The following is a 48,360-nucleotide window of genomic DNA, read 5'->3' as shown; positions in this document are numbered from 1 at the left end:
AAAATTCGGACATTTTCAAAAATGATTGACATCTTTTTTTAATCTTTATTATCATTTTTTCATTTTTTTATTTAATCAATTTAAATATCTTTTAGGTACTGGGTATCACAAGCCAAATGTTCATCCCCAGTTAACGGATGGTCTAATTTTGTAAATCCTGCATGTTGATAGAGAATATTGGCAACCTCTAATTTTGTATCAGTAACCACATACATCTTTTGATAATACACTTGCGCAAACTCAAGTGCTTTTTTTAGCAAAACTTTTGACAAGCCATGTCCACGAGCTTCTGGTTTCAAATATAATTTTTGCAACTCACAGATATTTGGGTGACCCGGAACCGGCCCGACTCCACAACCGCCAACCACTTCTTTTTTCAAATCGTCAAATACCACCCAATAAATACTTTTTGGTAAATCGTTATAGTACTCGGCTAGTGAATCTAATTGAGGATCAAAATACGCAGTTCCGGGAATATTCAAATGTGCATCTCGTAAACAATCTTGAATAATTTTTTTCACTGCTTGATCATCAGTTGGTTCGATTTTACGAATTTTCAACATATATTTCACTTCAATCTAAACAGAATTTAAAAACAAGCATAACTCAATAATTCTGCTTGTCAATGGGTGCCTTGTTTTCACTTACACTCACCTATTCTTAAATTTAAATCATTTGTTTAAAAACTTTGACCTAACTGTTTTAGTTTAGTTTCAGTAGTTTGATCAGCTGCACTCTGAATAATTAGAAAATGAGTTTTTGAAGACGAAATCAACGTTGTTTCTGTCAAATATAACTCCCCTACTTGCGGATGGTTAAGCAGTAAACGCAACGTTTGCATATTTAACACATCCAATTGTTCCCATGGTTGAGAAAAATCTGGCTCGTCTTTAATTATTTCATAGATTTTATACAAATAAGATGAAGTGGGATTTTCACTATACAGTTGTCGAAATTGTGCCACCCTTTCAGCTGCATATTCGTTCCAATCACTAAATAAGGCTTTTAACACTGGATTTTTAAATGTTTGCCAGAGCAAGTTTTGCTGAATCTTCGACTTGTTTGCAATTTTTCCATACAGTTTAACAAACGCTCGATTAGTCTCTTGAATAATAAAATTTCGATCCATTATAAATGCCGGATACGGATTTTGAAAATTTAATAGTCTGATAAAGTCCTCACTAATATCCGCAACATGATTTAATTCAGGTGGTAGTTTTTTCTCAACTAGATTAAAGACATAGTTAATTTCAGATTCATTTAATTTCAAAACTTCGCATAAGGCCTTCAGAATTTCGACTGATGGATTTACCCCTGATCTGCCTTGTTCAATTCTTACATACCAATCCGTACTTAAATGTGCTCTTTCGGCTACTTCTTCCCGAGTAAGCCCTCTTGCTCGACGATGTGTATCTTGAACAATACCATAATCTTTTAAATTGGCTGTACTTCGTTTATATCGGAAAAAGTGTCCTAAAGGTTTTTCATTCATTTGTATCTTTTCCTTTCAATCAATCACCATTATTCACATTTTTTAAGAGGTTTATCAAGCTAGGACTAACAATCCTAGGATGATTGCGCTCTTCTTCTATTTTAAAAACCTCGCTATGATGAAGTTGTTCAAAATATTATAACATTCTTAGGAGGTCATTTTATGACAGTTAAAATTGGTATTAATGGATTTGGCAGAATCGGACGATTAGCATTTAGAAGAATTCTAGAACTCAACGACGATCGTCACATAGAAGTGGTTGCAATCAATGACTTGACGAGTCCACAAATGTTAGCCCATTTGCTTAAATACGACTCTACACATGGCACTTTACAAGCAAAAGTTAGTGCAACCCAGAACACCTTGATTGTGGATGGTAAAACCTATCATGTCTATTCACAGACAGATGCGGCTAAAATTCCCTGGGTAAAAAATGATGCTGTTGATTTTGTTTTGGAATGCACAGGTTTTTATACCAGTTCCAAAAAGGCCCAGGCTCACTTACAAGCCGGTGTTAAACGCGTTTTAATTTCTGCGCCTGCTGGTAGTGATGTCAAAACAATTGTTTATCATACAAACGACGCCATTCTAGATTCAAATGATCGAATCATTTCGGCGGGTTCTTGTACAACCAATTGTTTAGCACCCATGGCCGATGCCTTAGATAAAGAATTCGGTGTGGTCGCTGGCACTATGACCACCGTACACGCTTATACTTCAACCCAAATGTTGCTAGATGGTCCAGTTCGTGGTGGTAACCTGCGTGCAGCAAGAGCGGCAGCCAAAAACACAATTCCGCATTCTTCAGGTGGCGCTAAAGCTATTGGACTAGTTTTACCTAATCTAAACGGCCGCCTCCAAGGGCACGCCCAAAGAGTTCCTGTGGCAGATGGTTCATTAACTGAACTTGTGACCTTACTTAAAACGCCCCATTTAACGGTTGACGAAATTAACAAAAAAATTAAGCCTTATACAAAAAATAACGAAAGTTTTGGTTGGAATGAAGATCAAATTGTCTCTAGTGATGTGATTAATACCACCTATGGCTCAATCTTCGACCCCACTCAAACCGAGGTTGTTTCTGCAGGTGAAAATCAGCTGATTAAAACTGTTGCTTGGTACGACAACGAATATGGATTTACCTGCCAAATGGTTCGAACTTTAGTAAAACTTGCACAGTTTAACGATTAATTTTCAAAATAGTTATTACAAAAATAGACTAATTAAATGTACATACGTGCACTCAATTAGCCTATTTTATTACCCTAAAAGATCAAAATCCAAAAATTATTTTTTGGTTGTTTCTCGACTGTCTAATCCATATGGTAACGTAATGGTTGGTTCATCAATCTCTTCTTTATTCATTAATTTAGTAAGTAACCGCATGGAAACCGCACCAATATCATAAAGAGGTTGTGTAATTGAAGTCAGTTGTGGACGAACAAGTTGTGCCACCTGGGTGTCATTGCTAGTAATTAGTGCAAATTGATCTGGTACCTTAACGCCCTGATCAGTTAAGCCATTCAATACACCAGCCGCTAAGCGATCATCGCCAGCAAAGGCAGCAGTAATATCTGTATCCTTAAGTTGGCTGGCCAACTTAATTCCAGACTCATAGCTATAATCTGTTTCAAATATTAGCTTTTCATCGAACTTGATGCCAGCCTCTTTTAAAGCTTGTTTGTATCCTGCTAACCGATACTTTCCATTAATTGGTTCACTCAACGAACCACTAATGAAGGCAATCTTTTTATTTCCCTCTTTAATCAACTTTGAAACGGCTTCTGCAGTTGATTCAACATAGTCAATGCTGACAGATGGCACGCTTTCTTGGTCGTCAACCGAACCAGCAAAAACAATCGGTGTTCTTGAATGTGAGAATTCATCCCGTAGTTTGTCCGTAACACGATTTCCCATGAAAATAATGCCATCTACTTGTTTTGCAAGCAAAGTATTTAAGACTAACATTTCTTTTTGATCATTTTCATCAGAGTTTTCCATGATAATGTTATATTTATACATCGAAGCCACATCATCAATTCCACGTGCTAAAGAAGCAAAATAACCATTTGTTACATCTGGAATAATGACACCGATCGTAGTCGACTTCTTGCTAGCAAGACCACGTGCAACAGCATTAGGTCGGTAATCCAGCTTATCAATAACATCGTTTACACGCTGTCTCGTTGCTGGTTTAACATTTTGATTGCCATTTACTACTCGCGATACAGTCGCCATTGAAACGCCTGCCTCACGCGCAACATCATAAATTGTTACAGTTTGTTTTTCCATTTTAAAATCAGGTCTCCTTTTATGCGTTACTATACGTTTTCATAAATTTTCACTGCATTGTTAACGTTATCAAAAAATATTTAACTGTGCAAGTGTAGAAAACGCTTTCATGAAAAATATACCTCTTTTTTAGTTATATTTCAAGACTAAAACGATATGATATAATATTCACAACTAAATTAGAAAGAAGACGATGACATGACACAGTTAGATAAAGTTCGTAAATGGGTCAATGATAATGAGACTGATGTAGCTTATATTAGTAATCCCAAATCAATTGAATACCTCACTGGTTTTGCAAGTGATCCGGTTGAACGCATCCTTGGCCTATTTGTTTTCGCAGATGAGGACCCATTTTTATTTGCCCCCGCATTGGAAGTTGAAGCTATTCATGATACTGGGTGGAAGTATCCCGTTTATGGGTATCTTGATCACGAACATCCTTTTGCATTAATTGCTGAACAAATTAAAAAACGTGTTAACAATCCAGTTCAATGGGCAATTGAAAAAACTAATTTAACTATTGACCACTTTAATTCTATTAAAAAACAATTTCCATCAGCTGCTTTTGAAAAAAATTTGACCCCCTTCATTCAAAAATTACGTTTGATTAAAACTTCCGACGAAATTGAAAAACTTGATGCTGCTGGAAGAGAAGCTGATCTTGCATTCAAAATTGGTTTTGAAGCCGTTCAGGCAGGTCGAACTGAAGCTGAAATTGCTGCAGAATTAGAATATGTCCTTAAGAAAAAAGGTGTCATGCAAATGAGTTTTGATACCTTAATTCAAGCAGGCGCTCATGCTGCAGAACCACATGGTGCAACCGGTATGAACAAGATTAAAAATAACGAACTTGTTTTATTTGATTTGGGTACAATTCACCAAGGCTATATCAGTGATGCCTCACGAACCGTTGCTGTTGGTCAACCAAATGATAAAGCTCTAGATATTTACAAAGTTTGTTTAGATGCCCAGTTGACTGCTCAAGCAAAAGCAAGACCTGGAATGATTGCAGAAGACCTCGATAAAATTGCTCGTGACATCATCACAAAAGCAGGTTATGGTGAATATTTCATTCATCGTCTTGGGCACGGAATGGGCATGGGTGAACATGAATTTCCATCAATCATGGAAGGTAACAAAATGATTTTAGAAGAAGGCATGTGTTTTTCAATTGAACCCGGCATTTATATTCCTGGTGTCGCTGGTGTTCGGATTGAAGATTGCGTTCACATTACTAAAAATGGCTGCGAACCATTTACGCATACTTCTAAAGAACTTACTTATGTTGGTTAATGAACTATAATTAAAAAAAGAGTTCCCGATTTTTTTAATCGGAAACTCTCTTTTTATTTGTCCTTAGGTTTTTCATCATGCGTATGGGGCATGAACACTTCAGTTGGTGCATCATAACTATCTGATCCATTAACAAAAACATCGTTTTCATCATCTAGTTCGTCTTTTAATTCATCCGTTGATGCTTGGAAACTATCCGAAGCTGCACCTAAAAACTCATCTTTACTTTCAAGAACATGATTTTTCAATTCAACTGCTGAATCAAAAACTCGATCTTTGAGTTCCTCTTCCCAGTTGGCACCCTCTAAATCATTCTGTTCTCTAAAACGATTTACTTTATTTTGTGCTGCTTGGACTAATTCTTCCTTAGTTGTACCAGTTAATTTTAAGGTACCATAAATCGCAGCTGCGCCACCAATTAACGCACCTAATAAAAATTTACCTTTTGCCATTATCAAAAACCTCCTAGTCTTTCGTTTGTTTATTTTTATGTTCACGATACATGTGGATAGCACCTTTACCAGCTTTAAATGCTGCCGAAACAGTTCCAGTCTTTTTTCCAGGATTAGTCAGCTTAGTGGTTAAATTACGTGTTGCTTCGTTTAAATCTGAAGTACTCTGTCCTAAGTCAGCCATTGCCTGAAATACTGGATCAATCGTCGCTACCTTGCCGTTAACGTCAGCCAATAAGTCATTTGCATTTGCCATAATATCTTCAGCTTCTTTAGAAATTAAATCCACATCTTTAGTTACAACTGCAAGACTTCGATTAATTTCCACCAAAGTTTTTGAGGCTCGCACTAACACAAGACCGATAAATAATACCAAAATCAGTAAAGCTACTGCTGCAATTATTGCTGCGATTCCGCCACCTGTCATAATTTATCCTCCTGTTAACTTGATTGTCTTAAGCATATCATTTGAGTTTACGCACTGCAATTAAAAAAGAGGGAAAAATATTTTTTATGAAACTGATTACAAAGAAAACTGAGTCTGTTAAAATCAGTATACAAGGAGATGAGTATTATTCACTTTCTAATTGGTGTTACAAATTCGCCCAGTTCTTTAATCAAGGCCTTTCAAACTTATTTTTCAGCTTTTAACTGGCAAAAACTGGCAGAATCTTTATTTAACCATTTACTTGAAATTATCTTGATTTCTATTTTCTTTTGGATAATCAATTTTGTTGGTAAACGTTTATTAACAAACGGGTTACACAAATATCACCATTTAAACGATGCAATTCCTAACAGGGCCGTCACTTTGCTTGCGTTAGTCATCAACATATTTCACTATGTTGTTTTATTCTTTTATCTTTATGCGCTTCTCTCAATTATTGGCGTTCCAGTGGGTACTCTAGTCGCCGGTGCAGGAATTATTAGTATTGCCGTAGGTTTAGGTGCACAAGGCTTAGTTAGCGATATTGTCAACGGCCTTTTTATCCTTCTCGATGGTCAGTTAGACGTTGGTGATCAAGTAACTATTCAAAGTATTAATGGTAAAGTTACTGAAATTGGTCTGCGTTCCACACAAGTTCTTTCTGATGATGGTACAACCAATTTTATTCCCAATCGATCAATTACAGCAATTGCCAATCACTCACGAAATGATCAGGTTGTTTCTATTTTTTTGGCTTTTGAAAATTTATCTGATTTAAAAAGTGCTGAGCAATTAATTACTAAAGCTACAGTTGAATTAGCTACTAAATCAACTGAAATAACTACCGACCCCACAGTAAATAGTCCCGTTCAAGATCAAAATGGAAACATTGGCCTTCGAGTTAAAATGTATGTAACAAATGGCACCGTCGATCAGATTCAAAAAATGTTGCTTCAAAATTATTTGAATCTATTAACTACCCATGATTTGCGGATTATTAATAATCAACTATTACAACAAAATAAATAGGATTTGAAATCATTAATTAGTAGATTTCAAATCCTATTTATTTTAAATTTTTCGTTTAAACTACCACCAGTCATCAAACACTTTCAGTAATTTTTGGCTAGCTCTACCACGATGACTAATTGTATTCTTTTCTTCGGCAGTCATTTCAGCCAAAGATTGGTTCTTTTCTGGAACCCAAAATAAAGGATCATAGCCAAAACCGTTATCGCCCCTTGGAACGGCTAATATTCTGCCTCGAAGTTCGCCATCTACTACCAGCTTGCTGTCATCAGGCTTCATTAGAACTAATGTTGTATGAAACGTAGCTGTTCTCTTTTCTACCGGTACTCCTGCAAGTTCACTCAATAGTTTAGCATTATTCGCCGCATCATCGTGATCACCGGCATAACGCGCCGAAAAGATTCCTGGTCGCCCATTTAAAGCATCAACTTCCAAACCTGAATCATCTGCCAAAACTGGCAACTTAGTTTTCTTAGCCACAGCAGAAGCCTTGATTGTAGCATTCTCCTCAAAAGTCATTCCGGTTTCCGCAATTTTTCCAATTTCTGGATAATTTTTTAAGGATGTCACCTCAATGTTTTTGGCAGCAAATAATTTCTGAAATTCACGAAGCTTTCCATCATTATTAGTTGCAATAATAATTTGTTCTTTTTGTGCCATCATTTTACCTCTAATTTTAATTGATCAATTTTAGTTTTATCGGCCGTCACATTAATCTCTAACCATTGACTTGCAATTTGATTAAAACTCTTTGGTGATGCGGTTGTAAAGTAATGGTTTTTAGTACGATCTCCAGACGCATCTTTAGCAATATCAAAATAATCCAGTAAGGCCGATACCGTTCCAATTGTTTCCGCGCCGGAATCAATCAAGGTAACCTGCCCTCCCATTACATCCTGAATAATAGGTCTCAACAGTGGATAATGTGTACATCCTAATACCAATGTATCAACATGCTTATTTTCAAAATATTGAAGCGTTTCGGCCACAACTTTTTTAGCAATTGGTGAATCATATTCATTGCTTTCAACTAATGGTACAAATTTCGGGCATGCCAAACTAAAAACTTCAACCGAACTATCTTTGGACAGTATTGCGCGTTCGTATGCACCACTTTTAATGGTTCCCTCCGTACCAATAACACCAATTCGTCGGTTACGAGATACTTTCAAGGCGGCACGACTACCAGGCGAAATGACGCCAACCACAGGAATAGGTAACTTTTCTTTCAAATCTTCTAAAGCTGCAGAAGTTGCCGTATTACAAGCAATGACTAACATTTTAATGTTTTTTTTCAATAAAAATGCGGCCATTTGTTCAGAAAATCGACGAACTTCCTCACTTGAGCGGGGACCGTACGGTAATCTAGCTTGATCCCCAATAAAACATACAGATTCCAATGGTAACTGGCGAAGTGCTTCCCGCACAACCGTCAAGCCACCCACACCAGAATCCATAAATCCAATTGCACGATTATCCATTTTTTTCATCCTCTTCACGTAATCTGAAACTACATTATCTCTTTTTAAAAACCGAAAAGCAAGTACTGACTGCTTCAAAAAAACAAAACAACCATTATAATGTTGTTTTGCTTTTGGTATTCTCTAGAATTACTAGTTGTTAACTTTAAGTTGATTTTGCCATTCTTTTGAATAAAACTTGTTGTTCATATGATAAGTTGGTGTTGTCTGTTTTTGTGTTAAAAATGGATCAATTGCTTGATCTGCAGCTAACCAACCACGCCAACCTAAGTGAATGGTATCTTGCATGAAATATGGCACATCGCCTTTGTCACTGAGATCACAAATATTAGTAAATCCTTGCGAAGTAAGTTGATAACGAATTTTCTGATCAAATTGTTTTAACATCTTAGTAGACAAGCCCGTGTATTTACTCCACTTTTCATTAACTGGCGGAATAATGAACTCGACATTGGTATCGGATGCCGCAAATTGATCCAAAACTAATTCAAAATCGCTAAACTCTGGTGATTGTGTATATGTCCAATTTTGTTCAAAATTTTTAAACTTTTTTTCTTTTGAACGGAGTCGACGAGCATAAAAACGATTATCAATGCCAAAACGATTGTTAGTAGTGTGCTTTTCACCTTGTTTAACTGCCAATTGATTAAGCTCATGCAACTGATAATGCTCTGGTAACTGCTTAGTTAAGCGGTCTATTTTACGCTGATTATTTTTTATCTTTAATGCTGAAAACAGTTGATCCTCATGTTGCAATAAACGTTGCTCATAGATCAGATAAGTTCGCTGCTGGTGCGTAATCTTTTGTCCTTTAGCCACACGCCTTAAGGCCATCATAATGGTATGATTGGCATTTCCAGAAGGCATGTCAAGAAGGCGTTGAGCCGCATAACGATCTGTTGCATTGTTTTGTTTGCGGTCCAAAAGCCAAGTTGTTGACTGTAAAGGTGAATAGTAAAATCCAAATGCATCTTTACGAGCACCTTTTTTGACAAACCATTGCGGTGAGATTACAAAAACAGCTTTACGGTTCTTCATCTGTGAGGTAATTAACTGCATCTGAAAATAATGCGTCAGTGATTGTGTCCCAGGTGCCCCCATTAAAAATGGGGTATAACTACGATTGTATTTAGTTGCCAGAACGGATGGATGAGAAAAATCAAATCTAGAAAATTCTGAAGAACCAAAAAATGGCACAAATTTTTCGTGTGATAAAGCAGATTCTTTGATTACCTGTCCCTTAAGTACATTTGGTGATAGCGCAAGTGCTGCCTTGTTTTCAGTTTTAGCCGTGATATGGTTTAATTTGAATGGGGAAAACAAGAGTGCAAACAACAAAAGCGCCGCAAAAACTACCGGTCCAAATATCAGAAAAAGTTTTTTTGCCACTATTTCAACATTTCCTCGGTATTTGCAATAATCTTATTGGGCGTGTCCCATTCGCTACGCTCAAATTCAGAAACAGGTACTTCTATCCCTAGTTCACTTTGCAATTGTAAAAGTAGTTGAACAGTTCCCATCGAATCTAGTAAGCCATTTTCAAAAAGATTATCGTCTAAATCATCACTTAAATCACTACCTGTTAAATCTTGTAAAACATTTAAAACTGTTTCTTTTGTATCCATTTTATTGTACTCCCCTTCAAAAATTAATTTACTTCATCATTATCATTTTATTCAGAAAACCTGAAAAAAGTAGAAATGTAAAACATACAAAATTAAAAGTTATGAAAGTTGCAAAAACTTCCGTAAATTTATTATGTGGTATTTGACCACGATGGCTCTTTTTATACCTGAGCCACCAGTCATTTACAACGAGCGCGGCCCCGTGCAAAATACCGTAAGTAACATAGTACCATGTCACACCGTGCCAGAATCCCATAATTGTCATATTCAGAATATAGGTCACATTAGCGGTTGTTTTCGGGCTTTTAAAAACTTTATGTTTCATAAAAAAGAAAACTAATCGCATATAAATGTAATCTCGGAACCAAAAGGATAAAGTCATATGCCAACGATTCCAGAAATCTTTAATATTACGAGATTTAAATGGCGAATTAAAGTTCATTGGCGTTTCGATACCCATAAAGTAACTGGTTCCAACCGCAAATAAACTGTAACCGGCAAAATCAAAAAACAAATACATACTATAAACATACATAACGCCAACTAATGACCATGATAGTCCGTGAGCCATTAAGGCCTGATGTTCTAATTTTGGTAATAACATTGTGCCAAAAACATATGCCAACATATATTTATATATGAAACCTTTAAAAATATTGTGTAGCCCTTTTTGTAACAACTGCAGATATTTCCCCTGTTTTGGAACACGATCATAATCACGTTTGAAACGTCGATAACGATCAATTGGTCCTGATGAAATTGTAGGGAAAAACACCAAGAATTGTAAGAAAAACCAAGGATTAAAAGCCTTCAACACACCATCACGAGATTCCATAATAGTTTGCACAGCCTTAAAGGTTAAATAACTGATCCCCAAAAATCCAATAATCGATTGTTTACCGTTTTGAATGGCTGGCGTTAGCTTCACAATAACAAGTGGTATGATTGCCAAAATGACCGCACTTACAAAAACACCCGTGTTATTATTTTTTTTACGGTACTTTGTATAGCACCAGACCAGCAGAACCTCATAAATTAAATACGCAATTAAAGCAAATCCTTGTGTGAGTTTTGGGCCTCCAAATGTAAGAATTAAAAAGAAGACCGAAATAAGTGTTTCATACCAATGAAACCTCTTACCACACAGAATTCCAATCACAATTGGTAATAAACCAAGGCCTAAAATACCAAAGTACATGGGGTTTTCATATGGTGTAAAAGATAACATTAAGAATTAACCTCACTCATAATAAATTTGATGTCAATTTTGCCATTGGCAGTCAGTGGTAATTTGTTTTTAAAAACAAATCGATTTGGTACCATGTATGGCATCATTGTTTTTTGTAAATCCGTTTTAATTGCTCTGGTCAACGCTATGCTTGTTTCAGCAGCATCTGTTTCTTGTGCAATTACATAAGCTACTAACTGGGAAACTTTATGGTTTACATCATATTTAGGAACCGCCACCCCCTGTTTGATTAGCTTTTGTGCATTCAAGAAATGATTAACTTCTTCAAGTTCAATTCGATAACCATGCAATTTAATTTGAAAATCTAAACGACCGAGATAACGTAACATACCATTTCTATCTTTTTTTCCTAAATCTCCAGAATGATAAATATGGTGATTTCCCACACTTTGAAAAGCATGAGCCGTTTTGAGTGGATTATTTAAATATCCCTTAGATACACCAGGTCCCGAAATAACAATTTCGCCCTCTTCGCCATCAGGCAAAACAGCACCTTTATCGTTCACAATCTCAATTATGGTATCTGATTTTGCTTTTCCAATTGGTAATCGCTCATAATCGTTTAAAACTTTTTGCGTAATTTCGACAGCCGTCACTGCAACTGTTGTTTCGGTCGGACCGTACGTATTAAATATTTTTGCAGTCGGAAACCGCTGCTTTAATAATTCAGCCGTTTGATGTGTCAATTCTTCACCACAGAATAAAAAGTGACTTAAATCAGGTAAATGTTCTGCATCAAAGGTTGGTTCCAACAAACAAATATCAACAAAAGAAGGTGTTGATACCCAAACGTTCAATTTCATCTCAGGTAAATATTCAAAAAGTTGTTTAAAATTGTCCGTTACGTTTTTTGGTAATACCTTTAAAGTTCCACCACTCACAAGTGTTGGATACAAGCTCATCACGGATAAATCAAAAGAATAAGGTGCTTGTGCCAAACTAGTCGGGTGGCTTGGTAACTCAAAGTCTGCCAGCATCCAATTTACAAAACTGGTTAAATTTTGATGACTAATTTGAACTCCTTTTGGTTTGCCAGTTGTTCCTGACGTAAAGATAATATAAAAATTTTGATTTCCATGAACCGCATTTTTAACAATTTTATTCGCATTTTGTTGAAAAATCTGATGCAATTCACTTGGAGTAATTACTGAAACACCGGTAAGCTGAATTGGTAAACTCTCAACGGCAATGCAAGCTGCTGGGTTTGCAATCTCTTGAATCATAGTCAAGCGATCATTTGAGGAATGCTTGTCAATTGGAATATAAGCATGTCCACTTTTGACACATCCTAAAAATGTGGCAATCATTTCAAACGTTTGTTCACCATAAACCATAATAGGCGTTTGTGGTGCCAGATTCATTTGCGTTATTTTCTCTGCTAAAGCATCAGAATAATGCTTTAATTCTTGATAAGTATGTGTCTTGCCTAAATAATCATATGCAATTCGTTCAGGCGTTTTTTCGGCAATTTGATCAATCGCCTGAATCACATTTGTAATTTTCATTAAAAATCCCCCCGGTAAATCAAAAAATTAGCCTAATTTAAAATTCATTATAAATAAATGTTCCGCCTTCAATACCGCTATATCCGTATAGATAAACCAGAACCAAAAAAACTGCAAAATAAAAAAACATTCGTCCAAGAAATTTTACCCATTCTCGCTGCCAAAATGTTTTTAAAAAGTCTTTCATGTTATCCCCCCTTGAATACACGCTTTTCACTTTCACAGTATCTCATGAATTAATCGACCTGTAAATATCTTTCAGTATAATCAATTAATCTTTCTGTAACAATCCATTAACGCAACTGTTAACTAATTCTTTACTTCGTTCAAAAAAAACGGCCATAAATGAAACAAAAAAAGCAGCATAACACGAATTGAAATCCGTGTCACACTGCGTTTAATTTATTATAAAGCTTTTAAGCGTATTGGGCTAAAACTTTTTGAATTTGTTCTTTAGAGTGGTAACCAACTAGTGTATCAACAACGGCACCATCTTTTTTAACCATCAAAGTTGGAATACTCATAATGCCAAAGTTTTGAGCGGTCTTCGGATTAGCATCAACATCCATCTTAGTGAACTTAACCTGATCGTTCATTTCACCCTCCAATTGTTCAACAACTGGAGACTGCATACGACAAGGACCACACCAAGTTGCCCAAAAATCCGTTAAAGTGACACCTTTACTAGTTTTGTCATTAAAATTATCATCAGTAATTGCTTCTACCATTTTAATTGCCTTCTTTCTCATTTACTAATAACAGTTTATCAAAGTTTGTTTTAAACACCAATAATATTGCTTACAAAAAATTAGTTACTTAAAATGTACCACGGTTGCGCCATTACCACCTACATTTGGTGCTGCATACTCAAAATGTTTCACTTGGCGATTGCCTTGTAGGTACTGTGTGATCCCTTTACGTAACGCACCAGTTCCCTTACCATGGACAATTGTAACCATTGGGTACCCTGCTAATAACGCAGAATCAATATAACGATCCACCTCAGTCATTGCCTCTTCATACCGTTTGCCACGTAAATCCAAAGTTGTTTTAACAGCTGAACTTGTTCGTCGAATTGTCGTTCGATTACCAGCGGATTCATTTTTATCAGGTGCAATTTTTTCAAGCTCATCAGTTGGCACTTTCATTTTCAAAATACCCATTTGAACTTCCCAATGCTTTTTATCCATTTGTCGCAGCAATGATCCACGCTGACCATAACTGGTTACCATTACATCATCATTAACCTTAAGCTCTTGTTTTGCTTTTACACGTCGCAGAACTCGATTTTTCTTCAGACTAGGGGCCTGATGCAAGGCATTTAAACCACTTTTAGAATTAATTAATTGATTTTCCTTAATTCCAGCTCCGCCCTGCATTTCCATTTTTCGAAGTTTTTTAATTATTTTATCGGCCTTTTCTTCAGCATTATCTACCAAATCATTAGCTTGTTGCTTTGCCTTTTCCAAGTACTGATCTTTCGAATTAAGTAATTTCTGATATTCATTAGTTAAATCCTTATGCAAAGTTTCCGATTCAGCTACTTCAATCTTTAATTTATCAGCACGATCGGCAGCCTCTTTTTGACGAGTTGATAGATCTTTGATCATTGCACTCAAATCTTGACTATCCTGATCCATTAACGAACGAGCTTGCATAATAACGCCAGATTCAAGTCCTAATCGTTTGGCAATATCAAACGCATTACTACTTCCAGGAATACCCACCAGCAACTTATACGTAGGTTTTAATGATTCTGTATCAAACTCCATACTGGCATTCATTGTTTCCGGACGATTATAGCCATAGGCCTTCAATTCCGGATAATGTGTCGTGGCTAAGACATAACTTCCCGCACTACCCACACGATCTAAAATTGCAATGGCCAAGGCAGCTCCTTCTTTGGGGTCTGTTCCCCCTCCTAGTTCATCAAACAAAACTAAACTATGTTCGTCAATTTGTGCTAAAATCTGCACAATATTGTCCATATGTGAAGAAAAAGTACTTAAATTTTGCTCAATCGATTGTTCATCACCAATATCAGCAAAAATTTCTGTAAAAATACCCATTTGACTATGTTCAGCAACCGGAATAAATAACCCTGATTGAGCCATTAGTTGCAATAAACCAAACGTTTTTAATGTAATGGTTTTACCACCAGTATTAGGCCCAGTAATAATAAGCGCTTTATAATCGGTTCCTAAATCAATATCATTTGGAACAATTTTCTTAGGATCAATCAATGGATGACGTGCATTTCTAAAATGAACATGATTTTCTGCTGATATTGTTGGTTCTGTACCTTTAATTTCTGCAGCATAACGTGCTTTAGCATTGATAAAATCCAAATGTCCCAATACTGCCGCATTATTCAACAAATCTTCTCGATAGGGAGCAAGAAGTTCAGAAAGTTCTGCTAGAATTCTTTCTTCTTCATTTTTTTCTTCAACTTGATTTTGTCGCAACTGATTGTTCAAATCCATTACTGCGGCCGGTTCTATATACATTGTTTGACCAGATGCACTTTGATCATGGACCACTCCACCGAAGTGACTGCGATATTGTGCCATAACCGGAATAACGTAGCGTCCATCGCGCATTGTAATAATTGATTCACTAAGATATTTTGCGTCTTTTCCTCGTGTATAACTGTCCATCTTCGCTCGAATTGAAGTTTCCGTAGTTGTAATTCTACTCCGGATACCAAACAATTTATCCGACGCCTCACTAGTTATATGGCCATCTCCTTCAATCGATTTAATTAATCGTTTTGAAATTTCTGGCAAAGCCTGTAACTTTTTGACCGTATCGTACAACGTATGGAATTCAATTTTTTCTTCTTGTAATTTTTGAAAGAAATTGATAACATCTTGCGTTGAACGCAGCATTTTAGTAACTTGAGATAATTCAAGTCCACTTAACGTTGCACCAATTTCAAGACGTTTCATTTGAGGGCCGATATTGTCTAGCTTAGCAATTGGAATACCTCCCTTTAAACGATATGCATCTGCACCATCCAAAGTTTCAGTTAAAGCAAACTGAATTTGTTCATGCGCTACCATAGGAGTTAAGTTTGTTAACTCTTGACGACCACTTTGAGACGCCAAATAGGGTTTTAATTTATCTTTTACTTTTTGATACTCTAAAGTTTCAAAAATCTTTTTATTCATTTTGTTAGTCCTTTTAGTTTGTTAGTCCTTTTAGTTATTTATTCGTATTTTAGCGCAATTCAATAGGCTTGAACACAAAACTGTTTTGCGCTCAAATAATCAAATAAAAACGATCAGATCTGAATAATGCTCAACTCAGATTTGATCGTTTTTACGAGGCTAAAATGGAAATCTATTCTTCGTCGTTATCGCCTAAGAAAGTATTCAAGACTTCCTCAACCATTTTCCATTCATCGTCTGATTCTATTTCGTTTAGCTGTCCTGCATCTGCATTACCATCAGCATCTGGAATGTATGAATAAGCCTGAATATCAACCTGTTCATCATTTTCTGCATCTGACGGATATAAAAACATGTAAGACTTTCCATAGTCTTCAGAATCAAATGTGAATAAAACATTGTAAAGCTCTTCATTTCCGTGTTCGTCAACGAGTGTAATTTGTTGTTCCTCTTCGCTCATTAGGAAACCTCACTTTAAGTTATTTAATAATTTACCGTGTCGATCTAAATAATTCTCTAAAATCAAACTAGCTGCTAGTTTATCAATGACTTTTTTTCGTTTTTTTCGTGACGTGTCTGCCTGTTCGATTAACATTCGTTGAGCTTCCACTGTTGTTAGGCGTTCATCTTGATAATCTACTGGTAAATCAAAGGTATCAATCATTAGTTGTCCATACGCCTTAGCAGCATCTACCCTTGGACCAGAAGTATTATTCATGTTTTTTGGCAACCCAACTACAAAACCACCAACGTCATATTGTTTAACTAGTTCACTAACTCGGTCCAAACCAAACTCTTTTTGATCTTCGTTAATTTTAACAATTTCCACGCCCTGAGCAGTCCAGCCTAACTCATCACTAACGGCCACTCCTACAGTTCTCGAGCCAACATCCAAACCCATCAATCTCATTTAATATGACCTGCCGATTGGCCAGATTTATCCAAATCATTGTGATCTTTCGAAAGATAATTGCGAACTAATTCTTCGATTATTTCATCACGTTCATGCTTGCGAATTAAATTACGAGCATCGTTTAATCTGGGAATATACGCAGGGTCTCCCGAGAGTAAGTACCCAACAATTTGGTCAATCGGATTATATCCCTTCTCCTCCAAAGCATCATAAACCGTTTTCAAGGTCTCATGTAAATCCTTAGGAGCATCATTGCTGAAATCAAAAAACATTGTTTTATCCAGTTTACTCATCGAAAGCACCTCCTATACTGTCATCAAGGTAATTCTACCCGATCACCAAAAAAAGTACAAACAATGAAGGCTAATGTAATCAATTCGTAACACCGTTTTAGTCAACTAGCAACAAAAAATCACTTTTCTGTTAACCAATCAATTCCATCGGCTAAAGCTTGTTTGAGTCCAGCTGGATTACTTCCACCAGCCTGTGCTAAATTAGGACGGCCACCACCGCCACCATTTATCTCCTTAGCAATGGCTTTAATCAAGTCTCCAGCCTTTAATCCCGTTTTAACTTTTTCATCGGAAACGGCAACTAATAAGTTTGCTTTTTCGCCAACCGTTGTTCCAAGAATTAACACATCAGAAATTGCGCGTTGTTTCCAATCATCAGCCAAATCACGAAGTTGTGCCATTCCAGAAACTTTGATGATATCTGCAACTACAGAATATTGACCAGCCTGTTTAACATTATCGAAAACTCCAGCAGCTTCTTGTTTAGCCATCTTTGTTTCAAGATTAGCTACTTTTTGGGTTAAACTCTTTAAATTTTCTTGTAACTGAGCTACTTTAGTTGGCGTATCTTTAATCTGAATGGCCTTAACTTGCTGCGCAGTTTCTCTAAGTAGTTTTTCGTGGCTAACCAAATACTCATAAGCTTCTGCAGATGTAACAGCCTCAATTCGACGAACACCAGCACCTACACCGGACTCAGAAACAATTTTAAACAGGCCTAATTCATTGGTGTTTTTAACATGATCTCCACCGCAAAATTCAACTGAATAATCACCAACACTCACAACGCGAACTTTTTTACCATATTTTTCACTAAATAAAGCAATTGCTCCGAGTTTTTTGGCAGATTCAATATCAGTTTCTACAGTAGTCACTGGAATTTCCGCAAAAATCTTTTGGTTAACAATTCCTTCAACTTTTTGAAGATCTTCTGAGGTAACCTGACCAAAATGAGTAAAGTCAAAACGTAAATAGTCTGGCTCAACTAATGAGCCTGCCTGTTTGGTATGTGAACCAAAAACATCTCGTAAAGCCTGATCTAACAAATGCGTAGCAGTATGGTTTTTTTCAACCTTACTATGAAAATGAGGATCTACTTTTAGCGAATAAGCTTGTTCCGTTTCTAGTGGCTGCAGTACCTTAACCGTATGCAGGTTTTGTCCATTAGGTGCATGCTGCACGTCTTTTACTTCAGCTACAACATTACCATGTTCATCCGTAATTGTTCCCTTATCAGCAACCTGACCACCCATTTCAGCATAAAACGGTGTGACATCAAAAATGAGCTGTGCTTCACCTTTTTGTGCGGAACTCACAATCTTTTCGTTCTGAATAATGTCCTTTAAGACACTATGTTCAACCTCTAAATCAGAATAACCAACATAACGACTTGGCGTTTTAATGTCTGTTAGAAGATCAGATTGAACACCCATGGACACCTGATTACCTCGAGCTGCACGAGCACGTTGTTTTTGTTGTTGCATTTCTGCTTTAAAACCATCTTGATCAACTTCTAAGCCTTCATCATGAGCATACTCCATCGTTAGATCCAGTGGAAAACCATAAGTATCAAAAAGCTTAAATGCATTACTACCAGAAATTTTAGTCTCATTAGCTGCTTTTGTTTTCGCAATGATTTGATCGAGTAAATGAACACCATCATTTAAGGTTTCATTAAAACGACTTTCTTCAGATTCAACAACCTTAGCAATATAATCCTTTTGCTCTAAAACTTCTGGATAATAGGATTTCATGATTTCGCCAACAACAGGAACCAACTTGTATAGAAAACTTTTTTCAATTCCTAATTTTTGACCATACATTACGGCTCTCCGGATTAAACGTCGAATAACATAGCCACGTCCTTCATTTGAAGGTAACGCACCATCGCCAATAGCAAATGTGATTGCGCGCGCATGATCGGCAATAACCTTGAATGCCACATCTTGTTCCTTATCGTCATTGTAAGTTTTTCCGCTGAAAGTTTCTGTTTTATGGATTAAAGGTAAGAACAAGTCAGTTTCAAAATTAGTTGGTGCATTTTGAAAAATGGAAACAACTCGTTCAAGTCCCATCCCCGTATCAATGTTTTTATGGGGCAACGGTTCATAGGAACCATCTGGTTTATGGTTAAACTGGGAAAAGACAATGTTCCAGATCTCCAGGTAACGTTCATTTTCACCACCAGGGTAATTTTCTGGATCGTCAGCAGCCAAATTATTGAAAGATTCACCACGATCATAGAAGATTTCAGAATCAGGACCACTAGGACCCTCACCAATATCCCAAAAGTTATCTTCCACCGCAATAATATGATCCGCGGGAACTCCTACAGCCTCCCAGTATTTCTTAGCATCCGTATCCTTAGGATAAACTGTAATAAACAACTTATTTGCGTCCATTGCGAACCATTTAGGACTCGTTAAAAGTTCCCAAGCCCAGGTAATGGCTTCTTCTTTAAAATAATCACCAACGGAGAAATTGCCTAACATTTCAAATAAGGTATGATGACGCGCTGTATGCCCCACATTTTCAATATCGTTTGTACGAATACTTTTTTGAGAACTGGTCAAACGTGGCACTTCTGGAACTACACTACCATCAAAATATTTTTTCATTGTAGCTACTCCAGAATTAATCCATAACAGCGTTGGATCGTCATGAGGAACTAATGAAGCACTAGGTTCAATAATATGACCTTTAGATTGAAAAAAATCTAAAAACATTTGTCTGATTTCACTACTTGATTTCTTTTCCATATCTTTTCCCTTTCTAATCACATAAAAAGACCGTTGCTAGTAAAGACGCTTTAGCGCGGTACCACTTTACTTGCAACGATCTTGATCGTTTACCTCTTAAGCTCTTTAACGCAGAGTCGCGAATCCTCTTATAAGGTAGCCTTAAAACCATAAAATCGTTTTTCACATTAGCCAAAACGTTTCTGAAATTTTATTAATTTTAATATGTCCTTAACCAAAAACTATTATATTGCAGAAAATAACTGCTTGTCAATGCTCCCCTGAATTTCGTTTAGCACGATTCTGTTTAATTTTCTGTCGTTTTGTTTTAAGAAATTCTTGATGTTTAGCAACTCGTCGATCTCTTTGATCTTGAATTTCAATTGCTTTTTTAATACGACGTTTATATCCAGGTTTAACCTTGCGTTTCTTCTTTTTAACCATTCCAACCATTGTAGGATCCAACTTATGATGATCTTTAACACGTGTTGTTCGGCGATTACGGTCGTAGGAATCAACTACTTCACCATTTTTAATTGCCTTAGGTTGAAACTTGACACCTAATTTTTCAATTTCCGAAACCTTAGCCTCTTCGCCGGGTTCATACAAAGTAATTGCTATCCCTGACATACCATTTCGCCCAGTTCGACCAACACGATGGATAAAGAAGTCCAAATCATCAGGAATACCATCATTGATTACCATTGAAACGCCCTCGATATCAATTCCTCGGGCAGCCAAATCAGTTGCAACAACAAATTGGAAATCAAGATTATGAATCTCTTTCATGACACGTTTTCGTTCGCGAGGTGGGACGCCACCATGGACTTTGGCAACTTTTAGACCTTTATTTTTTAAATAATAAGTTAATTCATCAACACGCTCTTTGGTATTACAAAAGATAAGTACAAGGTAAGGTTCTCCAATAGTTAAAAGTTGATGAATCACGTTATTTTTACCCTTACTCTTGGTAGAAATCAACCAATTCTCAATTGTTGGACTAATTATACTTTGTACAGGGATTTCCTCAATGACTGGATTAACCATATATTTCTTTAAAAAGATATTTAATGAATGCGGAATGGTTGCCGAGAAAACCATCATCTGTAGTTTTTTAGGCAAACTTGCGGCAATCTTATCCACTTCATTTAAGAAGCCCATATCAAGTGTCATATCAGCTTCGTCCACCACAAACTGGGCAGCCAAATGAACGTCCAGTGCTTGACTACTAATCAAGTCCCAAACTCTTCCAGGTGTCCCAATAACCACTTGTGGTTGACGGTGCTTTAACTTTTCAATTTGTCGTTTTTTATCTGTTCCACCAACATAGTTTCCAATTTCAATCTCGCTATCAGAAAATTTCACCAGTTGCCGTGCAGCAGTATGAATTTGATAAGCAAGTTCACGACTTGGTGTCGTAATAACAACCTGCACCTGTTGTTTTTGAGGATCAATATGATTCAAAATAGGCAATAAAAAGGTATGTGTTTTGCCACTACCCGTTTGAGATTGCCCAATCACACTTTTTCCTGCTTCAATCACTGGAATCAACTTTTCTTGAACCGGTGTTGGTTGATTAAAATTAATTTCTTTTAATGCGGTGAGCAGAAATGGTTGCAAATTAAACTCTGTAAAACCGTTTTTCATTAATTACTCCTTCTTGTTCTTCTTCTGATAAGCAGTGGCAATTTCGGCCAATTCATTTTTGATGGCCTTTATTTCATCTAAGTCTTTTGCTTTTGCCCCACTTGCTAAAGCATGACCGCCTCCATCATGTTTTTTAGCAAGTTCATTAATTGTTGGACCTTTTGAACGTAAACGTACACGATAAGTTCCATCTCGTTGAATAACAAAAATTGCCCAACAAACGACAGAATCAATTTTTCCGGGGAGCGGTACGACTCCCGCGGTGCCCGCATCCTTTAAATCAAATTTATCCAATACTTCTGCGGTCAGACAAACTGTAGCCGCCCCTGCATCCGTAATTTCCAAATTTTCGTAAACATAAGCAGAAAGACGTGCCACTGGTAATGCAATACTATCTAACTTCTGATTAACCGCCGTTACATCAAAACCTGTTGCCATTAATGAAGCTGCTACACGTAATGTATGTGGCGTCGTCGCTGGATACAAGAAACGACCAGTATCGCCAAGAATACCCGCATATAAAGCTTCAGCAGCTTTCGGCGTTAACTTAAGTTCTTTTTTAAATTGATGATAAAAATCAAAAACCATTTCGGAACTACTGGAAGCATTCGGCAGCACCCAGATTAAATCACCATAGGGATCATCATTTGGATGATGATCGATCTTAATTAATTCTTGGCCATTAGTATAGCGATTATCATCCACCCGGGGCGGATTCGCCGTGTCGGTTACAATAACCAGCGCATCATCGTAGTCATCATCATCGGCAACATCCATATTACCAATCCAAGATAAACCACTGATTTGTTTTCCCACTGCTAACACCGTCTTCATTGGGAATGATGCATGAATAATTTCAGCTAAACCAATTTGAGATCCAATTGCATCCGGATCTGGTCGCTGATGTCGGTGAATAATAATTCGTTGATGTTTTTTGATTTGTTCAAAAATTTCTTGCTGCAGTGTCATAATTTCTTCTTTCTGTTTCAAACTAAATTAAAAGGAATGCGTGTTTTCACTTCATCCCAGTATACTAGCTTTTAAGGTTAAATACAAAACAAGAAATCAGTCTTGATTAAATAAAGGCAATGTCATGTTTTCAAAATTCATACCCGCTAAATTTGTTAGTGTAATTCCTAATAATCGAATACCTCGCTGGCTATTTCCAAATTCATCAAATAATTGCCGCGCATAAAAAAGATAGGTTTCTTCGCTATTATCTAAGAATTCTGTGAAGGTTTGCCGTTTAGTAATTGTTTCAAAATCTGAATATCTCACCTTTAAGACTAACGTTTTCCCGTGTTTTTGTTTTTGTTTCATCGTTTCGGCCACTTTTTGGGCCAATAATTTTAGTTCATCTTCAATTTCTAATTCAGACGTCAAATTAGGATTGTACGTTCTTTCCTTACCAATTGATTTTCGTTCTCTTTGGTATGCCACAGGGCGATCATCAGAACCACGTACATGGTGGTATAAAACGTCCCCAAAACGACCAAAATGATGAATCAACTCCAATTCACTTCTTTTATAAAGATCCTGGCCATTGAAAATTTTTAAATCATGCATTTTGGGAACCGTTTTTTTACCAACGCCGCGAAACTTTTCGATTGGCAGCTTATCTAGAAATTCACGAACATCTTCTGGTAAGACTACTGCCACGCCAACTGGTTTTTGATATTCTGAAGTCAATTTTGCTAAAAATTTATTGTACGAAATACCCGTTGAACAAGTCAACTGTGTCTTAGCATAAATTTCACTTTGGATTTGGTGTGCAACTTCCACTGAACTCTCAATCTGTTTTTTATTATGTGTGACGTCCAAATAGGCTTCATCAAAAGCAACCGGTTCAATCATTTCCGTATATTCAGCAAAAATTTCATGAATTTGATCCGAAACTTTTCGATATAACGTGAAGTCTGGTGTTTTAAAAGTTGCCTCTGGACACAGCTCCAACGCTTTTTGTGCACTCATCGCAGAATGAACACCCTTTTTTCGCGCAAGATAGTTTGCAGTTGCCACAACCCCTTTACCACCAGTTTGGCGTGGATCTCTTGCCACTACTAATGGGTTCAGACGTAATTTTGGATTTTCTCGTTCTTCAATTGAAGCGTAGAATGCATCCATATCCACATGGATTATTTTTCTAGAAGTATTCACATGTATGGGAAGAATCTCAATACTTGCATCCATTTTATCACCCAAATCCAGTTTATCCGAACATACGTTTGAAAGCAAGCAAATTAAAACGGATCTTAGAAAATTTTTATTCCAAAATCCGTTTTAATTTTATTTAGTTGGTAGCATCAAATATCCATTTTCTATGATCGCGTTTTAATAGATCTTGAGATGCTTGTGGCCCCATTGAACCACTAACATAATTTGGAAAATCTGCTTTTTCGCCATCCCAAGCATCGCGGATAACATCAACAATTCGCCATGCTTGTGCAACTTCATGCCAATGCGCAAAGTTGGTCCGATTGCCATCAAGAGCGTCATGAATTAACTTTTCATAAGCTTCTGGAATTTTTGCTTTTTCCGCAGAAGTTTTATGATAATCCAAATGAATTGGCATAATACCATAACTCTGATTACCACTCTTAACATTTAAGTCAAAGCGATAACCCTGATCAGGCTCAATGAACAAGGTCAAGACATTTTGATTCAGATTACTATCATCTGCTCCGGTAGCCTTAAAAATATTTGTCTGAACATTTTTAAACACCACATTAATTTGAGTTGACTTTCTTGCTAATCGTTTACCCGTTCGTACATAGATAGGAACACCCGCTAAAGTCTTATTTTTGGTTTCTAATTTTCCGGAAACAAAAGTTTCAATTTGTGATTGCTCATCTGTTCCTTCTTCGTGTCGATAATCAGATTGAGTACGATCCGCATCTTCGCCATATTGACCACGCACAAAATTATTCAAAGCCTCTTCTTTTGAATAGACTTTAATATTTTGAAGAGCTTCAACTTTGCGATCACGCAATTCTGAAGCTGTATACTCACTTGGTTTTTCCATCGTTAACAGAGAAACAATTTGTAAAATATGATTTTGCACCATATCTCGCAAAGCACCTGCTGTTTCATAATATCCGGCACGTTCCTCAACACCCAGTGATTCTGCCAAGGTGATCTGAATATTATCAATATGTTCTTTATTCCAAAGCGATGAAATCACTTGATTGCCAAACCGTAATGCAGCAATACTTTGAATAGCCTCTTTACCCAAATAATGATCAATTCGATAAATCTGATCTTCAGAAAAAGAAGCAGAAATATCATCATTAAGTTCCTTAGCTGTTTTAAGGTCTCTTCCAAATGGTTTTTCAATAATCAAGCGATTATATCCGTGGTCTGTAATTAACTTTTCAGATTTGAGATGAGCCGCAATAGTTCCGAAAAATCGTGGTGCCATAGCTAAATAATAAATTCGATTTCCCTGTAAATTATATTTTTCATCTAGTTTATCGGCCAAATTTCTCAAAGCTACATAATGTTCGGTATCATTCACATTATGTGATTGATAATAAAAATGGCTGGCAAATTTGCGAGCCAACTCGCTATTAGTACGATCTGACTCATGACCATCATCAGCAACTGCGTTCATAACAACTTCATGATAGTGATCATCTGTCCAAGGACGGCGTGCCGTTCCAATAACGGCAAAGTTGTCCTTCAAATATCCTTTTTCATACAAACGAAATAATGAGGGATACAATTTGCGATACGCTAAATCACCTGTTCCTCCAAAAATAATAAATAACGCTTGCTGTGTCATCACATTTGCCCCGCTTTCACAATATCTGTTCGTTTCAATTATGAAACTTTCGTACAAAATACACAACTTATAAAACTCAAAAAAAATTTGAAACTAAAAAAGTTTCAAATTTTTTAAACTATCTATTTATTATTTGCATCATCATCAGTTGAATCGTCAGCTGGTGCATCTGGTGCCTTTGTTGCTTCATCATCGGCAGTCTTATCGTCTGTTGATTCTGCTTCATCAGTTGCTTTGGGTGCTGGTTGAACAGCTTCTACGTGATCTACACGCATAATTGCCGTCCGATCAAATACCAAGTAAATTCCGTCACAATCTAATGTCACGGTTTTTGCGTCATTATCGACTTTGTCAACAACTCCGTGTAAACGGCCAATTGTCACAACCTTATCACCGACTTGAAGCTTGCTCATCATTTCTTGATGTTTTTGTTGTTGTTTTTTTTGTGGACGAATCATCATAAAATACATTAATCCAAAAATTAAAACAATAAAAATAATACTTCCGGTACCACCGAAACTTGCATTTGCTCCTAATACCAATATAAACACCTCATTTTCTTTATCTTAACTGTATCAAATATTACTGTTAACTTCCAGTGAATTTAAAAATTCTTTGGATGCGCTTGATTATACCCGTATTCTTCAAAGAAAGCTTCTCTAAATTCCAATAAATTATCATCTTTAATGGCCTGACGCACCTGTTTCATTAAATGAACTAAGAAATAAGTATTATGAATACTAGTTAAACGCAACCCAAACGTTTCGTCGGTTTTCATCAAGTGACGGACATACGCTCTCGTAAAGTTTCGACAAGTATAACAGTGGCAATTATCATCAATTGGTGTAAAGTCACGCGCATATTTGGCATTCTTTACCACTAAGCGCCCATGAGACGTCATACAAGTACCATTACGGGCAATTCGGGTTGGCAAAACACAATCAAACATATCCACACCTCGAATTACACCATCAATTAACGAATCAGGCGATCCAACGCCCATTAAGTAACGTGGCTTGTTTTCAGGCAACAACGGGGTTGTAAACTCCAAAACGCGATTCATTTCATCCTTTGATTCGCCTACGGATAAACCACCAATGGAATAACCCGGAAAATCTAAACTTACCAAGTCCTTTGCGCTTTGCTCTCTTAAGGCCTTAAACCCTGCTCCCTGTACAATACCAAACAAAGCTTGCCAATCGGGATTTTGATGGGCCTTTAATCCACGTTCTGCCCACCGGCTTGTTCTTTCTACTGAATTTTTAACGTACTCGTAGCTTTCAAAGAAGGGCGGACATTCATCAAAACTCATCATAATATCAGGGCCCAAATCATTTTCAATTTGAATTGCCTTTTCAGGGCTGAGAAACATCTTTGCACCACTGATTTCATTACGAAAATGAACTCCCTCTTCGGAGATATCACGTAATTTTGCTAATGAAAAAACTTGGAAGCCACCAGAATCAGTTAAAATTCCTCTCTTCCAATTCATAAACTTGTGAAGACCACCAGCTTCTTTCACAATGTCTTCACCAGGTCGTACCCATAAATGATACGTATTTGAAAGAATAATATCAGCACCAATATCTTCGAGTTCTTCTGGTGACATTGCTTTCACCGTTGCCTGGGTTCCTACAGGCATAAAAATTGGGGTAGGAAACGTGCCATGTGGTGTTTCAATTTCTCCCAATCGTGCTCCAGTATGCTTTTCTGTTTTAATTAAATGGTACTTAATTGCAGGTTCCAAACAAATTCTCCATTCTAATCATTTATTTACAGTTCTATTTAATGAACATTGCATCCCCAAAACTAAAGAAACGATACTTCTCCTTGATTGCATGTTGATAGGCATTTAAAATCATATCTCGACCTGTAAAGGCCGCCACTAACATAACTAACGTTGATTTTGGTAAATGAAAGTTCGTAATAAAGGCATCAACCACCTGCCATTGATACCCAGGCTTGATAAAGATATCGGTCCAGCCACTATCTGCCTTGATTTCACCATTAAACTTCGTACCAATCGTTTCGAGCGTGCGAATTGAAGTAGTTCCTGTAGCTATAATACGACCACCATTCTTGCGCACTTCATTTAAAGTTGCAGCTGATTCTTCGCTTAATCGATAAAATTCACTATGCATCTTGTGGTCTTCAATATTAGCTTCATCAACTGGCCGAAAAGTTCCTAAACCAACATGAAGGGTCAAATAAACTAATTTGACACCCTTATCTTCGACCTTTTTCAGCAACTCTTTTGTCCAGTGTAAACCTGCCGTCGGAGCCGCAGCGCTACCACTTTCACGGGCATAAACTGTTTGATAACGTTCTGGATCATCTAGCTTCTCTTTGATGTATGGTGGTAATGGCGTTTCACCAAGCTTTTCCAAAATTTCCATAAAGATACCATCATAATGAAATTCAATTTCACGGCCACCATGTTCTAATTCTTTTATAACAGTAGCTTTTAGTAACCCATCGCCAAATTCAATAACTGTCCCAACCTTGGCCCGTTTAGCTGGTTTGACTAATGTTTCCCATTGATCACCAGTGTCATTATGAAGCAATAGAACTTCCATATGCGCACCGGTTTCGGGTTTCACGCCATAAATTCTGGCAGGCATAACCCGTGAATCATTCATAACCACTGCATCTCCAGCGTGTAACTGATCTAAAATATCATAAAAGTGTTTATCTTCAAGAGTACCGGTTTTGTGATTCAAAACTAGTAAACGTGACTCATCACGTTCTTTAATTGGTGTTTGAGCAATTAACTCATGTGGTAAATCGTAATCAAAATCATCAACTGTTAATGTCATGGTGATTCGCTCCTTTTAGTAATTATGGTATATTTTGCATTCGCAAAATCTTTTTTTAAGGATGTCCAGCCGAGCTACACCGAAAACCGGCTAGTCGGAATGGCTCCTTTTAGTAATTAAGATATATTTGCATTCGCAAAATTTTTTTCAAAAAGGATGTCCAGTCGAACTACGCCGAAACCGGCTAGTCGGAATGGCTCCTTTTAGTAAGGAAAAGTAAACCTTACATTTGCTTTCTTAGTTTGTTCGTTCTTGTGATAGTCCCAGATGTGCATATCCCTTTTCTGTCACTACTCTGCCTCGTGGTGTCCGGTTCAAATAGCCAATTTGCATAAGATACGGTTCATACATTTCTGCAATTGTATCGGCTTCTTCTCCAATATTTGCAGCAATTGTTCCCAAGCCAACTGGTCCACCATGATAATAATTGATCATTGTTTTTAAAATCTTATTATCAATTTCATCGAGCCCTTCTTCATCAACCCGTAGAAACTGCAACGATTTTGTGACAATCTGTTCATCAATCGCTGTTTTATCCGAAACCTCCATAAAGTCACGAACACGTTTTAAAAGACGGTTTGCAATTCGTGGCGTTCCCCGTGATCGACTTGCAATTTCGTGTGATCCTTGTTCCGTAATCTGTGTATTAAAAATATCAGCAGACCGCTTTACAATCTCAGTTAAATCATCAACCGTGTAATAATTCATATGCGCAACAATTCCAAAACGATCTCGTAGTGGCGCCGATAGCAATCCCGCCCGGGTAGTTGCACCAATTAGTGTGAACGGCGGTAACGGAAAATGGATAGGATGAGCTGTTGGACCTTGCCCAACCACAATGTCAACAAAGAAATCTTCCATTGCTGAATACAGCATTTCTTCAACAATTTTGGGTAAGCGATGAATTTCATCAATAAACAAAATATCACCCGGTTGTAATTCGTTCAATAACGCAACCAAATCACCAGGTTTTTCGATTGCCGGACCACTTGTTGTACGAATATGAACGGCCATTTCATTAGCAATAACCATTGCTAAAGTTGTTTTACCCAAACCAGGCGGACCATAAAGTAATACATGATCTAATGATTCTTCTCGTTGCTTGGTTGCCTGAATGTACACTGACAGCTCGTGTTTTACTCGATCTTGACCAATATACTGTGCCAAGGTTGCTGGACGTAGGGATTTTTCAATGGATGCTTCTTCTGAATTTTCATTTTCCCCAGAGACAAGTCGATCATCATCTACATCACTCACTTAACTCACCCCTCCTTCTTTATTTTTTCATTAACAATTTAAGCCCCGCACTCAAATACTGATCGGTGCTCAGTGTCGCGTCTTCTTCCAAATCAGGTTTAATTTTAGCAATATCGCGTGCCGAATACCCTAACGCTGTTAATGCATCTAGTGCATCTGCTAATTGACGGTTGCCAACAGGCTTTTTTACAGTCTGAATTGGATTCTCTGAACTTAAGGTAACTTTACCTTTTAGATCCAGAATAATTTGTTGGGCAGCCTTCGGTCCTATTTTTGGAAATTTCTTAAGATACGCGACATCATCATGATTAATTGCAGAAACTAAACCAGAATGGTCTTCATTTGCAAGGATCGCTAAAGCACTTTTTGGACCAATTCCTTTTACCAATAATAATTTTTCAAAAAGTTCTTTATCTTCTGCATCAAATAATCCATACAAACTAATTTCAGTATCCGAAACTGCCTCGTGAACGTAAATTTTCACTTGTTTTTCTTGACTAATTTCGTATCGATAGGGATTACCAACAAAAAGTTTATAGCCCACACCTTGAACTTCTAAAACGACAAATTCCGGTGTGATTTGAGTTACATAACCAATCAAATATTCATACATTCAAATTTTCTCCATCATCTAAACTAAACATACGTTTGCCTATTAAACATTGTACCATAACTCAACTTTATTCTTGTTCTTCCAATGGTTGATGCGGATCTTGAATACGTTTAAACATTTTTTTCATATCTTCATTTGAAAAATGAACCAATACCGGTCGGCCATGCGGACAATTAAATGGATTTTCTGTTTTTGCTAAATCCTTCAATAACTGTCTTGCCTGTTGATCATCTAAATAATGGTTAGCCTTAATTGCTCGTTTACAACTCATCATAATTGCCGTTTTTTCACGAAACTTAGCTACCGTCATCCGACTATCATTAAGGACATAATCAATCATTTCACGAATTGTGTCTTCTTCTTGACCTTCTTTAAACCAAGTCGGATGCTGATGAATCACAAAACTGTTAGGGCCAAACGCTTCTAGTTTGAGGCCACAACTTGCTAAGACTTCTTCTTTTTCTTGAATTCTTAACATATCACTGGTGGAATAATCTAAGACGATCGGAACCAAGAGATTCTGTGCATCATCAGATACTTCACCAATTTTTTCGCGATAATATTCATAGTTAATTCGTTCTTGTGCTGCATGTTGATCCAAAATATACAAACCATCTTCCGATTCTGCAAATAAAAATGTCCCATGCATTTGACCAACATACTGTAAAGTAGGAAAACGTTTAGTTTTTTCAGTTTTTTGAGTATTTTCCTCTACTTGCTCAGTTGATTCATCTTGGGCTTTACCAAAAGGCAACGGCTGAGGTTCTTTTTCATACTTTTTTTGAAATTGATGAAGAGAATGTGTCTGTAGTTCTGTTTCATGTTTAATAACAATTGGTTCTTTTCCATTCTCGGGTAGCGCACTAAACAATTTATCCGTTACTGATTCTTTCGGCTTAGTTAAATCATTGGTCGGTAAATTTGGTTTTGAATTATCCGAATATTTAACCGAAGCTTCATTCAAATTAAACTGAAGTTGATCCGTATTAAGTTTTTGCTTAGTTTTTAAATTTTCAACAGCAGACGGAATCAAATTTTCTTTTGCCAACACAGCATAGATGGTCTTGGATATCAAGGTTTGTAATTGTTTCTCTTGACTAATACGGACTTCTTGCTTTGCTGGATGAACATTAACGTCCACCAAAAGTGGATCCATTTTGATATTTAATACAGCCACAGGATATCGACCGACCATTAATTTAGAACCATAACCCTCAATAATTGCCTTATTCACTTGAAAGTTTTTTACATAACGGCCATTGATAAGAACAGAAATATATTGACGTGATGCACGTGTGAATTCAGGTAGACTGGTATATCCAGAAATGTTAAAGTCCACATCCTGAGCACTAAACTTTACCATTTTCCGTGCATTCTGGACCCCATAAATTCCGGCAATTACTTGTTGGAGATTTCCTCGACCAGATGTGCGTAATAATTCACGACCATCATGACTTAAGGTAAACGCAATTTGTGGGTAACTCAAAGCCAATCGATTCACGATGTCTGTGATATTTGCTAATTCTGTTTGTGGTGATTTCATATACTTTAATCTTGCGGGTGTATTAAAAAACAAGTCCTCGACACTAATATCCGTCCCTTTTCTAAGTGCGGATAAAGTTTTGTCAACGAGCTTTCCACCTTTAATATGGATTTGAGTTCCTGTATCGTTTCCAGTTGACGTTTGTAAAATAACATCCGCAACTGAAGCAATACTGGGTAAAGCTTCACCACGAAAACCTAACGAACGTACTTTAAAAAGATCTTCACGTGTCGTGATCTTACTTGTTGCATGGCGTTCAAACGCCATGGAAACATCCTCAGCGGCAATACCATCACCATTATCCACAATTTCAATTGATTTTAATCCTGACTGTTCAACCAGAATATCAATCTGCGTACTATTAGCATCAATTGCATTCTCCACTAACTCTTTAACAACTGAAGCAGGGCGTTCAACCACTTCTCCAGCAGCAATTTGGTCCGCAAGTACATCAGAAAGTTCATGAATCTTTGCCATTTTATCTCAGCTTTCTATTTGTTTCCCAATTTTTTCTGCCATTTGTATAATTGATTCATAACATCCATTGGTGTCATTGACATCAGATTAGAATTTCGAATTTGGGCAAGCACCTCTTCACCCTGAGTATCGCTCGGAGCTGTCTGGAACAGTGCTAACTGTTCATCAACTTCACTTGATTTATGACTTTGTGTACTGTGCTTCTTTGATACTTTTTGGGGTTGTTTTTCAGATTTTATTTCTTGTTCAACAAGTGCTTGGTCTGTATCCTTATTTTGAATTTCTAATCGTTTCAAAATCTTATCTGCTCTACCTAATAATTCTTCTGGCATTCCTGCAAGTTTGGCCACATGAATTCCGTATGATTTATCAGCGGGACCATCCTCCATTTTATGCAAGAACACTAAATCACCATCTTTTTCAACCGCGCCAACATGAACATTTTTTAATTTAGTTAACGTTTGATCTAATACGGTCAATTCATGATAATGAGTCGAGAAAAGTGTTTTAGCATGAACATGATTATGCACAAATTCAATGATTGCCTGTGCCAATGCCATGCCATCATAAGTTGCCGTCCCACGACCAATTTCATCAAACAAAATCAAACTCTGCGGGGTTGCGTTTTGAATAGCGCGATTAGCCTCTTGCATTTCCACCATAAACGTACTTTGACCCGCAATTAAATCATCCGCTGCACCAATCCTAGTAAAAATTTGATCAAAAATTGGCAGAGTAGCTGACTCTGCTGGCACAAAACATCCCATCTGAGCCAAAACAACTGTTAATGCTAATTGACGCATATACGTACTTTTACCTGACATATTTGGTCCGGTAATTAGTAATATATCAATATCATTCGACATTTTAACATCATTTGGTACATAGCTTTGTCGACCCATTACTTTTTCCACAACTGGATGTCTGCCGCCAACAATGTCAATACTATGTTTTTTAGTCAAAGTTGGTTTAATAAAGTGATAATTTTCACTCACCACCGCAAAACTTTGTAAAACATCTAGTGTTGCTACTTGTTTAGCCAATTTTTGTAACCGATCAATTTCCAATTTGATTTGTTCACGAATTTTGCTAAATAATTCATATTCAAGGGTTGTTGACTTTTCTTCAGCTTCTAGAATCAAACTTTCCTTTTCTTTTAAAGCTGGGGTAATAAAACGTTCGGCATTAGTTAACGTTTGCTTGCGCTCATAACGGCCTTCTGGTACAGAACTTAAATTTGATTTCGTAATTTCAATATAATAGCCAAAGACTTTATTATACCCAACTTTTAAGTTTCTGATTCCCGTAGCTTTTCTTTCGGACGCTTCCAATTCTGCCATCCACTTTTTTCCATTGGTCATGGCATCACGATATTGATCTAGTTGAGCATCGTAACCATCTTTAATCACATTACCCTCGGTAACCGAAATTGGTGGTTCATCCACAATGGCACGGTCAATTAAATCCGCAATATCATCAACTGGATCTAATTTTGCTAACATGGCTCCAAAAACCTTATCATCCAAATCCGCAAGAACATGCTGAATTTTAGGAATTTGGCGTAATGACGTTTTCAGTTGTATAAGGTCACGTCCATTTACGTTACCAAATGCGACCCGGCCAGCCAAACGTTCTAAATCGTAAACTTTAACCAGCTCTTCTTGCAGATTACTTCGTTCAAAATAGTGATCTAAAAGTTCTCCTACTTTAATTTGGCGATCTTCAATTTCTTTTTTATGAATCAATGGACGGTCAAGCCACTGCTTCAAAAGTCTGCCACCCATGGCCGTTCGTGTTTCATCCAACAACCACAAAAGGGTTCCTTGTTTCTTACCAGAGCGAATAGAACGTGTAAGTTCCAAATTATATTTCGAATAATGATCCATTCTCAAAAAATATGATGGTTCATAAGCAACTGCCTTTTGTAAATGAGCCAAACTGCGTTTTTGTGTGACTGTGATATAGGTAAGTAAAGTTTCAACTGTATTTTTTTCAAGAGCTTCATCAAGTCCCTGGGTTAAATAACTTAGTTCCGACTTAACTTCAATCTTGTTTTGATGAGAAACCATAATGTTTAATTTCTTAAATTGTTCTTGCAAACTATCATCAATAGATTGATCAACCACGATTTCTTTGGACTGCAAATTCACAACTTCATTAATAACTGCCTCAATAGAATTCAACTGGCTGGTTTTTAACTCACCAGTTGATAAATCAGCATACGCAAATCCAAACTGATTTGTCTCATCAGCTGTCAAGGCCGTCAGGTAATTATTAGATTTAGCTTCATTAACATTTGAATCCGTGACGGTTCCTGGCGTAATTAATTGAATGACTTCACGTTTAACCATTCCCTTTGCCAAACGGGGATCTTCCATTTGCTCACAAATTGCAACTTTATAACCCTTTTCAATCAAAATATCGACATAATTTTGAACCGCATGATGCGGCATCCCACACATTGGAATGGGATCTACCGCATTATGGCTTCGTGAAGTTAATGTCAGTTCTAAGATCTGTGCGCCCTTAATAGCATCATCATAGAAGAGTTCATAAAAATCACCAATTCTATAAAACAAAAAGGCATCTGGATAATCTTTCTTAATCGCCATATATTGTTGCATCATTGGCGTATCGCTTGTTTTTTGTGGCACACTCTCTCCTACTTTCTAATTCTTTTATCAATTCATTCAAATTAAAACTTTCTGTCCTATTTTAACATTTTAATTTTAGAGTTCCTACTCTTCCAAACGGACTTTTATGACGTTCCTAATTCAAAATTACCATTTATAATCTTGTAAACAAAAAAGTCTGGAATTTTTCATTCCAAACTTTCTTAAAATTAAATTTACTTTGCATAATTTACCGCTCGAACTTCTCGAATGACGGTAACTTTTACTTTGCCTGAATATTCTAATTGCTTTTCAATTGCACTTCGAATATCGTGCGTTAAAGTTGTCGCCTGTAAGTCTGAAACCTTGGTTGGTTTTACGATAACACGGATTTCTCGACCCGCCTGAATGGCGTAACTCTTCTTGACACCCTTAAAACCATTAGCCAAGTTTTCTAACTTTTCAAGTCTGTGAATATAATTCTCAAGTGAATCACTTCGTGCACCTGGTCTAGCAGCTGAAATTGAATCAGCAGCCGCAACCAACACTGAAGTAACGTACTCAGCGCCCACGTCACCATGATGAGACGCAATCGCATTAATAACTACTGGGCTCTCTTTGTATTTCTTTGCAAATTCAACACCGATCGCCACATGAGAACCTTCGACCTCATGATCAACCGCTTTACCAATATCGTGTAATAATCCTGCGCGTTTAGCTAACGTAACATCCTCACCTAATTCGGCTGCTAAAATACCAGTTAATTTGGCAACCTCAACGGAATGATCCAATACATTTTGTCCATAACTTGTGCGGAACTTCAATCTACCAACTAACTTAATTAATTCAGGATTCATAGAATGAATACCCAGATCAAAAATAGTTTGCTCTCCAACTTCACGGATTTTATCATCCATGTCTTTGCGAGCTTTTTCAACCATTTCTTCAATTCGTGCTGGGTGAATTCGACCATCCTGGATCAAACGTTCCAAAGCCATTTTGGCAATTTCGCGCCGAATGGGATCAAAACCACTTAAAACAACTGCTTCTGGTGTATCATCAATGATTAAATCAATACCAGTCAGTGTCTCTAAGGTTCGAATATTTCGACCTTCACGACCGATAATTCGGCCTTTCATGTCATCACTCGGTAAGTTCACAACAGTGACCGTTGACTCCGTAGCAACATCTGCAGCACTTCGTTCAATGGCCTGTGCGATTAAGTCTTTAGCAACTTTATTAGCATCAGTTTGTGCCTTTTCTTCGCTTTCACGAATCATTTTTGCACGTTCATCTGCTAATCCGTCCCGTACTTCGTTTAAGATCAAAGTTTGTGCATCTTCTTGTGACATGGCTGCCACACGTTCTAATTCTTCCGTTCGTTTTGAAACTAATGAGGATGCTTCTTGTTGTTGTTCGTCAATTCGCTTTTGTTCAGAACTTAATTTTTCTTCTTTACGTTCTAAACTATCTTCGCGCTTTTCGAAAGCATTATCTTTGTGATCCAAAGCCTCTTCTCTTTGTAGCAAACGTTCTTCTTGCTTTTGGGCTTCAGCTCTTCTTTGCTTCAGCTCGTTTTCTACTTGAGTTCGGTAACGGTGACTTTCGTCTTTAGCTTCCAAAAGAGCTTCTCTTTTTTCGGTTTCCGCTTGCTTCTTAGCATTTTCTAAAATACCACTAGCTGTATCTTTAGCATCACGCACATTCTTCTCTTGGATAAGTTTATGCGCATAATAGCCAACGACATAGCCAACAACAATAGCGATGATTGCGAGGATTATATTGAAAACAGGCATGTTTCCACCTCCGAATCATCAATAGTTGGTTAATTCCTAACCGATTTTTATGATGTTATTTTGATTATTCACACAATACTTAGTTTAGCATTCTCAATACTGTTTAATCAAGCTATCTCAAAATTTATATTTATTTGTGCAAGTCAATTTGATTTAATTTAACTAATTTTTAATTAAAAAAACAACCTCACACAAAGTTAGGTTGTTTTCATCGTTATTTTTTATCGGAAACTTTTAAATCTAATTCAGAAGGATCTTTTTCTTCCTTAGGCGCATCTGCTTCGGCGTCCATATTGTAGGCAGAACGAACCTTATCGTAAATTTCTTTACGTTTTTCAGGATTATCCTCCAAATACTGTTTAGCATTTTCACGGCCTTGTCCAATTCGTTCATCACCATAAGAATACCAAGAACCGCTCTTGTTCACAATATCCTTTTCAACAGCCATATCAATAATTTCACCAGTCTGTGAAATACCATGACCATACATGATATCAACTTCAGCACGCTTGAATGGCGGTGCAACCTTGTTCTTGACAACTTTAATTCGAACGCGGTTACCAATAATATCAGTGCCATCTTTAATTTGTTCAGCACGACGAACTTCTAGTCGAATGGTTGCATAGAACTTTAATGCACGCCCACCTGGAGTTGTTTCAGGATTACCAAACATAACACCAACTTTTTCACGAATCTGATTAATAAAAATTGCGATCGTCTTAGTTTTGTTAATTGATCCAGAAAGCTTACGTAGTGCTTGCGACATCAAACGAGCTTGTAAACCAACGTGAGCATCACCCATTTCACCTTCAATTTCAGCTCGAGGAACTAAAGCGGCAACGGAATCAACGACCACTAAATCAACGGCACCGCTAGAAACCAAAGCATCGGTGATTTCAAGGCCTTCTTCACCAGTATCTGGTTGTGAAAGTAACAAATCATCAATATTAACACCCAAATGCTCCGCGTAAACAGGATCCAGGGCATTTTCTGCATCAATATAAGCTGCAGTTCCGCCTTCCTTTTGAACTTGTGCAACAGCGTGCAAGGCAACGGTCGTTTTACCAGAACTTTCAGGACCATAAACTTCAACAATTCGTCCACGAGGATAACCCCCAACACCCAAAGCATCATCTAGTGCTAGTGATCCAGTCGAGATTGTTGAAATTTGAGTTTGGGCAGCATCACCCATCCGCATAATTGAGCCTTTTCCAAAGTTTTTTTCAATCTTTTTAAGCGCAGCATTTAAAGCTGCTTTTCGTTGTTCATCAGCCAAATTGTTTCCTCCTTAACGGGAATATCTAACAGTCATAATGATACTGATTATTTTCTTAAAAAGCAAGTAAAAACGAACAAAAGTTCGCTTTATTTTAAAATGTCGTTTAGTTGTTGTAAGGCATTCAAAACAATTCGTTGTTTGGTGGCTGGTCTAATGGTTGAAAAATTATATTTTTTCGCCGAAATATTCTCATTTTTATCACTAATGGCAATCCAGACGCTGCCAACTTGTTCACCACTTGAAACTTTTTCGGTACTTGCATGTGAAATGACAATACTAAGATCACTTTTAGTTTTCTTTTTTAAACAATTTGCCATTTTTTCAACTGAACTCTTTGAAGCACTAACGTTGAATTCACCAATAAGAGACTGTTTTTTTTCTGTATTGGTTGCCAAAATGAAGCCACCATCAAAGACATTTTTTTCATCACTAAACTCATCCAATGCGGTTGAAAAGCGACCAGCAGTATATCCCTCAACAACTGCAATCGTTAGCTGCTGTTTAATTAGATGTGTAGCTACTACTTGTGCTAAAGAATTATGTTCGCCGTAACCATAGAAAAACTTACCAACTAATGCCTGAATACGATTTTCACAGTCATTAAGTTTTTTTTGAGCATCGGTATCCGTTTGTGCCCATGCAGTTAAACGCAAGGTAACTTCGTTTTGTTTCGCATAAGGTGCAATTGTGGGATTGCTTTGCGTTGCAATTAAATCTGCAAGTTCTGTTGTCAACTGTGATTCACCAATTCCAAAGAAGCGTAACACACGCGAACGTAAGACATGGTCACCTAGATAAGTTTTCTTAAGCAATGGCAGTACTTGCTCCATCATCATTGGCTCCAGTTCACTTGGTGGACCAGGTAGCAATAAGAAATCAGGTCCCTGTATTTCTTGATCAAAGATACCCACGGCAAAACCGGTTCGATTACTAAGCGGTTTTGCACCTTTTAAATACATAGCTTGCAAGCGATTATTTTCAGTCATCGTACGCTGCGTTTCTGAAAAATATCGTTCAATTTTTGCCATGGCAGTACGGTCAGTCACTAATTCTCGATGTAAAAAGCTTGCCACCGTTTGCTTGGTAAGATCATCTTCTGTTGGTCCTAGACCACCTGATAAAATAACTAAATCACTTCGTTTGGCAGCCAGTTTAATTGTGTCTTCTAACCGTTCAGGATTATCGCCGACTGTTGATTGAAAATAAACATCAATACCAAGATTTGCTAATTCTCGCGCAATAAACGGTGTATTAGTATCTGTAATTTCACCAAGTAAGATTTCTGTACCTACTGCAATTAATTCTGCTTTCAAAATTTACCTCCTGTTTTTAAATACGCCCTTTTAATAACAACTTTTTAAAAAATTAAAAAAGAGCCTGGTTTTTTAAACCAAACCCACTTCATTTTACTTAAAACCATCTGCAAAAACATTGCGGTTCTGCACAAAATAATCAATGCCTGAATAAATTGTGAAGAACAAACAGATATATAACATAATGGTTGCCATTGGAATATGAATTGCGGCGAATAACACATTATTCAATATCAACAAAATAATGGCCACCATTTGCGATGTCGTTTTAATCTTACCAGGCATCGCTGCTGCCATAACTTGACCATTATTTTCCACAATTAGTAAACGTAAACCCGTAATTGCAAGTTCACGACAAACAATAATTGCAATGACCCAAGCTGGTGCTTTTCCCAGTGAAACTAAAATAATAAATGCCGACATAACTAACATTTTATCCGCAAGCGGATCAGCAAATTTACCAAAATTAGTAACTAAATGATTATGGCGCGCAATCTTTCCATCTGCCAAGTCAGTAAGTGAAGCCACCGCAAAAATAATTGCTGCTAAAACTCTGGTTACCGCAATCGAGGTACCAAACCAAGTCACAGTTCCCCAGGTATAAGGGATAACCATAATAATAATAAAAATGGGAATTAAAATAATGCGAAACACCGTTAGTTTATTAGGTAAATTCAAGGATTTTCCTCCTAATTAGTTCTCAATAGTTAAAGTGATTGTTTTCGTCTGTGTGGTATCATTTTGGGGATTAAAATCAAATTTTTTGCCATTGACAGTAATCGTTGTTTGTGGCGCATTTCCCATTGTAATGGTGACCTTTGATACTGTTTTAGCAATCTTTTCAGTATGTGAGGTTCCCGTCTGCAATGTAGAAGACCAACTCTGTGTGCCATCACTTGAAACAGCAATCCATGCATTGCTTGTTCCCGCCTTAAATGTCAATGTAGATCCACTAGTCGGCGCATTTTTTAACGTATACGCTGTTGTTGAGCTGCCTACTTGACTAATTTTTTGTGTCTTACTTTTTGACGAAGAACTAGAAGCTTTTTCTGAACTAGATTGTTTTTTCTTAGAGCTGCTGGCATTATTAGTTACGCTTACCCGACTACTACTTAAGTGCGGTTGATTTGCATTATTTGCATGGCTCATTCCCCAAATGGTTCCCAATACAGCAACCACAATCACAACCACAATAATTGTGGGAACATACGTCATATATTTCCCATATCGTCTAGAAAATTCGCTATCTTTTCTTACCTGAGTATGTTGTGTGGTTCTGGAAGGCAATGGACCAGTTGCAAAGTTTTCAGTGCGCGTCTCTGCTTCCTTTGAAGCCTGCAGTCCACCCGCTAATAACTTATGCGAGTCGAGACCCACAACAGCGGCATACTGACTGACAAAAGACTTAACGTAGTAATCTCCTGGCAAGTCGTTCATCTGACCAGCTTCAATGGCCATCAAATATCTTTTTTGAATTTTTGTTTTTTCTTGAATATAATCGATCGTTAATCCTTGATCTAATCGTGCCTCTTGGAGTCGTTTCCCAATCTCCTTGTTTTGTCTTTCACTCATCGCTTCTCACCCACTATTAAATTAGTCCGCTACTAGTATAGCATATTCAACACTGTTTTCCGGCACGTAATTATTTTAGCCAACCACCATCAACATAAATAGTTTGTCCCGTCATGTAACCAGCCTGTTCATTTGTTAACTGAACTACCCAGTATGCAATCTCATCCGGTTTAGCAAAACGGCCAACTGGAATATCTGCGGCAATTTTTTGATGCTCGTCAGTGGAAAAAATTCGATTCATTTGTGTATTCACTGCTCCAGGAGCAATCACATTAACTGTGATTCCTAATGTACCAATTTCCTTAGCATATGCATTAACAAATGCACTTTGGGCACCCTTTATTGTACTGTAGTCAACCTCCATTGCACTACCAACCGCCCCATAAACGGAGCCAATAAAGATAATTCGACCAGCCTTTGAACGTGCCAATTTAGGTTGTAAGGCTTTTATCATTTCAACGGGTACTGCAACTTGCATCATCCACATTTTTTGAAGTTCATCGAAAGATGTTTCAGTTAATAAATGATAATCAGTTGTTCCTTGTGCAAAAATAAGCGCATCTACTGCAAAAATAGACTGCAAAAAAGTAGCTAAGTTTTCTCTTTTTTGCATATCAAACGACACACTCAAGAATTCTTGATGTGGATATAATTTAGTGAACTTCTTAACTAGTTGAGTGACTGCTAATTCATTTTGATTATAGTGCAGGTATAACGACCATCCCTGTGCCGCCAGTTGCTTAGCAATGCTATTTCCAATATCACCTGATGCTCCAAGAATTAGCGCATGCTTCATGCTTTTTGTCCTTTCATTGGTTGAATTTGAAATGTACTAAAGCCATCTAAATTAAATAATTTAGGTGCAAGCAAAGTCAAATCACTTAACGTCATATTTTCGTAAATTGCGGTTTGATCAAACACAGTCGTGTAACCAAATTGACGACCTTCATAACTATTTGCAATGGCTTCAATTGAATCCATTCTTTGTAGCAAACGTCCCAACATTTCTTTTTTAGCAAGTTCAAATTGAGATTCTAACTGTGGTAACAGCTGGTCCGCTTGTTGTAAAATGGTTCGAATAGCTTCGATAAATTCCGTCGGTTTATCCGTATCACCACTAAAACTTATATAATGAAAAGAGCGTTCCATATCAAACTCATATGAAAAAGTATCGTCAATAATTCCCTGATCATAAAGTTTAAGATATTGCTCAGATGATTCGCCAAACAATAAATAAAGTAGTAAATTTGCTTTCAATCGATAGGATAATCCAGCAACCCCGATCGGAACTACATCAAGTCCCTTCAGTCCAATAACACTTTTTGGTCGATTTACTGCCATTTCAACTATTTTTTGTTTAGTAATGTCTTCATTGCCTGTTTCGCGTGTTCCTAGTTTAACTTTTGGTTCTTCAAAAGTCATAAAACTCTTTTTGGCTTGATTTTCTTTAATCCAAGTTAAAGTTTCTTCTGGATCAATATTACCGACTACAAAAAGATCCATATTAGCCGGATGATAGAAAGTTTGATAAGCAGTGTATAAATCGTCAACTGTGATTTCAGCAATTGAAGCAACCGTTCCCGCAATGTCAAGATGTACCGGATGATGCGGATATAGATTACCTAAGATACCCATGTAGAGTTTCCAATCAGGATCATCATCATACATTTGAATTTCCTGTCCAATGATTCCCTTTTCTTTTGCTACAGATTCTTTTGTAAAATAAGGTTCTTGAACAAAATTCAGTAAAATATCCAAGTTTTCATGAATATTTTGAGTTGCTGAGAACAAATAACTAGTTTTGGTAAAACTGGTAAACGCATTAGCATCTGCCCCGTATTTACCAAATAAATCAAACGCATCGTAACCTTTTTTATCAAACATTTTATGCTCCAGAAAATGAGCAATACCTGCCGGTTGGGTCACATAATCACTTTGTCCCAGTGGAATAAATGTTCGATCTATCGAACCAAAATTGGTTGAAAAGGTGCTATAAGTTTTATGAAATCCTTTTTTTGGTAGAATATTAACTCGCAGTCCGTTCGTTAAGGTTTCTGAATACAGTGTCTCATTAAATTGTTTATACACCCGCTTATGCATGTTCTTTTACCTCCGAACTCAAGAAATAACTTGTCGTCAAGTGAACCTGTTTAGCAACCGCCATAATTTCAGAATGCGAAACTTTTCGAATGGCAGCTATCCACTCTTTGGTGCTTGTCTGACTGTCAACTAATCTGTTGGTTAAGGCTCGACTAGTGTATGAACGTTCGGCATCAAGTGAAGCAATATAGTTTGAAGTAAGACCCGTTTTTATTTGTGCTAAATGATCCTCAGAAAAGTCTCCCGCTTGAATATCCTTTAACTGTTGCGCCACAATTGCTAGTACTTGTTCCTTGTCAGCTGCATTAATACCCGTTTGAACAATCATCAACCCATTAAAAACATCCACATTACTTGTGGCATAATAAGCTAAACTTGCTTTCTCACGAACATTTAGGAACAACTTAGAAAGTGGTGAGCCACCAAAGAGTGCATTAAAAACAATACCGGCATAGTAAACAGAGTCGCGGAAATTGGTGGGAAACTGATAAGCTAAATCTAGTTTAGACTGTACAATTGACTGGACTTCTGTTTTTTGGTGTATTTGTTTTTCTGGATAACTTAATGGACTAATATCAGTGTTATCATCAAAACGTTCACTCAAAGGCCACTTCTGCACAATAGTCTGAATTTGAGTGGCATTCACATCCCCAACCACAAAAATTTCAACACGATCATGAGCTAAAACTTTTTTGTAATAATCAAATAAATCCTGATTAGTAATTTGAGCAATTTGGTCGGCTTCACCAAATGTCGGCGTACTCTGAATTTCATCTTTTCCAAAATACAACTGTTGTAGTTGCAAAGCCGCATATGACTGTTTATCATCTTTTAAAGCATTGATATATGCTACTAAATTAGTTTGTTGGCGCTGAAAAGTCTGCTCATGAAATAAACTATTTTTAATAAGTGGATGAAAAATCATTTCTGCTAAAAAGTCTAGCCCATGATCTAATAAGCGGTCCGATTTTTCTAAAAAATGATCATTAGGCAATGAAAGCGAAAATGCCAGATCATGAACAGTTTGTTTACGCATGACACTGGTACCAAAACCAGCCCCGTATAGCCGTGACAATTCCTGTGAAACCAAAATTTGATTTTCATACTTTTGTGAACTTGTTTCTAAAATATTGGCCAACAGTGAACGATAACTGGTGGCTTTTTTTGTTGCATGTTCCAAAAAGTGAACTGAAACTTGTGTGTTTTTAAATTGTGATACCGGAATAACTGTCAAAGTAATTCCCGATTTAATCTGAATTTGCACGAAATAACCCCATTATTTAACGTATTTTGATAAATAAAAAATAATACCAATCCACATTAGAATAGCGTTTCTATCTTTTCAATGCAAATCAATATTATTTCAGAAAAATTAACTTTTTGGTTGTGCCACAACTTTAGCCGTATTTCCAAACCACTTTTCGTTAATTTTTTTCAAAGTTCCGTTTTTATATAGAACATATAGGCCATGATTAATTTTCTTTTGGAGCGTTTTATCACCCTTTCGCATTCCAACAGCAAACTGTTCCTTTGGAAAAGAACCTTGAAGTTCTCGATAAGATTCAGGATCACTCTCGTGTTTAATATAATATCCAGCATAGACGCTATCAATTAATAAACCTTGAATACGGTTCGCATTTAAGTCAATAAAAGCGTCATTGAAAGAATCATATAGAACTGGGGTCTTATCTTTAATTTTGTTTTTTAATAAATTAGGTTGATTATCCACATCTTGAGCCCCAGATGAACCGCTTTGAACTCCTAATGTTTTACCGGCCATTTTTTCAAAACTAGTAATATTTTGAGACTTTTTGCTTACTAGTACCTGTTCATTTGCCAAGTACGTATGACTAAAAGTAACCACTTTTTTTCGTTCTGGTGTCACTGTAAAACCATTCCAAATTAAATCAATTGTTCGATTACGTAATTCTGTTGTGTTCATTGACCAATCAATACTTTGAAAATCAACCTTTATTCCATATAACTTAAATACAGCTCGTGCAAGATCGATATCATAACCAGTTAATTCACCATTCTTTTTTCGAAATCCCATAGGAACAAAGCTATCATCCAACCCCACAACAACTTTGCCTCGTTTTTTGATTGTTTGCCAATAATCAGTCGTGTTTGCCACTTTAGTTTCGCTTTCACAGCCGCTCAAACTGGGAAGAATCAGTAAACACACCGCCAATGCAAGCCAAACTAGTTTCAACTTTTTTTTCATTGTTCATACCTCCCTGGCTTACTTAACCGGTACCACATGGAGTTGTTTATCCGCAACATCATTAGCAAAGTCCATATCATGGGTAACGACAATTTGTGTCATTCCATCTTGTTTTAGTCCCTTAATAATTCGACTGACTTCCCCACGTAATTCTGGATCAAGTGCGGAAGTTGGTTCATCATAACAAAGAATCTTGGGTTGCATAGCTAAAGCACGTGCAATGGCAACTCGTTGTTTTTGACCACCAGATAGTTGATAAGGATACAAGTTTTCTTTTCCATCTAACTGCAATCGACTTAAGCGCTTCAATGCACTTTGTTTGGCCTCAGTTGCGCTTTGTTTCAAAACCATTTGGGGTGCTAACGTCACGTTATCTAAAACCGTTAGATTAGGGAAAAGCTGATAATCCTGAAAGACAACCCCAATCACACTTTCACTACCGGTATCTTCATAGGGATTAAACTTTTTGCCATCCAAGTAAAACTCACCTGAGTCAAATGACTCTAAACCACTAATACAGCGAAGAAGGGTTGTTTTTCCAGCTCCTGAAGGCCCAACAATTGTTAAAATTTCACTATTTTCCACTTCAAATGAGAGATTATCAATAATTGTCCGTTCATTAAACTTTTTAGTTAAATTATTTATTTTTAACATTACTTTTACCTCCTAGCGCCAATAAGCATAGTGTTTTTCAACTCGTCGTAATACATAAGTACAAACCGCCGTTAATAATAGGTAAATCACACCAACTAAAAGCAGTGGAATCAAAGTAACATCTCTCGCAGAAGCTACATTTCCAGCTCGTAACAAATCGCCAATTCCAATTACATAAACTAACGACGAATCCTTCACTAAATTAATAACTTCATTGCCAATTGAAGGTAATACAATTTTTGCAACCTGTGGAATCACAATTTTACGAATCGTTTGCCAATATGAAAGTCGTAGTACCTTTGCAGCCTCATACTGTCCCCGGTCAACTGACTGGAGGCCACCACGAAAGATTTCAGCAAAATAGGCTGAATAATTCAAAATAAACGCAAACAGTGCGGCGTCATACCTTTGAAAAACGATTCCAACAATAGGTAATCCATAAAAAACAAATATCAATTGTAGCAGTAGTGGTGTGCCTCGCATTAACCAAACATAAAAGTTCAAAAAATATTTGACCAATTTAATGTTAGATACTAAACCCAATCCAAAAATCATTCCTAACGGTAACGCACCAATCAACGTCCAGCAAAAGATCTTTAACGTCATTGTTGTACCGACTAATAATGATGGCAAAATCTGTGATATATAATGCAATGACAACATGTTCATCCCTCCAATAATAAAAAAATCCTCTTGAATTAACAAATAATTCAAGAGGACGAGTAAGCGTGGTTCCACCCCTGTTCGTAATTGCTTCACAACAATTACCTCAGTGAGTTGTTCTTATAGTGCATAGCATAGAACCTTTTGACACAAAAAAACCTCTTGGGTAAAAATACCCAAGAGGACGCATCAACGTGGTTCCACCTCATGTTTCTGATAATCTCACAATTATCAGCTCAACAAGTTATAAAATACAACTCTATGAGATAACGATCACCCGTACTTCTCTAACTTTCTCAAGAAGTAAACTCGCAGATGTGTTTCAAACTAAGTACAGGCCTTAATCTCACCATTTAAGACTCTCTTAACTGATTCTTAGCTTTACTCTTCCGTTCATTGTTTTTAAATATTGTATTGAATATAGCTCACTTCGAAATGAACGTCAAGTGGTTTTAGTCAATACTTCTAAAATTAGCCCCTCGCGTATGGCGAAAAAGACTTTTGACTGGTAAATATAGAATAACAAAGAAACATAAATTTAGTGCTAGTGTTGGTGCCAAGTTATAAGCGATAAATGCCGAAGAAGTAATACTCGTATAATGAACCATCTCAAACACAATATAAAAAGCACTTTCATAAAGGATTAAAGCAAAGAAAAAAGTTAATAAAATTGATAAAAAGGTCGGTTTATAAAAAACTTTTATCCATTGCACAATGATCACAATAACTGGCAAAATAAACATATTAACACCAAATACACCCGTATAATACCAATCAAATACGAGACCAATGCCAGCTGCCCACGTTGCAATTGGTAATTTAGTTTCACCTTCAAAGAAAATAGCTAAAATCATCCATAAAAATGTTAAATTGCTTACCATCGAATATGGATAAGCAAATAAAGATCCAGAAAAAATCAGATTAATTGAACCATCTAAAAATAAAGCCAAGAAAAATCCAATTGGGAAAATATACTTTAATTTAGCACTTTGTAGCATAATATAATTCACCCCAATCGACTATTTCAGCTCTGCAACTGAGACAACATTAATACTGCTCATATCTGCAGCTGGTTTGATATAGACCTCAGTGGCCAAACCACTTGAATCCTCTTTCGTAGCCACAACTTTACCAACATATAATCCCTTTGGCGTCACACCACCAAGACCAGATGTGGTAACCAATGCATTCTTTTGTACTTTTGCCTTTGAAGTCACTTGTCCCATAACAATTTCATTATTGGCACGATCAAAACTTGTAACAATACCATTAATGGTATTGCCTGATTCATCTTGAACCTGAATTGCAAAACGATTTGCAGAATCACTACTATCACTGATCAATTCAACCTTACTGGTTGTATAACTAGCTTCAATAACTCTCCCAATTAGCCCCTGACCAGCGACAACAGATTCGTTTTTCTTGATTCCAGAAGCGGTTCCTTTATTAATTACCACGATATTTTGCCATGATGAAGGTGCCCGTGAAATAACAGTTGCCGTAACTAAGTTATAATCTGTCATGCTCTTCTTCAAACTAACTTGTTGTTTTAACTGTTTATTTTCTTGACTTAAGGCTTGATCCCGTGAGCGAACTGCTTCTAACTGATCAATTTTCCCCTTTAATCGTTCATTTTCTTGATACGTATTAATGATCGAATTTAAGGCCTGTGAAGTATTTCGAATCGCATTCATAGGATAAGCCACCACACGATCAACCACACCGACAGCATCGTTACCAACTTTTTGTAACATTGGTGTTGTCGACTTTTTACGACTTGTTACCGATAGGGTCACTAAACCAACCGCAATAATCACACAGATTACAGCGATCACTAACTTTCGATTCGAAAAAAACTTTTGCATGGTAGACCCTCCGGAAATTATTTATATCGCGATTATAATTATAATCGCTCAGACACAGTCTGTATTATACCACAGAAAAAATTGCCATTACATGCTTGTTTGCCTTCATTTACCGCACCTTAATATTTAATTATAACTAAAGGTTGAAAGCACAGAAATGTATCTAATTGCCTGACACAAAAGTGT

At 36.9% G+C, this 48,360-nt stretch carries 45 protein-coding genes and 1 other annotated feature; of the genes, 3 read left to right on the top strand and 42 right to left on the bottom strand.

The window, feature by feature from the left end; translation table 11 throughout:
- Positions 1-80: 80 nt before the first annotated feature.
- Positions 81-563 (bottom strand): GNAT family N-acetyltransferase, encoded by a 483-nt coding sequence (locus IV87_RS07865; protein ID WP_236698986.1) that lies wholly within the window; start codon positions 561-563, stop codon positions 81-83.
- Positions 564-679: 116 nt separating this feature from the next.
- The gene (locus tag IV87_RS07860; RefSeq protein WP_057807128.1) at positions 680-1,492 is read right to left on the bottom strand and encodes a helix-turn-helix domain-containing protein; all 813 of its coding nucleotides are present in this window, start codon (positions 1,490-1,492) and stop codon (positions 680-682) included.
- 162 nt (positions 1,493-1,654) lie between these two features.
- Here IV87_RS07860 and gap point away from each other — a divergent pair, with 162 nt between their 5' ends.
- Complete coding sequence (gap, locus tag IV87_RS07855; protein WP_057807126.1) at positions 1,655-2,683, top strand: type I glyceraldehyde-3-phosphate dehydrogenase; 1,029 nt, start codon at positions 1,655-1,657, stop codon at positions 2,681-2,683.
- A gap of 96 nt (positions 2,684-2,779) precedes the next feature.
- Here gap and ccpA read toward each other — a convergent pair whose 3' ends face one another.
- Positions 2,780-3,784 (bottom strand): catabolite control protein A, encoded by a 1,005-nt coding sequence (gene ccpA, locus IV87_RS07850; protein WP_057807124.1) that lies wholly within the window; start codon positions 3,782-3,784, stop codon positions 2,780-2,782.
- 198 nt (positions 3,785-3,982) lie between these two features.
- Between ccpA and IV87_RS07845 the strand changes: the two genes are divergently transcribed.
- Complete coding sequence (locus IV87_RS07845) at positions 3,983-5,080, top strand: M24 family metallopeptidase (RefSeq protein ID WP_057807122.1); 1,098 nt, start codon at positions 3,983-3,985, stop codon at positions 5,078-5,080.
- A gap of 53 nt (positions 5,081-5,133) precedes the next feature.
- On the opposite strand, the gene IV87_RS07840 is transcribed toward IV87_RS07845, so the two are convergent.
- On the bottom strand, positions 5,134-5,532 hold the full coding sequence (locus IV87_RS07840; protein WP_057807120.1) for a C-GCAxxG-C-C family protein: 399 nt from the start codon (positions 5,530-5,532) through the stop codon (positions 5,134-5,136).
- A gap of 13 nt (positions 5,533-5,545) precedes the next feature.
- Positions 5,546-5,959 carry a DUF948 domain-containing protein gene (locus IV87_RS07835; RefSeq protein ID WP_057807118.1) on the bottom strand — a complete coding sequence of 138 codons (414 nt, stop codon included), beginning with the start codon at positions 5,957-5,959 and terminating at the stop codon, positions 5,546-5,548.
- 138 nt (positions 5,960-6,097) lie between these two features.
- Between IV87_RS07835 and IV87_RS07830 the strand changes: the two genes are divergently transcribed.
- Positions 6,098-6,988: a mechanosensitive ion channel family protein gene (locus tag IV87_RS07830; protein ID WP_057807116.1), complete on the top strand. Its 891-nt coding sequence runs from the start codon at positions 6,098-6,100 to the stop codon at positions 6,986-6,988.
- 60 nt (positions 6,989-7,048) lie between these two features.
- On the opposite strand, the gene IV87_RS07825 is transcribed toward IV87_RS07830, so the two are convergent.
- The 37 genes from IV87_RS07825 to mreC all read right to left on the bottom strand — a co-directional run bounded on the left by IV87_RS07825 (position 7,049) and on the right by mreC (position 48,174).
- A complete protein-coding gene (locus IV87_RS07825; RefSeq protein ID WP_057807114.1) occupies positions 7,049-7,648 on the bottom strand; it encodes an XTP/dITP diphosphatase in 600 nt (199 codons plus the stop codon).
- The gene (gene racE, locus IV87_RS07820) at positions 7,648-8,478 is read right to left on the bottom strand and encodes a glutamate racemase (RefSeq protein ID WP_074693939.1); all 831 of its coding nucleotides are present in this window, start codon (positions 8,476-8,478) and stop codon (positions 7,648-7,650) included. Before racE ends, IV87_RS07825 begins: the two co-directional genes overlap by 1 nt.
- A 123-nt stretch (positions 8,479-8,601) precedes the next feature.
- Positions 8,602-9,858, bottom strand: coding sequence for a D-alanyl-lipoteichoic acid biosynthesis protein DltD (gene dltD, locus IV87_RS07815; RefSeq protein WP_057807110.1), 1,257 nt, complete (start codon positions 9,856-9,858; stop codon positions 8,602-8,604).
- On the bottom strand, positions 9,858-10,094 hold the full coding sequence (dltC, locus tag IV87_RS07810) for a D-alanine--poly(phosphoribitol) ligase subunit DltC (RefSeq protein WP_057807108.1): 237 nt from the start codon (positions 10,092-10,094) through the stop codon (positions 9,858-9,860). The genes dltD and dltC overlap by 1 nt, the downstream gene beginning before the upstream one ends.
- Positions 10,095-10,122: 28 nt before the next feature.
- Complete coding sequence (gene dltB / locus IV87_RS07805; RefSeq protein ID WP_057807106.1) at positions 10,123-11,322, bottom strand: D-alanyl-lipoteichoic acid biosynthesis protein DltB; 1,200 nt, start codon at positions 11,320-11,322, stop codon at positions 10,123-10,125.
- Positions 11,322-12,848 (bottom strand): D-alanine--poly(phosphoribitol) ligase subunit DltA, encoded by a 1,527-nt coding sequence (gene dltA, locus IV87_RS07800; RefSeq protein WP_057807104.1) that lies wholly within the window; start codon positions 12,846-12,848, stop codon positions 11,322-11,324. Before dltA ends, dltB begins: the two co-directional genes overlap by 1 nt.
- Positions 12,849-12,885: 37 nt before the next feature.
- Positions 12,886-13,035, bottom strand: a complete 150-nt coding sequence (locus IV87_RS07795; RefSeq protein WP_057807101.1) for a teichoic acid D-Ala incorporation-associated protein DltX — start codon at positions 13,033-13,035, stop codon at positions 12,886-12,888.
- Between the two features lie 229 nt (positions 13,036-13,264).
- On the bottom strand, positions 13,265-13,576 hold the full coding sequence (gene trxA, locus IV87_RS07790; protein ID WP_057807099.1) for a thioredoxin: 312 nt from the start codon (positions 13,574-13,576) through the stop codon (positions 13,265-13,267).
- An 84-nt stretch (positions 13,577-13,660) separates the two neighbouring features.
- Positions 13,661-16,018: an endonuclease MutS2 gene (locus IV87_RS07785; RefSeq protein WP_057807097.1), complete on the bottom strand. Its 2,358-nt coding sequence runs from the start codon at positions 16,016-16,018 to the stop codon at positions 13,661-13,663.
- Positions 16,019-16,190: 172 nt separating this feature from the next.
- Positions 16,191-16,478 (bottom strand): DUF1292 domain-containing protein, encoded by a 288-nt coding sequence (locus IV87_RS07780; RefSeq protein WP_057807094.1) that lies wholly within the window; start codon positions 16,476-16,478, stop codon positions 16,191-16,193.
- A 9-nt stretch (positions 16,479-16,487) separates the two neighbouring features.
- Entirely contained in the window at positions 16,488-16,928 is a 441-nt protein-coding gene (gene ruvX / locus IV87_RS07775) for a Holliday junction resolvase RuvX (protein WP_057807093.1), read from the bottom strand.
- Complete coding sequence (locus tag IV87_RS07770) at positions 16,925-17,224, bottom strand: IreB family regulatory phosphoprotein (RefSeq protein ID WP_057807091.1); 300 nt, start codon at positions 17,222-17,224, stop codon at positions 16,925-16,927. Before IV87_RS07770 ends, ruvX begins: the two co-directional genes overlap by 4 nt.
- Positions 17,225-17,343: 119 nt before the next feature.
- Positions 17,344-19,983: an alanine--tRNA ligase gene (alaS, locus tag IV87_RS07765; RefSeq protein ID WP_057807089.1), complete on the bottom strand. Its 2,640-nt coding sequence runs from the start codon at positions 19,981-19,983 to the stop codon at positions 17,344-17,346.
- A gap of 249 nt (positions 19,984-20,232) precedes the next feature.
- Positions 20,233-21,609, bottom strand: a complete 1,377-nt coding sequence (locus IV87_RS07760) for a DEAD/DEAH box helicase (protein WP_057807087.1) — start codon at positions 21,607-21,609, stop codon at positions 20,233-20,235.
- Positions 21,610-21,612: 3 nt separating this feature from the next.
- Positions 21,613-22,578 (bottom strand): DHH family phosphoesterase, encoded by a 966-nt coding sequence (locus IV87_RS07755; protein WP_057807085.1) that lies wholly within the window; start codon positions 22,576-22,578, stop codon positions 21,613-21,615.
- Between the two features lie 96 nt (positions 22,579-22,674).
- A complete protein-coding gene (gene dinB / locus IV87_RS07750) occupies positions 22,675-23,799 on the bottom strand; it encodes a DNA polymerase IV (RefSeq protein WP_057807133.1) in 1,125 nt (374 codons plus the stop codon).
- A 100-nt stretch (positions 23,800-23,899) separates the two neighbouring features.
- Complete coding sequence (gene zwf, locus IV87_RS07745) at positions 23,900-25,390, bottom strand: glucose-6-phosphate dehydrogenase (protein WP_057807082.1); 1,491 nt, start codon at positions 25,388-25,390, stop codon at positions 23,900-23,902.
- Positions 25,391-25,512: 122 nt separating this feature from the next.
- Positions 25,513-25,935, bottom strand: coding sequence for a preprotein translocase subunit YajC (gene yajC / locus IV87_RS07740; RefSeq protein ID WP_057807131.1), 423 nt, complete (start codon positions 25,933-25,935; stop codon positions 25,513-25,515).
- Between the two features lie 59 nt (positions 25,936-25,994).
- Entirely contained in the window at positions 25,995-27,137 is a 1,143-nt protein-coding gene (gene tgt / locus IV87_RS07735) for a tRNA guanosine(34) transglycosylase Tgt (RefSeq protein WP_057807080.1), read from the bottom strand.
- Positions 27,138-27,171: 34 nt separating this feature from the next.
- Entirely contained in the window at positions 27,172-28,206 is a 1,035-nt protein-coding gene (gene queA / locus IV87_RS07730; protein WP_057807078.1) for a tRNA preQ1(34) S-adenosylmethionine ribosyltransferase-isomerase QueA, read from the bottom strand.
- A gap of 237 nt (positions 28,207-28,443) precedes the next feature.
- Positions 28,444-29,463, bottom strand: coding sequence for a Holliday junction branch migration DNA helicase RuvB (gene ruvB, locus IV87_RS07725; RefSeq protein ID WP_057807076.1), 1,020 nt, complete (start codon positions 29,461-29,463; stop codon positions 28,444-28,446).
- 19 nt (positions 29,464-29,482) lie between these two features.
- Entirely contained in the window at positions 29,483-30,076 is a 594-nt protein-coding gene (ruvA, locus tag IV87_RS07720) for a Holliday junction branch migration protein RuvA (protein ID WP_057807074.1), read from the bottom strand.
- A gap of 67 nt (positions 30,077-30,143) precedes the next feature.
- Positions 30,144-32,096: a DNA mismatch repair endonuclease MutL gene (gene mutL, locus IV87_RS07715; protein WP_057807072.1), complete on the bottom strand. Its 1,953-nt coding sequence runs from the start codon at positions 32,094-32,096 to the stop codon at positions 30,144-30,146.
- 14 nt (positions 32,097-32,110) lie between these two features.
- A complete protein-coding gene (gene mutS / locus IV87_RS07710; RefSeq protein ID WP_057807070.1) occupies positions 32,111-34,750 on the bottom strand; it encodes a DNA mismatch repair protein MutS in 2,640 nt (879 codons plus the stop codon).
- Between the two features lie 194 nt (positions 34,751-34,944).
- Positions 34,945-36,504, bottom strand: a complete 1,560-nt coding sequence (rny, locus tag IV87_RS07705) for a ribonuclease Y (protein ID WP_057807069.1) — start codon at positions 36,502-36,504, stop codon at positions 34,945-34,947.
- Between the two features lie 214 nt (positions 36,505-36,718).
- Positions 36,719-37,780, bottom strand: a complete 1,062-nt coding sequence (recA, locus tag IV87_RS07700) for a recombinase RecA (RefSeq protein ID WP_057807067.1) — start codon at positions 37,778-37,780, stop codon at positions 36,719-36,721.
- A gap of 89 nt (positions 37,781-37,869) precedes the next feature.
- Positions 37,870-39,096: a competence/damage-inducible protein A gene (locus IV87_RS07695; protein WP_057807064.1), complete on the bottom strand. Its 1,227-nt coding sequence runs from the start codon at positions 39,094-39,096 to the stop codon at positions 37,870-37,872.
- Between the two features lie 93 nt (positions 39,097-39,189).
- Positions 39,190-39,774 (bottom strand): CDP-diacylglycerol--glycerol-3-phosphate 3-phosphatidyltransferase, encoded by a 585-nt coding sequence (pgsA, locus tag IV87_RS07690; protein ID WP_057807063.1) that lies wholly within the window; start codon positions 39,772-39,774, stop codon positions 39,190-39,192.
- A gap of 15 nt (positions 39,775-39,789) precedes the next feature.
- Complete coding sequence (locus IV87_RS07685) at positions 39,790-40,668, bottom strand: helix-turn-helix domain-containing protein (protein ID WP_057807060.1); 879 nt, start codon at positions 40,666-40,668, stop codon at positions 39,790-39,792.
- Positions 40,669-40,738: 70 nt separating this feature from the next.
- Complete coding sequence (ymfI, locus tag IV87_RS07680) at positions 40,739-41,464, bottom strand: elongation factor P 5-aminopentanone reductase (protein ID WP_057807058.1); 726 nt, start codon at positions 41,462-41,464, stop codon at positions 40,739-40,741.
- On the bottom strand, positions 41,461-42,768 hold the full coding sequence (gene yfmH, locus IV87_RS07675) for an EF-P 5-aminopentanol modification-associated protein YfmH (RefSeq protein ID WP_057807056.1): 1,308 nt from the start codon (positions 42,766-42,768) through the stop codon (positions 41,461-41,463). The genes ymfI and yfmH overlap by 4 nt, the downstream gene beginning before the upstream one ends.
- Positions 42,761-44,032: an EF-P 5-aminopentanol modification-associated protein YfmF gene (gene yfmF, locus IV87_RS07670; protein ID WP_057807054.1), complete on the bottom strand. Its 1,272-nt coding sequence runs from the start codon at positions 44,030-44,032 to the stop codon at positions 42,761-42,763. Before yfmF ends, yfmH begins: the two co-directional genes overlap by 8 nt.
- Before the next feature lie 108 nt (positions 44,033-44,140).
- Positions 44,141-44,992: an amino acid ABC transporter substrate-binding protein gene (locus IV87_RS07665; protein ID WP_057807052.1), complete on the bottom strand. Its 852-nt coding sequence runs from the start codon at positions 44,990-44,992 to the stop codon at positions 44,141-44,143.
- An 18-nt stretch (positions 44,993-45,010) separates the two neighbouring features.
- Positions 45,011-45,646 (bottom strand): amino acid ABC transporter ATP-binding protein, encoded by a 636-nt coding sequence (locus tag IV87_RS07660; RefSeq protein ID WP_057807051.1) that lies wholly within the window; start codon positions 45,644-45,646, stop codon positions 45,011-45,013.
- Between the two features lie 12 nt (positions 45,647-45,658).
- Positions 45,659-46,300, bottom strand: coding sequence for an amino acid ABC transporter permease (locus IV87_RS07655; RefSeq protein ID WP_057807129.1), 642 nt, complete (start codon positions 46,298-46,300; stop codon positions 45,659-45,661).
- A gap of 186 nt (positions 46,301-46,486) precedes the next feature.
- Positions 46,487-46,715: a binding site (T-box leader), on the bottom strand.
- 46 nt (positions 46,716-46,761) lie between these two features.
- Complete coding sequence (gene mreD / locus IV87_RS07650) at positions 46,762-47,307, bottom strand: rod shape-determining protein MreD (protein WP_057807049.1); 546 nt, start codon at positions 47,305-47,307, stop codon at positions 46,762-46,764.
- Between the two features lie 21 nt (positions 47,308-47,328).
- Positions 47,329-48,174, bottom strand: a complete 846-nt coding sequence (gene mreC / locus IV87_RS07645) for a rod shape-determining protein MreC (RefSeq protein WP_057807047.1) — start codon at positions 48,172-48,174, stop codon at positions 47,329-47,331.
- Positions 48,175-48,360: the final 186 nt, after the last annotated feature.

Source organism: Pediococcus ethanolidurans, from assembly GCF_001437405.1.
In the GTDB taxonomy this organism is placed as follows: domain Bacteria; phylum Bacillota; class Bacilli; order Lactobacillales; family Lactobacillaceae; genus Pediococcus; species Pediococcus ethanolidurans.
This window is presented reverse-complemented; position numbering and strand designations above follow the sequence as displayed.

Coding starts and splice junctions, on each gene's coding strand:
- IV87_RS07865 (WP_236698986.1), bottom strand. CDS start 563: ATGTTGAAAATTCGTAAAATCGAACCAACTGATGATCAAGCAGTGAAA.
- ruvA (WP_057807074.1), bottom strand. CDS start 30,076: ATGTATGAATATTTGATTGGTTATGTAACTCAAATCACACCGGAATTT.
- dltA (WP_057807104.1), bottom strand. CDS start 12,848: ATGAAAATTACAAATGTGATTCAGGCGATTGATCAAATTGCCGAAAAA.
- IV87_RS07785 (WP_057807097.1), bottom strand. CDS start 16,018: ATGAATAAAAAGATTTTTGAAACTTTAGAGTATCAAAAAGTAAAAGAT.
- ruvX (WP_057807093.1), bottom strand. CDS start 16,928: ATGAGATTGATGGGTTTGGATGTTGGCTCGAGAACTGTAGGAGTGGCC.
- IV87_RS07830 (WP_057807116.1), top strand. CDS start 6,098: ATGAGTATTATTCACTTTCTAATTGGTGTTACAAATTCGCCCAGTTCT.
- IV87_RS07825 (WP_057807114.1), bottom strand. CDS start 7,648: ATGGCACAAAAAGAACAAATTATTATTGCAACTAATAATGATGGAAAG.
- IV87_RS07760 (WP_057807087.1), bottom strand. CDS start 21,609: ATGAAAAACGGTTTTACAGAGTTTAATTTGCAACCATTTCTGCTCACC.
- IV87_RS07770 (WP_057807091.1), bottom strand. CDS start 17,224: ATGAGTAAACTGGATAAAACAATGTTTTTTGATTTCAGCAATGATGCT.
- dinB (WP_057807133.1), bottom strand. CDS start 23,799: ATGGATGCAAGTATTGAGATTCTTCCCATACATGTGAATACTTCTAGA.
- yfmH (WP_057807056.1), bottom strand. CDS start 42,768: ATGCATAAGCGGGTGTATAAACAATTTAATGAGACACTGTATTCAGAA.
- mutL (WP_057807072.1), bottom strand. CDS start 32,096: ATGGCAAAGATTCATGAACTTTCTGATGTACTTGCGGACCAAATTGCT.
- gap (WP_057807126.1), top strand. CDS start 1,655: ATGACAGTTAAAATTGGTATTAATGGATTTGGCAGAATCGGACGATTA.
- trxA (WP_057807099.1), bottom strand. CDS start 13,576: ATGGTAGAAGCAATTACTGATGATAATTTTAATGACAAAACTAGTAAA.
- IV87_RS07685 (WP_057807060.1), bottom strand. CDS start 40,668: ATGAGTGAAAGACAAAACAAGGAGATTGGGAAACGACTCCAAGAGGCA.
- IV87_RS07840 (WP_057807120.1), bottom strand. CDS start 5,532: ATGGCAAAAGGTAAATTTTTATTAGGTGCGTTAATTGGTGGCGCAGCT.
- IV87_RS07660 (WP_057807051.1), bottom strand. CDS start 45,646: ATGTTAAAAATAAATAATTTAACTAAAAAGTTTAATGAACGGACAATT.
- queA (WP_057807078.1), bottom strand. CDS start 28,206: ATGACATTAACAGTTGATGATTTTGATTACGATTTACCACATGAGTTA.
- IV87_RS07780 (WP_057807094.1), bottom strand. CDS start 16,478: ATGAGCGAAGAGGAACAACAAATTACACTCGTTGACGAACACGGAAAT.
- IV87_RS07665 (WP_057807052.1), bottom strand. CDS start 44,992: ATGAAAAAAAAGTTGAAACTAGTTTGGCTTGCATTGGCGGTGTGTTTA.
- IV87_RS07795 (WP_057807101.1), bottom strand. CDS start 13,035: ATGAAAGACTTTTTAAAAACATTTTGGCAGCGAGAATGGGTAAAATTT.
- racE (WP_074693939.1), bottom strand. CDS start 8,478: ATGAAAAAAATGGATAATCGTGCAATTGGATTTATGGATTCTGGTGTG.
- mreD (WP_057807049.1), bottom strand. CDS start 47,307: ATGCTACAAAGTGCTAAATTAAAGTATATTTTCCCAATTGGATTTTTC.
- alaS (WP_057807089.1), bottom strand. CDS start 19,983: ATGGAAAAGAAATCAAGTAGTGAAATCAGACAAATGTTTTTAGATTTT.
- dltC (WP_057807108.1), bottom strand. CDS start 10,094: ATGGATACAAAAGAAACAGTTTTAAATGTTTTACAAGATTTAACAGGT.
- zwf (WP_057807082.1), bottom strand. CDS start 25,390: ATGACACAGCAAGCGTTATTTATTATTTTTGGAGGAACAGGTGATTTA.
- dltB (WP_057807106.1), bottom strand. CDS start 11,322: ATGTTATCTTTTACACCATATGAAAACCCCATGTACTTTGGTATTTTA.
- IV87_RS07860 (WP_057807128.1), bottom strand. CDS start 1,492: ATGAATGAAAAACCTTTAGGACACTTTTTCCGATATAAACGAAGTACA.
- IV87_RS07845 (WP_057807122.1), top strand. CDS start 3,983: ATGACACAGTTAGATAAAGTTCGTAAATGGGTCAATGATAATGAGACT.
- ccpA (WP_057807124.1), bottom strand. CDS start 3,784: ATGGAAAAACAAACTGTAACAATTTATGATGTTGCGCGTGAGGCAGGC.
- ymfI (WP_057807058.1), bottom strand. CDS start 41,464: ATGAAGCATGCGCTAATTCTTGGAGCATCAGGTGATATTGGAAATAGC.
- rny (WP_057807069.1), bottom strand. CDS start 36,504: ATGCCTGTTTTCAATATAATCCTCGCAATCATCGCTATTGTTGTTGGC.
- IV87_RS07755 (WP_057807085.1), bottom strand. CDS start 22,578: ATGACACTGCAGCAAGAAATTTTTGAACAAATCAAAAAACATCAACGA.
- IV87_RS07835 (WP_057807118.1), bottom strand. CDS start 5,959: ATGACAGGTGGCGGAATCGCAGCAATAATTGCAGCAGTAGCTTTACTG.
- mreC (WP_057807047.1), bottom strand. CDS start 48,174: ATGCAAAAGTTTTTTTCGAATCGAAAGTTAGTGATCGCTGTAATCTGT.